Below are 56,150 nucleotides of genomic sequence, written 5' to 3' on the forward strand. Positions count from 1 at the left end.
GATCGGCGGTCAGCCGCTACGCGACCTCGACCTGCTGAAATGGTGTGGGGACCTGGTCGAGGCCCTGTTCCTGGAGCCGATGCGGGTACAGTGACCCGCGAAATTGTCAACATATGCGTGGCCGGTGTCGTTCGGGAGGATCGTCCGTGAAGTCGTATCGAGTGCGCGTCGCCGTGGCGCTGGCGGCGACGGGGATCGCCGTGACCGCGTGCGGCGGCCCCGTGCAGGCGGGTTCCGCGGCCATTGTCGGCAAGGAGCGCATCACCTCCAGTGAGCTGAACGACGAGGTCCGCGCGCTGCGCGCCGACCTTGCCGCCAACAAGATCCCCGAGGGGCAGCTCCAGCTGTCCTTCTCGCTGCCGCAGACGGTCCTGCTCAACATGACCACGAGCAGGCAGTTCCAGGAGCTCGGCCGGAGCAAGGGCGTCACGGCCACTGACCGGGAGGTCGACGACATCGCCGTGGCTCAGGGCGGCTGGGACCAGTTCAACAAGGTGCTGCTGTCCAACGGGATCCCGCTGGACGAGGGCCGTGGCTTCGTCCGGGCCGTCGTCGTCCGCAACAAGCTGGCGCAGCAGTCCGGCGCCGGTCAGGACCAGGAGAGCCAGCAGGCCGCCATCCAGAAGGTCATCCAGGAGGCCGACTCGACCGTGCCGGTGAGATACAGCCCGCGCTACGGCAAGTTCGACCCCCAGCAGGGCTTCGTCGCCGACGACCGCTTCGGCTCGGCGGGCGAGGCCCCGGCCGCCGAGGCCCCGGCGGGCGAGGCCCCGGCGGGCGAGGGCGCCCCGGCCGCCGGGGGTGCGCCCGACACCCCCCAAGCGGGCTAACCCCCAACAACGGCCGTGATCTTGCAGTTTGTTGCACGTTCCGGCGTGACCTGGGCCTTCACCTTTCGTGATCATGTACTTTCCGTGCAGTGCGGCCGCCGACCTGGCCTGATCCGATCCGTGATCTTGCAATTGCAAGGTCACGGATTGGGTCGTGCCTGGCGGCGAGGGTGCGGCCGAATTTTGTGCAAGATCACAAAGCAAGGTGGCGCAGGTCGGCAGGGTAGGGGCGACCTTTTGCAAGATCACGCGCGGGTGGCTCGTTAGGCTGAGGCCATGGCGTTGATCGTGGTGACCACCTCGCCCCGGGTCGCTCCGGGCCTGCTCGCGCCCGCGGCGTGGCAGGCCCTCACCCGAGGGCGGGTGCTCACCGGCACCCCGGACCACCCCTACCTGCCCTATCTCGGCGAGGCCGGCGTACGGGTCGAGGTCGTGACCCCCGACCCCGGCGCGCTCGCCCGCGAGAGCCGTACGGGGACGGTGGTGTGGCTGGCCGCGCAGGACGGCGACGAGGACTTCATGCGCGCGGTCGGCCACGCCGCGATCTCCCTGGACGAGCCGCCGGAGATCGAGGTCGTCCCCGGCTCCTACGACCTGCCCGGCGCCCGGCTGCTCGACCTCGTCCAGGTCATGGACCGGCTGCGCCGCGAGTGCCCGTGGGACCGCAAGCAGACCCACGAGTCGCTCGTGCCCTACCTGGTCGAAGAGGCCTACGAGGTGCTGGAGACCATCCACGAGGGCGCCTACGGCCCGCCGCTGCGTGAGGAGCTCGGCGACCTGCTGCTCCAGGTGATGTTCCACGCCCGGCTCGCCCAGGAACGGACGGGCCCGGAACGGACGGGCCCGGAGGGGACGGCCGGGGACGGCTTCGACATCGACGACGTCGCCGCCGGGATCGTGGAGAAGCTGGTCCGCCGGCATCCGCACGTCTTCGCGGAGGTCGAGGTCTCCGGCGCCGATGAGGTCGGCGACAACTGGGAGACGATCAAGGCGGCCGAGCGGGCCGCCAAGGGGGAGACCGCCTCGGTGCTCGGCGGCGTGCCGATGGGCCAGCCGGCGATCTCCCTGGCCGCCCAGCTCCTGCGCCGGGCCGGCCGGGCCGGCGCGCCCGCCGCTCTCGCGGGCGACCTTGCCCCGACCGCCGGCGCCCGCCTGTTCGCGCTCGTACGGGAGACCCAGGACGCGGGGCTCGACCCCGAGGCCGAGCTGAGGGCGGCGGCCAGGGAATACCGGCGGCGCGTGCAGCAGTGGGAGGACGCCTCGGACACGCCGTGAACGGGTGCCCCTGCGCCGTACCGGGTAGTAGGGACCGATAGGCTCGGGTGGCAAACCGCCCGCCATTTTGCTAGGAGCGTTCGTGGCTGCCATCGAGGCCATCACCGCCCGCGAGATCCTCGACTCCCGTGGGAACCCCACGGTCGAAGTCGAGGTACTGCTGGACGACTACAGCACCGGCCGTGCCGCCGTTCCGAGTGGTGCCTCCACCGGTCAGTTCGAGGCCGTCGAGCTGCGCGACGGGGACAAGAAGCGCTATCTCGGCAAGGGTGTCGAGAAGGCCGTCCTCGGCGTGACCGACGAGATCGCCGACGAGCTCATCGGGTTCGACGCCGAAGATCAGCGTCTCATCGACCAGACGATGATCGACCTGGACGGCACGCCCAACAAGGCCCGTCTCGGGGCCAACGCGCTCCTCGGCATCTCGCTGGCCGTCGCCAAGGCCGCCGCCGACAGCGCCGACCTGCCCCTGTTCCGCTACGTCGGCGGGCCGAACGCGCACATCCTGCCCGTGCCGATGATGAACATCCTGAACGGCGGTGCGCACGCCGACACCAACGTGGACATCCAGGAGTTCATGATCGCGCCGATCGGCGCCGAGACGTTCTCCGAGGCGCTGCGCATGGGTGCGGAGACCTACCACACGCTCAAGGGCGTGCTGAAGGAGAAGGGCTACGCGACCGGCCTGGGCGACGAGGGCGGCTTCGCGCCGAACCTGCCGTCGAACCGCGACGCGCTCGACCTGATCCTGGTCGCGATCGAGAAGGCCGGTTACACGCCGGGCCAGGACATCGCGCTCGCGCTCGACGTCGCGGCCAGCGAGTTCCACAACGACGGCGTCTACACGATCGACGGCAAGGGAGTGTCGGCCACCGAGCTGATCTCCTTCTACGAGGACCTGGTCCGCTCCTACCCGCTGGTCTCCATCGAGGACCCGCTGAACGAGGAGGACTGGGAGGGCTGGAAGGCCATCACCACGTCGCTCGGCGCCAAGGTCCAGCTCGTGGGTGACGACCTGTTCGTCACCAACCCCGAGCGGCTCGGCCGCGGCATCGCCGAGGGCACCGCCAACGCGCTGCTGGTGAAGGTGAACCAGATCGGCACGCTGTCGGAGACCCTCGACGCGGTCGACCTGGCCCACCGCAGCGGCTACCGCTGCATGATGAGCCACCGCTCCGGCGAGACCGAGGACACCACGATCGCCGACCTCGCCGTGGCCACCAACTGCGGCCAGATCAAGACCGGCGCCCCGGCCCGTTCGGACCGGGTGGCCAAGTACAACCAGCTCCTGCGCATCGAGGAGCTGCTCGACGACGCGGCGCGGTACGCCGGTCGCGCGGCCTTCCCGCGCTTCCAGGGCTAGCCTCGGGCCGGCCGGCGGCATGCGGAGCAGCCCGGCTGGACACGTTCCGGACGCCTGCTGTGGCGTCTGCTGTGGCGCTGGCTGGAGGGATGGGCGCGGCGTCGCCGTGCCCATCCGGGCGTGTACGGCCGGGACGGGCGGTTAGTGTGGCCGTTGTTCGGGCCTTGCGCTGACCGACCGGGAGGGGTGGTTTCGTGGCGGCGAAGCGGCCGCAGCTCACCGGGCGCGCGGCGATCCTCGCGGTCGTCGTGTGCGCCATCGCGATGAGCCTGGCCTACCCCGTGCGGGAGTACGTCGCCCAGCGCCGGCAGATCGCCCAGCTGGAGGCGCAGCAGGCGAACGCGCTGCGCAAGCTCCAGAACCTGGAGCAGCGGCGCCGGCGCCTGGAGGATCCGGACTACATCAAGCGCCTGGCCAAGGAGCGGCTGTTCTACTGCGAGCCGGGCGCGGACTGCTACCAGGTGATCGACGAGGAGACATCCGGGACCGCCGCCGCCAAGGCGGGGACGAAGCCGCCGGAGCGGCCCGCCTGGTACGTCACCGTCTGGCGGTCGTTCGAGGCGGCCGACAAGGGGCGGCCCGCCGCACCCGCGGCAGGGCAGAGCCCCACACCGACGGCGTCGGCGTCCCCATCGGCGCCGGCGTCGGCGTCCGCATCGGCGCCGGCGGGATGAGGGCCGCGGACCTCGTCGGAAACAACGTGGCGGAGAGCGTGAAGGGCGAGGAGATCGACGTGGCGGACGACCAGGCGGACCATGTGGGTCACGCGGGCCGTGTGGACCCCGCTGACCTGGCGGCGGCGCGGGCGCAGCTCGGGCGGCAGCCGCGCGGGGTGCGGGCCGTCGCCCACCGGTGCCCCTGCGGCCTTCCCGACGTGCTGGAGACCGCGCCCCGGCTGCCCGACGGCGCGCCGTTCCCCACGCTGTTCTACCTGACCTGCCCGAAAGCCGCCTCGGCGATCGGCACGCTGGAGTCGTCCGGCCTGATGAAGAGCATGCAGGCCCGGCTCGCCGAGGACCCCGAGCTGGCCGAGGCCTACCAGGCGGCCCACGAGGACTACGTCGCCCGCCGCGACCGCGCGGCCGGCGAGGAGGACCTGGAGCCGCTGCCGCGCGACATGCAGACCGCCGGCGGCATGCCGGGCCGGGTCAAGTGCCTGCACGCGCTGGTCGCCCACGAGCTGGCCGCGCCCGGGGTCAACCCGTTCGGCCGGGAGGCCCTCGACGCGCTGCCCGACTGGTGGGCCGGCGGCCCCTGCGTGGTCGTGGACAATTCCGAAAAGCAGCCATAGGCCGGGCGCGGAACCGAAACGAAAGCGCCGTCGTGGCGCGGGGAGCAGACCGGAGGCCGGAGGGGATGAGCGTGAAGACGAAGCGGGTCGCGGCCATCGATTGCGGGACCAACTCGGTCCGCCTTCTCATCGCGGACATCTCTGGCGACGAGCTCACCGACGTCGAACGGCGGATGGAGATCGTCAGGCTCGGCCAGGACGTCGACCGTACGGGCCGGCTCGCGCCGGAGGCCCTGGAGCGGACGTTCACGGCCATGCGCGGCTACGCCAAGCTGATCAGGGAGCACGCCCCGGACGGTCCCGTTCCGGTCCGCGTGGTCGCCACGTCGGCGACCCGCGACGCCGCCAACCGGGCCGACTTCGTCTCCGGCGTACGGGACGTCTTCGGGGTGGAGCCCGAGGTGGTGACCGGTGACGAGGAGGCGCGGCTGTCCTTCACCGGCGCGACCCGGGGCCTGGCCCGCGCGGGCGCCGAGGCCGAGACCCCCTGTCTGGTGGTGGACATCGGGGGCGGTTCGACCGAATTCGTCGTCGGTTCCCGGTCGGTCGAGGGCGCGCTGTCGGTGGACATCGGCTGCGTACGGCTGACCGAGCGTCACCTGCGCGACGACCCGCCGAGCGCCGCGACGGTGGAGGCGGCCGTCGCCGACATCGAGGCGGCCATGGACCGGGTCGAGGAGAGCGTTCCCGTGCGCACGGCGCGGACGCTGGTCGGCCTGGCGGGCTCGGTCACCACAGTCGCCGGGATCGCGCTCGATCTGCCCGCCTACGACCCCGCGCGCATCCATCACTCGCGTATCCCCGCCGAGCGGGTCCACGAGGTGTCCGCGCGGCTGCTGCGCATGACGCACGACGAGCGGGCGGCCATCCCGGTCATGCACCCGGGCCGGGTGGACGTGATCGGCGCCGGCGCGCTCATCCTCGACCGCATCGTCCGCCGCTACGGCTTCTCCGAGGTCGTGGTCAGCGAGCACGACATCCTCGACGGCATCGCCTGGTCCCTCGCCTGACGCGAGCCGGGGCCTCACGAGAACCGGGGCCTCACGAGAACCCGGACCTCAGGGCGCGACGGGCTCGGCGCTCGTCTCGAGCGCCGACGGCCGCGGAACTTACGTCGTCCGGATCGCATGAAGGCTGCCTGGAGCACCTCAAAATCTTGGCGCTACTGCGCAATGCGCGGTACTGTGCGACGCGTGGACAGTAGCCAGCTCCTCAAGGGAGTCCTCGACCTGGCGGTCCTCGCGGTGCTCGCCGAACGTGACAGTTACGGATACGACGTCGTACGCCGACTGCGTGAGGCGGGGCTCGAGGACGTCGGCGACGCCTCGGTGTACGGAACGCTGCGGCGGCTGTTCAAGGCCGGAGCGCTCACGTCCTACGTGGTCGCCTCCGACGAGGGACCGCACCGCAAGTACTACGGCCTGAACGACGTGGGCCGTTCGCTCCTCCAGACCTCGGCGAAGACCTGGACCTCCTTCGCCGCCACCATGAACGACCTGCTCAAGGAGGTCGATCCGGGATGAATCCCCCCATGACGCCCCAGACCTACGCCGCCGCCGTACGGGAGGCGCTCGCCGATCTGCCTGCCCACGACAGAGACGCGCTGCTGGAGGACCTGGACGAGCATCTCGCCGAGGTCGCCGCCGAGCCGGGCATGTCGCTGGAGGAACGCCTCGGCAGCCCCGAGGCGTACGCGGCCGAGTTGCGGGCCGCCTACGGCGGGCGGCCGCCGGGCGGCGGCTCCTCCCTGGGCGGGCGGCTGCGCGAGCGCATGAGCGGAGCCGTCCGGCGCGTTCACACGCGGCTGCTCGTGCTCCCGCCCTACCGTCAGGCCGCCGTCTTCGCCCCCGAGCTGCGCCCCGCGTGGTGGGTGCTGCGGGGCTACGCGATCGCGCTGGCCGTGCTCGCGCCGATCAGCGCCCCCGGGCTGATCCCCGGCGACATCGCCGCCTGGGTGTTCACCCTCGCGGTCGTCTGGGGGTCGGTGTGGCTGGGCCGGCGGGGCCGCGCAGGGGGGTCACGCTGGGGCCGGGCGCTGCTGCTCGGAGCCAATCTGGTGGCCGCGGTCCTCGTGATCACGGCGATGGCCGACGTCCCGAGCACGTCGTCGCGCGAGGTGGCCTTCGACTACGGCCCCCGGCCAGGCGCGTACGCACCGGGCATGCGGGTGGAGAGGGTGTCCTCGCTGGGCGGGGACGTCTCCAACATCTTCCCCTACGCGGAGGACGGGACACCGCTGCGCAACGTCCGGCTCTACGATCAGGACGGCAACCCGATCACGCTGGAGCAGGGATTCGGCCAGGAGCTCGCCATCCCCTGCGACGGGGAGCCGCCGATGCGCAACGCCTACCCGCTGCCGCTGCGGCCCGTGGAGGACCGCGCCGGCCCCGCCGCCCGCAGAGCGGAGGCGACCTGTGTGCCCGCCACGCCCGCACCCGCCACGCCCGCACCCGCGATGCCGGTGCCCACGGACGCCACGCCGACACCGACGGACGCGACGGATGCGACGGCCTCCACGACGGCCTCCGCGACGCCCTCCGCCGCCACCACGCCTTCCGCCTCGCCGTCGCCCTCCGCCAGGCCGGCCCGTCGACAGCGGTAGGGGGAACCGCGGAGCCGGTCCGGGCGGAGGACGGCCCGGTCCACCTCTTTGTCACAGGGGCGGAGGCGGGCCGGGTGTCAGCCGCGCAGGCGGACGGGCAGGGAGAACAGGCCGCGCATGATGGCGCTGGGCCACCAGCTCAGCTCGGCGGGGTCGGCGGCGAGGGCCAGATCGGGGAACCGTTCGAGCACCCGGCCGATCGCGGCCTCTCCCTCCACCCTGGCCAGGGCCGCGCCGACGCAGTAGTGGGGCCCCCGGCCGAAGGCGAGGTGCGGCTCGCCGACCCGGCCGGGGGAGAACGCGTCCGGGTCGGTGAACGCCGCCGGGTCCCGGTTGGCCGCCAGCAGCGAGACGAGGATGGGCTCCCCGGGCAGCATCTCCTGGCCGCCGACGACCACGGGCTCGGTGGGAAAGCGCCAGGTGGCGTTCCGTACGGGACCGTCGTAACGCAGCATCTCGTCGATGAAGTCCGGCAGCAGGGAGAGGTCGGCGCGCAGGGCCGCCGCCTGGGCGGGATGCCGCAGCAGCGCGAGCAGGCCGTTGCCGATCAGCGCCACGGTCGTCTCGTGGCCGGCGATCAGCAGCAGGAACGCGGTCGAGGTCAGCTCGTCCTTGTCGATCTCGCCCTGGTTGGACCGCCGTACGAGGTCGGTGAGCAGGTCGTTGCCGGGCCGGGAACGCTTGAGCTCGACCAGGTCGGCCAGGAAGATCTCCAGGGCGTCCGTGGCGCGGGCGATCTCCTCCACCTCGGACGCCGCCGCCGAGTCGATGACGGAGGCGTGGTGGTGGAAGGTGGCCCGGTCCTCCTCGGGCACGCCGAGCAGGTCGCAGATGATCGTGATCGGCAGCGGATAGGCGAGGTCGGCGACCAGATCCGCCTCGGTGCCGTCGAGGCGGTCGAGCAGCGCGTCGGTCACCTCCAGCGCCCGCGTCCGCAGCCCCGCCATCCGCCGGGGCGTGAAGGCCGCGCTCACGAGCCGCCGCAGCCGCGCGTGGTCGGCTCCGTCGGCGTTGATCATGTGGCGGGCGAGCCCGGGCCGGTGATCCAGGGGCAGGCCGAGAGAGGCGGCCCGCCACTCGGGCGAGCCGGCCGCCGGGTCCTTGGCGAGGGCGGGATGGGTCAGCGCGGTCACGGCGTCCTCGTACCGCGTGACCAGCCACGCCTCGCAGCCGGGCAGCGGCACGCGGGTCACCGGGGCGTTGCGGCGCAGCCAGTCGTAGGCGGGGTAGGGGTCGGCGTCGAACGCGGGGCCGTACAGCGGGGGGAATGAGTCGGTGGACACGGGCCGTACGTACCCATCCGCGGCGCGACGGAAAAGATCGGCATCTTTCTCGGCATGACCTCTTTGTGACACCGGCAGGCGTCGCCAGAGCCGGCTTCTGGCGAACACACATTTTCCGACCTGGCACGATCGGTGTCATGAGCTCCGTTCCTCCCGGTTCCGGCTGGCCGGACGACCCCGCGCGCCCGGACACCCCCGTCGCCCACGACGCCCTCGAGGTGGCCGAACTGGCCGCCGAGGGCCGCACACTGCACGAGCTGACCGCCCGACAGTCGGTGTGCCGCGCCTGCCCGCGTCTCGTCGAGTGGAGGGAGGAGGTCGCCGACGTCAAACGGAGGGCGTTCGCGGACGAGACCTACTGGGGCCGGCCGATCGCGGGATGGGGCGACGAGGCGCCGCACACGCTCATCGTGGGGCTGGCGCCCGCCGCGCACGGCGGCAACCGGACCGGCCGGATCTTCACCGGCGATCGCAGCGGCGACTGGCTGTTCGCGTCGCTGTACCGCACCGGCCTCGCCGCGCAGGAGACCAGCGTCCACGCGGGCGACGGTCAGCGGCTGGTCGGGGCCCGGATGATGGCGGCGGTGCGGTGCGCCCCGCCCGCCAACAAGCCGACCCCGGAGGAGCGCGACACCTGTTTTCCCTGGCTCGCGAGGGAGCTCGCGCTCGTGGCCGGCACGACCCGGGTGATCGTGGCGCTCGGTGGCTTCGCCTGGCAGGCGGCGTGGCCCGCGCTGCGCAAGGCCGGGTTCACGCTGCCGTCCCGCAGGCCGCCGTTCGGCCACGCGGTGGAGGTGCCCGTCTCCTACGGCGCGGCTCCGGTCACGCTCATCGGCTGCTACCACCCGAGTCAGCAGAACACCTTCACCGGCCGGGTCACCGCGGACATGCTCGACGCGGTCTTCGCCCGCGCCGCCGCACTGGGGACCGCGACCTTGTGAATCGTTTCACAAGAGTGAAGCCGATCACGCAGGGAAGATTGGCCAAATTTTCCGGAGAAATGTCTCCAGGACATGACGGAGTGGGGAAAATCACTACACCTTTGGTGCTAGGGGATTGGTGCGGCTGCCAGCTCGTGACGTAGGCTTGTGAATGCTTTCACAAGCGAGGAGGGCATCGTGGCAGACCGCAACTGGAAGCACGTCGTCATCGTCGGCGGTGGATACGTGGGCCTCTACTCGGCTCTTCGTCTCCAGCGCACGCTCCGCCGTGAGCTGCGCGACGGCAGCGTGCGGATCACGCTCATCGACCCGCAGTCGTACATGACCTACCAGCCGTTCCTCCCCGAGGCGGCCGCCGGCAACATCTCGCCGCGCCACGTCGTGGCCCCGCTGCGCCGGGTGCTGCCCAAGGTGCGCATCCTCAACGGCAAGGTCTCCAAGGTGCACCACGAGGCCCGCACGCTGACCTTCGAGCCCGCCGCCGGCCAGTCCCGCGAGATCGAGTACGACGTCGTCGTCATGGCGGCCGGCTCGATCTCGCGTACGCTGCCGATCCCCGGCCTGGAGGACGCGGCCATCGGCTTCAAGACCGTCGGCGAGGCCATCGCGCTGCGCAACCGGGTCCTGGCCCTCCTCGACCGGGCCGAGTCGAGCGAGGACGAGGACGTGCGCCGCCGCGCGCTGACCTTCGTCGTGGTCGGTGGCGGCTTCGCCGGCATCGAGGCCCTCGCCGAGCTTGAGGACATGACCGAGGACGCCGTCACGTACTACCCGGGCATCGACAAGAAGGACCTGCGCTGGGTCCTGATCGAGGCGTCCAACCGCATCCTGCCCGAGGTCGGCCCCGAGATGGGCGAGTGGACCGCCGAGCAACTGCGCGAGCGCGGCATCGAGCTCAAGATGGAGACGTTCCTCCAGTCGTGCGAGGGCGGCCTGGTCAAGACCTCGGACGGCGACGAGTTCGAGTCGGCCACGATCGTCTGGACCGCCGGAGTCAAGGCGAGCCCGATCGTCAACTCCACCGACCTGCCGCTCGACGAGCGCGGCCGGATCAAGACCACGACGCGACTGACCGTCGCGGGTGTCAAGGGCGCCTTCGCCGCCGGTGACATCGCCGGTGTCCCCGACGTGACCAACCCCGGTCAGTACTGCGCGCCCAACGCCCAGCACGCCGTACGGCAGGCGAAGGTCCTCGGCGACAACATCACCGCGTACCTGCGCGGGGAGCAGCTGCAGGACTACCGGCACAAGTACGCCGGGTCGGTCGCCGGGCTGGGCCTCTACCGGGGCGTCGCGAACGTGTACGGCGTGAAGCTGCGCGGCTTCCCGGCCTGGTTCATGCACCGCACCTATCACCTGTCGCGGGTTCCCACGGTCAACCGGAAGGTCCGCGTGGTGATGGACTGGACGCTGTCGCTGTTCTTCAAGCGGGAGACGATCTCCCTAGGCGAGATCGAGCACCCGCGCGACGAGTTCAGGGCGGCCGCGAAGAGTGGCGTCAAGCGCTGACCCGCCCGGCGCGCAGGAAGCGCGGGGGCGACCTCAGGACGCGCACACGGCCCGGCGGCGCACACCGCCGGGCCGTGTGCGTGTTCCTGCGCTCTGACATGCTGGTGTGGTGGACGGTGGGGAAGGTGCGGATGGTCTCCAGGACCTTGACCGAGTGGCTCCCGGGGGGACCGTTCACGCGCTGTGGAAAGGGGGACAAGCCGCGTAAGACGTAACTTGCTTACAGAGGAGTGATCCGTGACATATGATCGCGGCGCCCCCGTAGCCCAATGGCAGAGGCAAGCCCCTTAAAAGGGCTGTGGTGTGGGTTCGAGTCCCACCGGGGGCACCAGAGCCTCTCAGCACGAAAGAGCCGGTGACCTGCGTGATCCAGGCCACCGGCGGGTCTGGCCGCTCCGGGAGGATCGGCGTCACCGGGCGACGTTCAGGCGGGGTTACGAGTTCCCTTTGCGCGATCACGCCGCCCACGCGGGCGGCGTACGGTGCCGTCGCGGGCCGACCGCGCCGCCGCGGCCGCCGGTAGATCTTTCCGTCGCGTTTGCCAGGCGTAGCCCATGCTCGGATACATTCGTGCATGCGTTTTGTCCCTTTTGTCATGATTATCTCGGGTTTGGTGGCAGGTCTCGCCTCGCCTGCGTGGGCCATCACCCATGGTTCGGTCGATACGACCGAACACCCGGAAGTGGGAGCCCTCGTCGGCGCCAAGCCGGAAAGCGACGGCACGTGGGCGTACTGCACCGGCACCCTCATCTCGCCGACCGTCTTCCTCACGGCCGCCCACTGCGGGAGCAAGGGCCAGAAGACCGCCCGGGTCTCCTTCGCCAGCCACTACGAGTCCGGGGCGAAGCTCTACACCGGTCGCTACGTGCCCGACCTGCGATACAAGGGCGACGCCTATGACTTGGCGGTCGTGGTCTTCTCCGAGCCCGTCACCGGCATCAGGCCGGCCAGGCTGCCTTCCGCGGGCCTGCTCGACCGGCTCAAGGCCGACGGCAGTCTGACGACCGCGCGATTCACCCCGGTCGGCTACGGCTCGGTGGAGCCCACGAAGAAGCGGCACGGATGGCGCTACCACTACACCGACACGCGCAGCCAGACCGCCATCTCCTTCAAGCGTCTCGGCAGCAGGTGGCTCGACCTGGCGCCGGACGCCTCGCGACGGGAGGGCGGAACCTGCTACGGCGACTCGGGCGGCCCCAACTTCCTCGGAGGTCCCGACTCGAACCTGCTCGTGGCCACGACGATCAGCGGAGTGGACGACGCCTGCGAGACGACCAACGTCGACTACCGCCTGGACATCCCGGAGGTCCGGGAGTTCGTCGGCAAGTACGTCACCCTCCCCTGAGGACGTGCTCCCGCATGGGGGTAGACACATAACCCCATTGGGGGTATGAATGATGCATGCCTAAGATCAACGTGTACCTGCCGGATGATCTCGCGGAAGCGGTCAGGGAAGCGGCGCTTCCGGTGTCCGCCATCTGCCAGCGGGCGCTGGAGCAGGCGGTCCGCCGGGTGAGCGCCATCCGCGAGAGCATCCTCGGCGATTTCGAGATCGACGACCCCCGCCTGTCGCACTTCACGCCCAGGACCCGCGCCGTCTTCCGGCTGGCACTGGACCGGGCCAGGGCCGAGAACGCCGCCGCCATCGGCACCGAGCACCTGCTCGCCGCGATGCTGGACGAAGGGCAGAACCTCGCCCTGCACGTCCTGCGCGCCATGGAGGTCGAGCCCACTCTGGTCGAGCGCGACCTCGCGAGCCGCCGCCCGTCCGCACCCGCCGCGGCGGCAGACCCGGAGCAGCCGGCGGACGAGGGAACGCGGGACGACGGTCCACGCCGGTTCGACGCGCACGCGGCCAACGCCCTCGAGCTCGCGGTCACCGAGGCCCATGCGATGGGGCACAACTACATCGGGTGCGAGCACCTGCTGCTCGGCCTGGTCGCCGAGCCGGACGGGATCGGCGGGCAGGTGCTGCGAGATCGGGGCGCCGAGCCGCGCCTCACGCGGCGCGCGGTCGCCGCGGCGCTCGCCGGCTACGTCCACCTCCGGGCTCAGGCGCAGGACGCCTCCGGATCCGGGACCGGCCCTCAGGCGGCCTCCCCGGCCGCCTCCCAAGCCGCCGCGCAGACCGCCGCACAGGCCGGCCCGCAGACCGCCGCACAGGTCGTGGCGGCGGTCGTCCGTCAGGAGATCGCTCCGCTCCTGCGGCGCATCGAGCGGCTGGAGCGGCACGCCGGAGTGGACGCGCCCGCCGGGGACGACGCCTCGTGACTGGACGCGTGCTGCTCGTGGCGACAGGCGACGTCATGGCGTACGCCCGTCACACCGGCCGCCCGGGGCTCGCGACGGCCGCCGACCTGCTGGCGGCCGTACCCGGCGATCTCGGTGTGAAGGTCGTGACCGAGGACGTGCAGGCCGAGCCGAGCTGGGACACCTCGCCCTCCACGATGCTGCGGCTGGCCAGGCGCGTCCGGACGGCACTGCTCGACGAGGGGTTCGACGGGGTGGTCGTCACCCACGGCCTGGACACGATCGAGGAGACGGCCTTCCTCACGGACCTGCTGGCCGGGCCCGCCGCTCTCCGCGGCGGGATCGTGCTGACCGGCGCCGTACGCGGGCTGGACGAGCTGTCGAGCGACGGCCCGCGCAACCTCGCGTCGTCCCTGGTCGCCGCCGCCGACCCCGCTCTTCGCGGCGCCGGCGCGGTGGTCTGTGTGAACGACGAACTGCACGCGGCCCGCTGGGTCACGATGGCCGACGCGACGGGCGTGGCGGCGCTCTCCTCCGCCCCCGCGCCGATCCTCGGCAGGGTCGCGGACGGCAGGGCCGAGATGACGGGGACGCCGCCGCCGAGGCCCCCGGCGGCGCGGGGAGAGCCGGAGACGAACGTGGCGCTGATCAAGACGTATCCGGAGATGGACCCCGTGCTCGTCACGGCCGTCGTGGACGCCGGAGCCAGGGGCGTCGTGCTGGAGGGCACCGGCGCCGGAAACATCCCGATCACCCTGTACGCGACCCTCAGCGAGCTGGCGGAGTGGGACATCCCCGTGGTGGTCGCCTCGCGGTGCCGCACCCGGCCCGTCGCGCTGGAGGACCTGCCACCGGCCTTAGGGCTGGCCGCGAAGGTCGGCGCCATCGGGGCCCGGGGGCTGGCTCCGGTGAAGGCGCGGTACGCCCTGATGGCGGCGCTCGGCGGGGGCGGGCGGCGCGCTGTCCGCGACTGGTTCGCCCGACTCTGACCGCGGTCAGGCGCGTCGCTCGTTCGCCGGCACCGGGGTGTTCTCCACCTGCGACGGCTCGGCGTACGCGTCGGCCGCGCCGGGGATCGCGGCCGGCGTGGGCGCGGCGTCGGCGGTCGGCGGACAACCGGAGACCGGCAGGCGCAGCACGAACATGGCGCCGCCGTACGGCGACTCGGAGGCCACCAGGCTGCCGCAGTGGGCGCGGGCGATGTCCCGGGCGATGGCCAGGCCGAGCCCGGCGCCCCCGCGGCCCCGGCTGCGCGCCGTGTCCGACCTGGTGAACCGTTCGAAGACCCGCTCCCGTTCGCCCACCGGGACGCCGGGACCGTCGTCGCTGACCCACAACTCGACGAAGCCGTCGGCGCGCCGGAGCCCGACCTCGGCCACGCTCCGGGCGTGCCGCTGCGCGTTGTCGAGCAGGTTGGTGAGCAGCCGGGCGAGGTGGAGCGGCGCTGCGTGCATCCTGACACCGTCCTCCAGTTGAAGGCGCACCGGAATCCGGTCGCTCCGGCGGGCGACCTCATCCCTGACCAGCGCGGACATGTCCACCGGCTTGCGGTCCGGGGCCGTCGCGCCCACCTTGGCCAGCAGGAGCAGGTCATCGATGATCGTTTCCAGCCGCTCCACGTCGAGCAGCGCGTCCTTGAGCAGCGACCGCAGGTCGGTCTCGTCGGGGTGAAGCTGGGCCTCCTCCAGTTGCGTGCGCAGGCCGGCGAGCGGAGTCCGCAGTTCGTGGGACGCGTCCGCGGCGAACTCGCGCTGCCGCCGCAGTGCCCGCTCGGTGGTGAGCTTCGCCTGTTCGATGCGGGCAAGCGTGCTGTTCACGGTGCGGGCGAGCCGGGCGATCTCGTCGTCCCCGGCCGGTACGGGCACCCGGGTGTCCAGGTCGTTCACGTTGACGGCGGCCAGGTCGCTTCGGATCGCCTCGACCGGGCGCAGGGTGCGTCCGGCGATCTTCCAGGCTGCCCAGGCGGTGAGCAACACAAGCACGGAGACCTCCACGGTGAAAAGTAGATCGAACATCGCGACAGGGGTGAAGCCGTCGATGGGGCGTCCCGCGTACACGACGGGGGAGTCGGGCCCCGGCATCACCCGGAGCGCCGACAGATGCAGGCAGCCGATCCCGTCGTGCATGCAGGCCTGCACGTCCTGCATCGGATCGTCCTCCGACGGCCAGAAGGAGCTCAGCGGGGGCAATCCCTGGGCGGCGGGCGAGGCGGCGAGCACTCGCCGGTTCGGACCCACCACCTGGACCAGGTCGACTCCGGTCACTTGCGGGGTGATCAAGTGGTGGAAATGGCCCGAACGCCACGCGGCGGCCGTGAGCGCGGCCTCCTGCCGTGCGTCGAGCCAGACCGCGGTCGAGAACGCCTGCCGAGCGACAATGCTGCCCAGGATCCCGGTGGGGATCAGCAGCAGGGTGGCGAGCGCCGTGACGAGGACGGTGATGCGTCCCCGGATGGAAGGAGGCCGGAACCTTCGCAGTAACGATGGGCCGCTGACCTTCATCGCCGTCCTCCTCGCGATGGCGTTCCCTGCCGAGCGGAACTGGCGGCGGCGGCCGGCTCCTCGGTCGTCATACGGCCTCCGGGCGGCTTGCCACGCCTGTCTGATTGGGATGAGGCTCGCAACGGCAGGCGGAGTGATCGACGCGTTCTGCCTGGTCAGGTCGCTGCTTCTCGGCTTCGCACCACGCTAACACTAAACTTGAAGACCTCAAGTAAAGGAATTGTTCAAGTTTTATCGCACGGTTGTCGCCGGTCGATCTCATCCGTGCGGACCGGCGGGAACTCACAGGAAAGTCTGATCGTTGCCACTGTGGTGGAGTGGCGCTTCCCCTTGTGGGGGCACCACTCCTCGGGCACCATCCCCACTAGGCCGCGCAGCGGCTGATCAGTGAGTCGCGTCCTGGAGGAAGCGAATGGAGAGCAAGAACCCCATATTCAGTCGGCGCGGGGCGGCTGGTCGGCAGGCGTGGGCCGGTCCTACGCCCAGCGTGCAGCAGCTGAACCAGATGTACGCCACGCCGTCGTACGCTCCCCCCGGGGCGCGGGCCATGACCATCGACGACGTCGTGGTGCGGAGCGCCATGACCCTCGGCACGCTCGTCGTGTCGGCGGCCCTGGCCTGGTACTTCAACGTCGGCTGGGGGCTGGCGGCGCCGGCGATGATCGTGGGCCTGATCCTCGGGCTCATCGTGTCGTTCAAGCAGAGCACGAACCCCGCGCTGATCCTCGGCTACTCCGTGTGCTACGGCATCGCGATCGGCGTGCTGAGCCACATGTACGAAAACGTCTACAACGGCATCGTCCTGCAGGCCGTGCTCGGCACGATGGTCGCGTTCGGCGGCACGCTCGCCGTGTATGCGCTGAAGATCTTCCGGCCGACGCCGAAGTTCGCCAAGTTCGTGATCGCCGCCGCGTTCGGCGCGGTCGGCCTGATGCTGATCAACTGGATCGCGGGCATCTTCGTCACCGGCGGCCTCGGCCTGCGCACCGACAGCCCCATCGGCTGGATCTTCAGCGTCGGCATGATCCTGCTCGGCTGCTTCTTCCTGCTGCTCGACTTCAGCGAGATCGAGCAGGGGGCGCGGGCCGGCGTGCCGGAGCGCTACTCGTGGCTGATGGCGTTCGGTCTGACCCTGAGCCTCGTCTGGCTCTACCTGGAGATCCTCCGCTTCATCAGCTACTTCACGAGCAACGACTAGCCGTACGACAAGAAGGGGCGCCGTTCCTCCGGGAACGGTGCCCCTTTGTTGTGCTATATCAGGATCTGGTGATCGGCGCTGCAACTTTTGATCAACATCCTGTAACAAATCAATGCCACAGAGGGCTTGTCAAGCGCGGACCGGTGATGCACTGTGACACAAAGCAGCCTTTTCCGTGGAGGTGCCCATGTCGTTGAACCACTCACCGGAGACCCAGACCAAGCTGATCGCCCGCGTCCCGTCCATAACCGGACGCGACCTCCCAGAGTGGTTCGAAGCCATCGACAACGGCCCGTCGTTCCTACGCTGCGACGAGCGAGCCAACTGGCTCGCCGACGAGCACGGGCTGAGCCACGGCTACGCCGCCGCCATCGTCCTCGAACACGAACGGCGCCGTCGCTTCTAGACCGAGGCGCGGGAAGGGGCAGTGACGTCCCGCGCACACCGGCAACAGCCGTCCCACGTTCCGTACGGAGGTTTCCCGCCCAGGGGCACTGAGGCGCCCGCACCGGACCGGTGCGGGCGCATCATTGTTCTATGGATCTCGACAAGGCGCGTGAGTTCGTCAGGAGCAACCACCGAGCGGTCATGGTTACCCGCTATGCGGACGGCCGGCCGCAGACCTCCCCGGTGACCGTCGGCTGCGACAAGGACGGCTACATCGTCATCAGCAGCCGCGAGACGGCCGTCAAGACCCGTAACCTGCGGCACAACCCCCAGGTCGTGCTCACGGTGATGACCGACGCCTTCTACGGCGAATGGATGCAGATCGAGGGCACCGCGCATGTCGTCTCGCTGCCGGACGCGATGGAGCACCTGGTGCAGTACTACCGCGACATCAGCGGCGAGCATCCGGACTGGGACGACTACCGCGCCGTGATGATCCGGGACAAGCGAGTGATCATCCGGGTCGAGCCCACGCGCGCGGGCCCCGACCACCACGGCTGAGTTCGCGCCGGTCCCGGCCCTGGCCGGGACCGGCACGAAGCCCGTCGCTCAGGACAGCCGCTCCAGGACCATCGCCATGCCCTGGCCGCCGCCGACGCACATCGTCTCCAGCCCGATCGGCTTGTCGTGGAACCGGAGGCTGTTGACCAGCGTGGAGGTGATGCGGGCGCCGGTCATGCCGAAGGGATGGCCCACCGCGATCGCGCCTCCGTTCACGTTGAGCCGCTCGATGTCGATGCCCAGCTCCTGGTAGGAGGGGATCACCTGGGCCGCGAACGCCTCGTTGATCTCGACCAGGTCGACGTCGCCGATCGACATGCCCGCGCGGGCGAGGGCCTGCCGCGACGCCTCGACCGGGCCCAGTCCCATGATCTCGGGGGACAGGCCGGTGACGCCGGTCGACACGATCCGGGCGAGCGGCGTGATGCCCAGCTCTGCGGCCTTGGTGTCGCTCATGACGACCACCGCGGCGGCGCCGTCGTTCAGCGGGCAGCAGTTGCCCGCCGTCACCGTGCCGTCCGGCCGGAAGACCGGCTTGAGCTGCGAGACCGCCTCGTACGTCGTGCCTGCCCTGGGGCCGTCGTCCTTGCTCACCACGGTTCCGTCGGGAAGAGTCACCGGGGTGATGTCGCTCTCCCAGAAGCCGTTGGCGATGGCCTTCTCGGCGAGGTTCTGCGAGCGCACGCCGAACTCGTCCTGCTCACGCCGCGAGACGCCCCTCAGGGCCGCGACGTTCTCGGCCGTCTGGCCCATGGCGACGTAGACGTCCGGCAGCGCGCCGTCCTCGCGCGGGTCGTGCCACACCGGCGCGCCCTCCTTCGCGGTCTCCTCCGTCCGCGCCTTCGCCTCGTCGAACAGCGGGTTCTGCGCCTGGGGCATGTCGGAGCTGCCGTTCACGAAGCGGGAGACGGTCTCGACACCCGCCGAGATGAACACGTCGCCCTCGCCCGCCTTGATGGCGTGGAACGCCATCCGGGTCGTCTGGAGCGAAGAGGAGCAGTAGCGGGTCACCGTGGTGCCCGGCACCGTGTCCAGCCCGAGCATCACCGCGACCACACGTCCCAGGTTGTGGCCCTGCTCGCCGCCGGGGAGCCCGCAGCCCAGCATGAGGTCGTCAACGTCTTTCGGGTCGAGCTGCGGCACCTTCGCCAGCGCGGCGCGGACCATCTGCACGGTGAGGTCGTCCGGGCGGATGTCCTTGAGCGACCCCTTGAAGGCGCGGCCGATCGGCGACCGCGTGGTCGCCACGATGACTGCCTCGGGCATGTGACTCTCCTGCCTGATCTCGTGCCCCTCCACTCAGGGTTTCGGGGGGCCTCCTTCCCGGAGGTTACCCCTCGGTACGCCGCCCGCCACGTCCCGGGCCCCACTCAACAGAATTTTGTACTACTGCACAAGCCGGTGAATCAGCCGTACATGCCGGGGGTGGTGGCCGTGCGGTCGTTGACGGCGTGGAGGCCGCCCTTCTCGTCGCGCCACAGGCGCCAGCCGTTCTGGCTGCCGGTGAACCAGGAGGGCGGCGCGGAGGAGGAGTCCTTGCGCTTGCCCGTGGCCAGGTCGAACTCGCACAGCGCCGCGATCGAGTAGAACCCGGAGATCATGCCGCGCAGCGGCAGCGGCTTGGGGTCGGTCACGCAGAACGACCAGCCGGTCGCGCCGCTCACCGGGGTCGGTTCGCCGGTGCCGAGGTCGAAGACCGAGCCGGGCGCGTCGCGCTTGAGGAAGCCGAGTTTGTTCATCTCGGGCGGGAAGGCCAGCCACCAGCCGGACCCCGGGACCTGGGTGGGCGTGATCTGCCCCAGAACCCGTCCGGTTTCGGCGTCGAGCCGGGCGAACCCGCCGTACTGGCCCTGCTCGTCGACCGGCCGGACCACCGGCGCGAACGCGGGGTTGCCGCTGGGGTAGACGCGGACGACGGACGGCCGCATCCAGTCGACGGCGCCGTCGGCGAGACGCGCGGAGAACAGGCCGAACGTCGAGGTCTCCTTCGTCTGCGGGTTGGTGTACGGAGCGACGTAACCGATGATCTTGTCGCCCGTCGCGCCGAAGGACCAGCCGCCGCTCAGGTCGACGTCGGGGCCGAGGGCCTGCTCGATCGGCAGCTGCCAGATGGTCTTGCCGTCCTTGATCGCGCGGGCCTCCAGCACCGGGTGGGCGGCGAGCCTGAGCAGGACGACCTTGGACGCGTCGGACCATTCGACCTCCGCGATGCCGGCCAGGCGCCACTTCATGGCGCCGTTGCGGGGGTCGAGGACCACGACGCGGGCGGACGAGAGCGCGGTGTCCTCGGAGACGCAGACATACGGCCCGCAGCGCTGCGGGCCGAAGGTGGACCGCACGGGCCTGGTCCACTTCTGCTGTCCGGTGCGGGCGTCCCTGGCGACCAGCGTGGCGCCCTTGTGGCCGGCCGCGGCGGGGTCGAGCGCGATCACCACGGCCTGTCCGCCGCCGGTCTCCACGGTCGCCGGAGCCTGCACCCCCATGCCGGGGAGCCGGCCCGCCATCGTCGCGGGGTGCGCCCACAGCCGGCGGCCGGTGGCGAGGTCGAGGGCGACGGTCTCCAGAGAGCCGTCGGGCCGCATGGAGGTGGTCGTCGCGACGCCGCCTCCCGTAGTGGCCCGGCTGACCGCGTTCACCTGCGTGTTCTGCCAGGCCGGGTTGTCCTTGGCGGCCTCGTCGTCGCCGGAGCAGCCGGTGAGGGCGCCCCCGGTCAGCAGGGCGGTCGCGGCGAGTGCCAGAGCGGGTTTCACGTGGTTCAGCTGGGGCCGGATCATTTCGCTCCTACAGGGGGTGATGGCCCGGCCGCAGGAGGTGACCGGCCCTAGGCGTTCGGAAGCGGCCCGGGTCTCCGGCGGAGCAGCGCCGCCCATCGTCCATGGGGGCCGACCGCCCGGCCGGCGACACGGGTCGCGGTGACCTCGGTGCCGGGTTCCTCCACGGCCATTGCGGCCAAGAGGTATTGCGATCCTTCGACGCGCACGGGTTCCGGCTCGGGCCACAACCCCAACGCAGCGCATACAGAAGGTAGCACTGCGTACGCGGCCTGTAGGTAACCTCGGGCAGATGGATGAAAACGATCAGGTCCGAACATCTCGGCAGGGTTCGCGTCGAACTCGGGTCCGAGCAGGTCGGCGAACGCCACGGTGCGGCCGCCCGCCTCGACGACGGCGACCGTCTGGGCCGCGGCGAGCTGCCGCGACCAGCGCCGGGTGACCCAGCGGAGCGGTTGCGCGATCGGGCGTACGGTGCCCAGGTCGGGGCAGGTCCCCACGACCACCTCCGCACCGGCCTCGCGCAGCCGGCGCACCGCCTTCTGCAGGTGCCGCACTGCGCGGGCCGGCAGGGTGGCCGTGGTCACGTCGTTGGCCCCCACGAACACGAGCGCGATCTCCGGCCGGGCCTCCAGCGCGCGGTCCACCTGGGCGCCGAGGTCCACCGACGCCGCGCCCGACTGACCGGCGACGGTGAGCCGCACCGGGCGCTCGGCCACCGCCGCGAGGCCGTACGCGATGCGGACGGCCGGAGTGTCCTCGGGGCGGGTCAAGCCGAGGCCGACGGACAGGGAGTCGCCGAGCACGACCATGCGGATCGGCTCCCCGGGGAAGGCGCCGTACACGCCGTCGGCCTGCGGGCCGTCGAGGCCGTGCGGCTGCCCCACGATGCGCCGGGCCACCATGGCCTCGGCCACCAGCAGGCCGTACGTGACCGCTCCCAAGGCCGTCAGCCCGCCTCCGCCGACGGCGGCGGCGGTGGCGATGCGCCGCGCGGCGCGCACCGCGCCGGACGTCCAGATCACCCGCCCTCCTCCTGCTCACGGTACGGTTTGAAGAAGAAACTAGCCGAGTTCCGGCCACCCCTATCGGAATCCCGGCTGACGGCAGGCTGACAAGCTTCGGCAAACAAGGTGGTCATCGCGGTGCGCGTACACGACTCGCTGGTGGAGCTGATGGGCGACACTCCGCTCGTCCGGCTGCGCAAGGTCACGGCGGGCGCGTCCGCCCAGGTCCTGGCCAAGGTGGAGTACTTCAACCCCGGCGGCTCGGTGAAGGACCGCATCGCGGTGCGGATGATCGAGGCGGCCGAGCGGAGCGGCGAGCTCAAGCCGGGTGGCACGATCGTCGAGCCGACCTCCGGCAACACCGGCGTGGGCCTGGCCATCGTGGCGCAGGAGAAGGGCTACCGCTGCCTGTTCGTCTGCCCGGACAAGGTCGCCCAGGACAAGATCAACGTGCTGCGGGCGTACGGCGCGGAGGTCGTCGTCTGCCCGACCGCCGTCTCGCCCGACCACCCCGACTCGTACTACTCGGTGTCCGACCGGCTGGCCCGCGACACCCCGAACGCCTGGAAGCCCGACCAGTACTCCAACCCCGAGAACCCGGCGAGCCACTACCACTCCACCGGCCCGGAGATCTGGGAGCAGACCGAGGGCAGGATCACGCACTTCGTCGCCGGCATCGGCACCGGCGGGACGATCAGCGGCACCGGCAAGTACCTCAAGGAGGTCTCCGGCGGGCGGGTGAAGATCATCGGCGCGGACCCCGTCGGTTCCGTCTACTCCGGCGGCACCGGCCGTCCCTACCTGGTGGAGGGCGTGGGCGAGGACATCTGGCCCGCGACGTACGACACCACGATCTGCGACGAGATCATCGCGGTCTCCGACAAGGACTCGTTCGGCATGACGCGCAGACTCGCCCGCGAGGAGGCGCTGCTCGTCGGCGGCTCGTGCGGCATGGCCGTGGTGGCGGCGGTCCGGGTGGCCCAGGCGGCAGGGCCGGACGACGTCGTGGTCGTGCTGCTGCCGGACGGCGGCCGCGGCTACCTGTCGAAGATCTTCAACGACGAGTGGATGGCCGACTACGGCTTCCTCACCACGACGAGCGAGGAGGGCCTGGTCGGCGACGTGCTGGGGCGCAAGACGCCGGGCCTGCCCGAGTTCGTCCACGTCCATCCGCACGAGTCCGTCGGCACGGCGATTTCGATCATGCGGGAGTACAACGTCTCCCAGCTTCCGGTCATGAAGGAGGAGCCGCCGGTCATGGCGGCCGAGGTCATCGGCTCGATCGTGGAGCGCGATCTGCTGGAGGGTCTCTACCGCGGCCGGATGCGGTCCGACGACGAGATCGGCGGCCACATGTCCGCCCCCCTGCCCATGATCGGGTCAGGTGAGCCGGTGGCCCGGGCGGTCGAGGTGCTGGAGAAGGCCGACGCCGCCGTGGTCCTCGACGACGGCAGGCCGGTGGGCATGGTCACCCGCCAGGACCTGCTGGCCTTCCTCGCCAACCACTAACCCACCCCCCCGCCCCCCTCCGCGTGATCTTGTAGTTTGTCGCAGAGGTATGGCTTGACCAGGGCGTACGCCCTCCGTGATCAAGCAGAAAATCGAGCGCACCCCGTCTGGCCTGCGCAGCGAGCGTCCGTGATCTTGCAAATGCAAGATCACGGAGCGTGTCCGGGCAGGTCATGCGGTGAGGCTGGGAATAAGTACAAGATCACGGAAGACGTTTGCGCAGTTCACGGCTCTTTTTGCGACAAACTGCAAGATCGCGGGGGGAGGGTAGGCTCGGCTTTATGAACCAAGGCTTTGAGACGCTGGCCATCCACGCGGGTCAGGAGGCGGACCCGCACACGGGTGCCGTCGTTCCTCCTATATACGCCGTTTCCACCTACAAGCAGGACGGCGTGGGCGGCCTGCGGGCGGGATACGAGTACAGCCGGTCGGCCAACCCGACCAGAACCGCCCTTGAGGAGGCGCTGGCCGCCGTGGAGGGCGGCGTGCGCGGGCTGGCCTTCGCGTCGGGACTCGCCGCCGAGGACACGCTGCTGCGCACCGTCTGCAAGCCCGGCGACCACGTGGTGATCCCCGACGACGCGTACGGCGGCACCTACCGGCTGTTCTCCCGGGTGCTCCGGGAGTGGGGGGTCTCCTTCGACCCGGTGCCGCTCGGCGACCTCGATGCGGTGCGCGCCGCCGTACGGCCGGAGACCAAGGCGATCTGGGTGGAGACGCCCACGAACCCCCTGTTGAACGTCGCCGACATCGCCGCGCTGGCGGACGTCGCCCACGACGGTGGCGCGGTGCTCGTGGTGGACAACACCTTCGCCTCGCCCTACCTGCAGCAGCCGCTCAGCCTGGGCGCGGACGTCGCAGTCCACTCGACGACCAAGTACGTCGGCGGCCACTCCGACGTGGTCGGCGGCGCGCTGGTGACGCGGTCGGCGGACCTCGGCGAGCGGCTGGCCTACCACCAGAACGCCATGGGAGCGGTGGCCGGGCCGTTCGACGCCTGGCTCACCCTGCGCGGCCTCAAGACGCTGGGCGTGCGGATGGACCGGCACTGCGACAACGCCGAGCGCGTGGTCGACCTGCTGCTGTCGCACCCGAAGGTCGTCCAGGTCCTCTACCCGGGCCTGCCCGAGCACCCCGGCCACGAGATCGCGGCCAAGCAGATGCGCCGCTTCGGCGGGATGGTGTCGTTCCGCGTCGAGGGCGGCGAGGAGGCGGCCGTCGAGATCTGCAACCGCGCCAAGCTGTTCACGCTCGGGGAGTCGCTCGGCGGCGTCGAGTCGCTGATCGAGCACCCGGGCCGGATGACCCACGCGTCGGCCGCCGGGTCGCCGCTGGAGGTCCCGGCCGACCTGGTCCGCCTGTCGGTCGGCATCGAGACCGTCGACGACCTGCTGGCCGACCTTTCCGAGGCCCTCGGCTGACGACCGCCTGACGCCTGTTCGGCGCCCGTTCCGCGTCCGTTCCGCGCCCGTTCCGCGCTCTGTCTAGCGCCCGCTCCGCGTCGGGGCCGCAGGCTCCGGCGCGGAGGCGCGGGCGGGAGCCACCCACCGTTCGCACAGCAGGGCGGCGAGCGCCGCGGCGGTCAGGACGGCGCCCGCCACGGTCACGCTCCGAACCCCCGAGTGGTCGATGAGCGCGCCGCCGAGCAGCGACCCGCCCGCGATGCCGACGTTGAAGGCCGAGCCGCTGCCGGCCGAGGCGATGTCGGTGCTGCCCGGGGCCACCTGCAGCGCGCGGCTCGCGATGGCCGCCGCCAGCGCGCTGAACGACATGCCCGTCACGCAGAGGGCCACCACCGCCACCGGGTGCAGGGAGCCGAAGACGTACAGGGCGAGCAGCGCGCACGTGATGAGGGCCAGCGGTCCGACGAGGGCGGCCCTCGGCCGGCTGTCGAGCAGCCGGCCGACCACGATGGTCCCCGCGACCCCGGAGATCCCGGACGCGAGGAGCAGCGGGCTGAGCGCGGCCGGGGCGAAGCCGCCGAAGTCCAGCAGGAACGGCGTGATGTAGGTGTACGCGGTGAGGTAGCCGCCCACGCCGATGACGGTGGCGCCGATGAGCAGCGCGTAGCGGCGGGCGTCCGGGGTCGCGCCGCGTCCGGGTTCGTGACCAGTGGAGCCTGCGCCTGTCTGCCGGCGGCCGGGCATGAGCGTCGCCACGGTCACGCAGGTGACCAGGCCGACGGCGGCGGCCAGGGCGAACGCGGTCCGCCAGCCGACCTGCTGGCCGAGCCAGGTGCCCGCCGGGACGCCGAGGACGGGCCCGAGGGAACTGCCGATCGACATCCGGGCGATCGCGCGCCCCCGGATCTCCGGGGGGAACATCGCCGCCGCGGCCGGGGTCGCGACCGACCAGAACAGCGCCTGGGTGGCCCCGACCAGCAGCCGGGCGGCCAGCAGCGTCGGATAGTTCGGCGCCACGGCGGTCAGGAGCATTCCTACGACGAACACGCCGAGCGTGACGGTGAGCAACCTGCGCCGCGGCACCCGCTGGGTCAGCCGGGTGAGCGGCAGCGACGCCAGCACCACGACCGCGGCGTACCCCGTGACCAGCAGGCCCGTCTCGGACGGCGATCGGTTCAGATCGTTCGCCATGACCGTGAGCAGCCCGATGGGGAGGACCTCGGCGGTGACGTAGGTGAACGCCCCGACGGCGAGGGCGACCAGCGCCCACGCCGCCCGGCGTTGCGTCGTAAGGTGCACCCGCTCCTCTTTCCCCCGTTTCCGGCCAAAGACGTTCTACCGGACATTCAGGGGAAAGTGGGAATCTTTCTCAGGGGTTGAAGAAGACCATCAGGAACAGGATGACGAGCCAGATCAGGGCGCTGATGCCGCCCAGCGCGGCGATCCGGCCGGTCTGCACCTTGGCGTCGTCGTCCGGCGACTCGCTGGACAGCGCCGCGATGGCCGTGCGCTGGTCACGCTCGACGATCACCAGCAGTACGGCCGCCACGACGAACAGCGTCATCGACACCGACAGGTAGGGCGCGCCGAGAGCGCTGCGGCCCAGCAGCAGGCCGAACAGGAAGACCCCGATCGTGAGCAGGCCGAACAGCCGGGTGGCGCGGTGCAGATACCGCAGCACCGCGACCTCCCGGGCCCGGATGTAGCGCGGCGTGACGCTCGTGACCGCCGTGAGCGGACCGAGCGCGAAGATCGCGAATCCTATGTGCAGCCACAGCAGGAAATGGTCGAGAGGCGACATGGGCAGAGGCTATCGCCTGGGCTGATCGCCCCGCAGCCGCCCGGACGCCCCCGTCTCGGGCGCGCCGGACGCCGGGGCGTCCAGGAGCTACTTCCGGCGACGGGGGCGGTTGTGGACCGCCATTTCGTACAGCACTCCGGTGAGGATCATGAGAACGACGAGACCTACCGCTGCGAACATGGGAGCGCTCCTTCCACGGGCATGTGGAACGACCAGCGCGAACAGAGGATGCCTGTCTATCGTCCGCCGATTGCAACCCGGTCGGCAATCGATTATCGATGTCCCGGTACCGGTCTCCGGGAGCCACGGCCGCCGTCTCCCCGCTCGCGCCCGCCTTCCGCAGCTCGTCCGGTCACCATCCGTCGCCTGGGAACGCGCCCCCGAATCACGCCGATGTGTTTAGCAATGCCCGGCATGGCGGGCGATGAACCACTTCGCGACGTCCGACCAAGGCGACGGGCCGCGATCCGGGGCCGCGACTGAGCGCCGACCGGGCCGTGATCGCACCGGCTACCGGCCGGCCGGCTCATGGCTCGGGCCCTCAGCGGGTGCGGCGGGCGCGCAGGAAGTCGCTGACGACGTACTCGCCGAGGCGGTCGGCGCTGGCGGAGAAGACGCGGCCGCCGTTGCGCCGGGCGACCTCGTCCACGAACTCCCGCAGCCGGTCGTCGGCGGCCAGCATGAAGACGTTGATCGTCGCGCGCCGCCGGGTCATCTTGTCGACCTCGGCGAGCGTCAGCGTCAGCGTCTCCTGCGACGGCGGCCACTCGAAGCGCGGCACGCCGTCGCGCATCAGGTGCGCCGTCGGCTCGCCGTCGGTCACCACCAGGACCACCGGCTCGAAGTCCGGGTGCCGGTCGAGGTGCCGCCCCGCGATCAGCAGCGCGTGGTGCAGGTTGGTGCCCTGGACCATGTCCCATTCGAGCCCGGCCAGCTCGTCGGGCCGCAGCACCCGGGCGTAGTTCGAGAACCCGATGATCTGCACCGCGTCCTGCGGGAACTTCGAGGCCACCAGCGCCTGCAGGGCGAGCGCGGTCTGTTTGGCCGCCGCCCAGGTGCCGCGCAGGGCCATCGAGTAGGACAGGTCGACCAGCAGGCACACGGCCGCGGCCGAGCGCCGCTCGGTCTCCACGACCTCGAAGTCGTCCACCGACAGGCGCACCGGCGCGCCCCCGCCCCGCTGTACGCCGTTCACGACCGTGCGTACGACGTCGATGGGCTGCTCGTCGCCGAAGCGCCACAGACGGGTCGATCCGGTCGGCTCCCCGGCCGTGCCCGCGTCGCGCTGGTCGTGGTCGCCGCGGCGGCCCGAGTCGAGCGAGGCGAAGACCCGGCGCAGGGCGGTCTCCCCGAGCCGCCGTACGGCCTTGGGCGTGAGCTCCAGCTTGCCGCGGTTGCGGCGCAGGTAGCCCTGGGCCTCCAGCTCGCGCTCGACCTGCCGCAGGGCCTCCAGGTCGTCCACGGCCGAGCGGCCGAGCGCCCGCCTGACGGCGGCCTCGTCGATGTCGTCGAGCCGGGCGCCGGGGTAGTCCTGGCGCAGCGCGGTCTCCAGGTCGCCGAGGTCGGCCAGCTCCTGCAGGGCCGTCACGGCGTCGCCCATGCCCATCGGCTGCTCGCCGGACACCCGTTCGGGTGCGCCCCAGGCGAGGTCGGGGCGGCGGGCGGAGAGGGCGTCGCCGAGCCGGCGCATCTGCTCGGCCAGGCCCGCCTGCTCCAGCGTGTGGTTGATCAGCCCGGCCAGCTCCTCGCGCTGCTCCGGGGTGAGCGAGGCGAGCAGCCGCTGCGCGGCGGCGGCGCGGCGGGCGAGCTGGTCGACCAGCTCGTCGAGGTTCCGCGGGTTCTCGGGGAACATGTCCCCGTATTTCTGTATGAACTGGTCGAAGTCCTCCTGGGTGTGCTCGCCCCGGGCGTCACGGTCCAGCATGTCGTTGAGGTCCGACATCATCTGCCTGACCCGCTCCATGGCGGCCGGGTCGGGGTTGGCCAGCGCGTCGCGCATGCCGCGGAACCGGCTGTCGAGGACCTCCCGGCGCAGCAGGTCGCGCAGCTCCTCGAACGTCTCCCGCGCGGCGGCCGAGCGCCAGTCGTAGCCGGCCAGCTCCTGGACCGCCCGCGCCGCGTCCGAGGGCAGCGCGTCCAGCGCCGACTCCCGGAAGCGAGCGTCATCGGAGGGATCGGGGAACAGTTCGGCCCGCTCCTGGCCGATCGCCTTGTCGAGCAGGGCGCGCGCGCGTTCCAGCGTGCCGTCGAGCCGGGTGTTGTCACGCAGCTCGCGGCGGCGCCGCCGCACCTGGCGGAGCAGGTCGTCCAGGCCGCGACGGTCGGGAGCGCCGGGGAGCCCTCGCCTGAGCAGGTCGCGCAGCGCGTCGAGCGGTGTCGAGCCGGACAGGACGGCGTCGCCCATCCCGTCCAGCGCCGAACGCACGTCGTAGGGCGGAGCCAGCGGATCCGGCCCGTCGTGGTACTCCCGGTAGAAGTAGCTCATGGCCGGGTCACGTCCGGTACACCGCGGTGCCGTCGGTCTCGTCCTTGGACAGCCTGCGCATCAGGTAGAGCCCCTCCAGCGTGAACTCCAGGGCCGCGGCGGCGTGGCCGGGCGACTCGTCGCCCTCGCCCATGCCGAGCCGCGCCATGATCTTCGACAGGCCCTCGACGCGGCCGATCCTGCGCAGCAGCTCGTGAGCCGCCACCAGCTCGCCGGACTCGACCTGCGCGCCCTCGCCGAACCTGTCGAGCAGCGGCGCGAGGTCGGCGCCGCCGAGCGAGGCGCGGAAGGTCTCGGCCGTCGCGCGGCGCAGCAGGTGGGCGAGCACGTCGATCTCCCGCCCCTCCTCGCTGACCTCGAACTCGACCTTGCCGCGCAGCGTGTGGACCACGCCGGGCAGGTCGCACACCCGCGTGACGGGCCGCTCCTCCCCGGTCAGCGCGGCCCGCCGTACGGCGGAGGCGGCGGCGGTCTCGGCGGCGGCGATCGAGAAGCGGGCCGACACGCCCGAGCGGGAGTCGACGGCGGTGGACTCGCGGACCAGACGGGTGAACCTGGCGATCACCTCCACCAGGTGGTCGGGCAGGTCCGCGCCGAGGGCGTCGAGGTCGGCCTCCTGGCGGATCAGGACCAGCTCGTTCTCGACCGTGCGGGGGTAGTGCGTGCGGATCTCCGCGCCGAAGCGGTCCTTGAGCGGAGTGATGATCCGGCCGCGGTTGGTGTAGTCCTCGGGGTTCGCGCTGGCGATCAGCAGGATGTCGAGGGGGAGGCGCAGGTTGTAGCCGCGGACCTGGATGTCGCGCTCCTCCAGCACGTTGAGCAGCGCCACCTGGATGCGCTCGGCCAGGTCGGGCAGCTCGTTGACGGAGAAGACGCCCCGGTTGGTCCGGGGGACCAGGCCGTAGTGGACCGTCTCGGGGTCGCCGAGCGTGCGGCCCTCGGCGATCTTGATGGGGTCGACGTCGCCGATCAGGTCGCCGACCGAGGTGTCCGGCGTGGCCAGCTTCTCGCCGTACCGGTCCTCGCGGTGCTTCCAGGCGACCGGCAGGTCGTCGCCGGTGTCGCCGGCCAGCCGCCGGCACCGGGCGCAGACCGGCGCGTACGGATGGTCGTTGATCTCACAGCCCTCGACCACGGGCGACCACTCGTCGAGCAGGCCGGTGACGGTGCGGATCAGGCGGGTCTTGCCCTGGCCGCGCTCACCGAGGAGCACGAGGTCGTGACCGGCGATCAGCGCCCTCTCCAGGTGGGGCAGGACGGTGTCGTCGAATCCGACGATGCCGGGGAACCGGTTCTCACCGGCCCGCAGCCGGGCCAGGAGGTTCTCCCTGATCTCGGCCTTGACCGTGCGGTGCCGGTGTCCACTCTCGCGCAGTTCACGCAGAGTGCTGGGGGCAGGCGTGGGCGATTTGTGCACGGAGTCGAGCCTACGTCCCCATCAGACGATCCTGCAGCCCGGTTTGGGAGACGCGGCTGACGGCGGCCCGGCCCAATTGGCCGGGCGGCCCGCGCGTTGACCTCCTGTCAGTGGGGAGAATCGGCCCAAGGAAACAGTCGCGGAGGAAGAGAGGGCGAGACATGGCGGTATTGACGAGCCGCTTCGCCGACGGTCTCGCCGTGGGCGCAAACCTGGTGGAAGCGGCCGAGACGGCCGTACGCCAGGCGTTGGCCGGCCTGTCGGGTCCGCCGGACCTGGTGTGCTTCTTCATCTGTGGGGACGATCCCGACGACGTGGACAGGGCGGGTCGGCGCGCGATGTCCGTCGCGTCCGGCGCCGACGTGATCGGCTGCAGCGCGACCGGCGTCATCGGCCACGGCCAGGGCGTGGAGCTGACCCCTGCCGTGAGCGCGTGGGCGGCCTCCCTCGGCGGCGCCAGGATCGACACCTTCGCCCTGGAGACGCTCAGGACGGAGGACCGGTTCGTGGTCGTGGGGCTGCCCGAACGCGTGTCCGACGACCGGGCGGCGATCCTGCTCGCCGACCCCTACACCTTCCCCACCGACGCGTTCATCGAGCACTCGCACGAGGTGCTGGGCAACCTGCCGATCGTCGGCGGCCTCGCCAACGGGCTCAAGGGCCGTGGTTCCGTGCGGCTGTTCGCCAACGGAGAGGTCCACGACTCCGGCGCGATCGGAGTGGTCATCGGCGGTGCGGTGAACATCGGCACGGTCGTGAGCCAGGGCTGCCGGCCCATCGGACCGTCCATGGTCGTCACCCGGGCCGAGGACAACGTGCTGCTGGAGCTCGCCGGCCAGCCCGCCCTGGCCCGCCTGGAGGACATCGTCAGCGCCCTCGACGAGGAGGACCGCGACCTGGTGGCCACCGGTTTACAGATCGGCATCGCCATGGACGAGTACGCCGAGCGCCACGAGCGCGGCGACTTCCTGATCCGCGGGGTCATCGGCATCGATCCCGAACGCGAGGCGGTGGCCGTCGGCGACGTGATCGAGATCGGCAGGACGGTCCGGTTCCAGGTCAGGGATGCCGAGACCGCCGACGAGGACCTCTACGAACTGCTCGACGCCCATCTGCAGCAGCACTCCGGCCGGGTCGAGGGGGCCCTGCTGTTCTCCTGCAACGGCCGGGGCTCGGGCATGTTCGACTCGGCCGACCACGACGCGCTCGCCGTACGCGAGACGCTGGGGCCGATCGGGGTGGCGGGGTTCTTCGCCGCGGGCGAGGTCGGACCGGTCAGCGGGCACAACCACGTCCACGGCTTCACCGCGTCGCTGCTCGTCTTCTCCAGCGGCACCGGATTCTCCAGCGGCACGGGCCTGTCCACCGGCACGGGAGCGGGTGCGTGAGCGACCTCACGCTGGCCGTCGACATCGGCGGCACGAAGTTCGCGGCGGGCCTGGTGGAGCCGGACGGGCAGGTCGTGGCCGCCGAGCGGGCCGCCACCCCGCAGGGCGGCGACGCCGAGACGCTGTGGCGGACGCTGACCAGCCTGCTCGACCGGCTGGACGTGCCCGCCGCCCTCGCCGGCGTGGGCGTCGGCTGCGGCGGCCCGATGACCTGGCCAGAGGGGGAGGTCTCTCCGCTCAACATGGGCGGCTGGCGCGGTTTCCCGCTGCGCGGGAGGCTGGCCGCCCGCTTTCCCGGCGTCCCGGTCCGCATCCACAACGACGCCGTCTGCCTGGCCGTCGCCGAGCACTGGTGCGGCGCCGGGCGGGGGAGCGCGGCCATGCTGGGGATGGTCGTGTCGACGGGCGTCGGCGGCGGGCTGATTCTCGGCGGCAGGCTCATCGACGGCGGGACCGGCAACGCGGGTCACATCGGCCATGTCGTGGTCGACCCCGAGGGCCCGCCCTGCGGCTGCGGCGGCAACGGCTGCCTGGAGGCGATCGCCCGTGGCCCCGGCCTCGCCGCCTGGGCGCTCGCCCAGGGCTGGTCTCCGGGCGACGCCGCCACCGAAGGGGACCTCTACCGGGAGGAGGGGACGGCCACCGCGCGCAGGCTGGCCGCCGACGCCGCGGCGGGCGACGCGATCGCGCTGGCCGCGATGGCCAGGGCCGGGCGTGCCCTCGGTGTCGCGATCGCCTCGGCCGTCAACCTGTGCGACCTCGATCTCGTGACCGTCGGCGGCGGGCTCAGCCAGGCGGGCGATCTGCTGTTCGGGCCTTTGGAGGAGGCCTTGCGGGAGCACACCCGGATGGAATTCGCCGGGCGGGTGCGGGTCGTGCCCGCCGCGCTCGGTCAGGACGCCGGTCTCGTCGGCGCCGCCGCCCTTGTGATCGAGGGAGACAGATACTGGCGCCCCGGCCTCTGAAGGCGTGTCGCCTGCCGGGACCTGTGATGATTGGCCCATGGCTGTCCCACAGGTGGCGTACGAGGACGTCGTCGCCGCGCGCGAGTTGCTGTCGGAAGTGGCGGCGCTGACGCCGGTCCTGCACTCACGGATGCTGTCCGAGATCGTCGGCGGCCCGGTGCACCTCAAATGCGAGAACCTCCAGCGGGCCGGGTCGTTCAAGGTCCGCGGAGCGTACGTGCGGATCGCGCGGCTGAGCGAGGAGGAGCGGGCCAGAGGCGTGGTGGCGGCCAGCGCGGGCAACCACGCGCAGGGCGTGGCGCTGGGCTCGTCGCTCGTCGGGGCGAAGTCGACCGTCTACATGCCCGAGGGCGCGCCGCTGCCCAAGGTGGAGGCCACCCGGGCGTACGGCGCGGACGTGGTCTTCGCGGGGCACACGGTCGACCAGGCCCTGCGGGTGGCCAAGGAGCACGCCGACCGGACCGGCGCGGTGTTCATCCATCCGTTCGACCACCCCGACGTGATCGCCGGGCAGGGCACGGTCGGCCTGGAGATCCTTGAGCAGCTTCCCGGCACGGCCACGATCGTGCTGCCCATCGGCGGCGGCGGTCTGGCGGCGGGGGTCGCGCTCGCCGTGAAGTCCCAGCGTCCCGGGATCAAGGTGGTGGGCGTGCAGGCCGAGCGGGCCGCGGCCTATCCCGACTCGCTGGCCGCGGGCCGGCCCGTCATGGTCGAGCCCACGTCGACGATGGCGGACGGCATCGCGGTCGGGCGGCCGGGCGACCTGCCGTTCGAGCTCATCCACTATCTGGTCGACAGTGTCGTGACGGTCTCGGAGGAGTCGCTGTCGCGGGCCCTGCTGCTGTGCCTCGAACGCTCGAAGCTGCTGGCGGAGCCGGCCGGGGTGGCGGGGGTGGCGGCGCTGCTCGACCAGCCGCACGCGTTCGAGCCGCCGGTGGTCGTCGTGCTGTCGGGCGGCAACATCGACCCGCTGCTGCTGGCCAGGGTGCTGCGGCACGGCCTGGCGGCGGCGGGCCGCTACCTCGCCTTCCGCATCCGGCTGACCGACCGTCCCGGGGCGCTGGCCGCGCTGCTGGCCCGGCTGGCCGACCTCGGCGCCAACGTGCTCGACGTGGTGCACGAGCGGTTCGGCTCCCGGCTGCATCTGGAGGAGGCCGAGGTCCTGCTGCAACTGGAGACCCGCGGCCCCGCGCACTGCGACGAGGTGCTGAGCGCGCTGCGGGGGGACGGCTACAAGTTGCTGTTCTCCTGACCCGCGTGGTGCGGGTCAGGGTCCGGCGAGCGGGGCGGGACGCCTCGGCTGGAACAGCCAGGCGTCGAACAGCCCCTTGAGGTTCTTGCCCGAGATCCGCTCGGCCAGCGCGATGAACTCCTGTGTCGTGACGTTGCCGTACCTGTGGGCGTCGGTCCACGCCCTGATCAGCGGGAAGAACTTGTCGTCGCCGATCTCCCGGCGCAGGGCGTGCAGCGTCATCGCGCCGCGGTTGTAGACGGCCGCGCCGAACAGGTCGTCGGCGCGGGCGGCGCCCGGAGGGTAGGCCCACATCGGGTCCGCCGCGTTCGCGTACAGACGTTTGAAGGCCGAATCGGCGGTGCCCTGGCCGGTGTGCTCCGCCCACAGCCATTCGGCGTACGTCGCGAAGCCCTCGTTCAGCCACAGGTCGCGCCAGCGCGTGATGGTCAGGCTGTCGCCGAACCACTGGTGAGCGAGCTCGTGCGCGATGATCGCGGGCTCGGGGGAGAAGCCGCCGTAGATGGGCTTGGTCTGGTTCTCCAGCGCGTATCCCGCCGCGTAGTCGTCGATCACGCCGCCCGTGGAGGAGAAGGGGTACGGCCCGAACACGGTCGACCAGTAGTCGGTGATCTTCCCTGTCTGCGTGAGGAGCTGGTCGAGCGAACCGCGGAAGGAGTCCGCGACGGCGACGTAGATCGGCAGGCCCTTGTCGCTCGTGCCGGTGCGGACCTGGAACTTCCCGGTCGTCATCGTGGCGAGGTAGCTCGCCATCGGGTGCTTCTCCCGCCAGGCGAAGGTCGTCCTGCCCGCCTTGGTCTGCGGCGTCCCCGTCATCTCGCCGTTGGCGATCGCGGTCAGCCCCTCGGGAACGGTGATCCGGAAGTCGTAGGTCGCCTTGTCCGACGGGTGGTCGTTCGACGGGAACCAGGTCTTCGCGCCGTTCGGCTCACATGTCACGAACGCGCCGTCCGCTGTGGAGATGAAGCCGTATTCGCCGAGGTTGGCGGAGTCGTGCATCGGTTCGGGCACGCCCGCGTAGTCGACCGTGACCGCGAACCGGTGGCCGTTCGAGATCCGCTTGCCCGGCTCGATCACGAGCTCGTCCTTGCTGCGGTCGAACGAGGCCGCCCCGCCGTCCACCGTCACCCGGCTCACCGTGAGCCCGTGCAGGTCGAGGTCGAACGACGTCAGGTCCTGTGCGGCCTTGGCCTCGATCGTGGCGCTGCCCGCGAGCTTCCTGGACGCCGGGTCGTACGACAGGCGCAGGTCGTAGTGCTGGACGTCGTAGCCGCCGTTGCCGTCGTCGGGGAAGTCCGGGTCGCCGATCCCCGGGGCGCCCGTGGTGCTCTTCGACGCGCCCGGTGTCACCGGGGCGACCGCCGCCGCCTGGGACGGCGCGACGACCGCGCCCTCGGACGGCGCGCAGGCCGTCGCGGCCCCCACGGCCACGGCACAGATCAGGGCGGAGACCGATCTGGCGGCCCGTACGCCGGCCCGCGTCGTGGCCGGCGTTGTGGTCGGCGCGGTGGTCGATGCGGTGGTCGGCCCTGGGAACGGAGGAAGACGATGCGTGGACATATGTCTGGCAACTCTACGGGAGGCCGCGGTGTGGTCCGGGTAGTGACTTCGGGTGTTTGCCCTGCTCATGGGGGTCGTGAGGGTCCTGGGGGTTGTGGGGTCGCGGGGTCTGGGGCGTCCCCGGACGGCCGGGTCTCAGGCGTCGACGACGAGCGTGCTGGCCGCCTTGTCGTGCAGGGCCTGCTTCCTGCGGTCGAACAGGATCCACGCGAGGTTCACCAGCCCGAGGCAGCACAGCCAGCCCAGCACGATCTCCACCGCCTGCCGCACCGCGATCGGCCCGGGACCGGCCGGCTCCCCGGTCTCCCGCACGACGCGCATGCCGAACAGCCTCTTGCCCACCGTCTGGCCGTTCCAGAACGACTGGAGCAGCCAGTAGTAGAGGAACGCGATCACTCCGAGGAGAAGGCCGTTGCCGACGGGGACCCGCGCCATCGCCCCGGTCGTGCTGTCGTACACGACCCTCCAGTTGTCCCAGGTGAGCGGCGAGGTGACGAGCGTGACGAGCACGGCGTCCACGATCCCGGCGAACAGGCGGCGCCAGCGGCCGGCGAGCCGCGGCGCCGTCTGCCCGAAGGGCGGGGGCGTCCAGGGAATCCTTGGTTCCTCGTACGGGCTTCCCGGAGGCGGCGGTGTTCCCATGGCTGAATGGTCACCCCGCCGCCCTTCGGTCAAAGCCGGGCGCGCGCAAAGGGTGCGTCAGAGGGTGTCGGAGGGGTGCCAGACGGGTGCCGAACGGGTGCCAGAGGTGCGAGAGACGTCAGAGGGTGCCGCGGCGTTCCTGCTCGCGCTCGATGGCCTCGAAGAGCGCCTTGAAGTTGCCCTTGCCGAAGCCGAGGGAGCCGTGACGCTCGATGAGCTCGAAGAAGACCGTCGGGCGGTCCACCACCGGCTTGGTGAAGATCTGCAGGAGGTAGCCGTCCTCGTCGCGGTCCACGAGGATGCGGCGCTTCTTCAGCTCCTCGACCGGCACGCGGACCTCGCCGATGCGGGAGCGCAGCTCCGGGTCGTCGTAGTAGGAGCCGGGCGTCTCGAGGAACTCGACGCCCGCCTCGCGCATGGCGTCGACCGTCGTGACGATGTCGTTGGTGGCCAGCGCGATGTGCTGCACGCCGGGGCCGCCGTAGAACTCCAGGAACTCCTCGATCTGGGACTTCTTCTTGCCCTCGGCGGGCTCGTTCAGCGGGAACTTGACCTTGCGGGTGCCGTCCGCGACGACCTTGGACATCAGCGCGGAGTATTCGGTGGCGATGTCGTCGCCGATGAACTCCGCCATTTTGGTGAAGCCCATGACCTTCTCGTAGAACTCGACCCATTCCTCCATGCGCTCGACGTTGCCGACGCAGTGGTCGATCGCCTGGAAGAGCCGGCCGTTCTTCACCGCGGGCGGCGCGACGATGGGCTCGGCCGCGACGTACCCCGGCAGGTAGGGCCCGGCGTAGTTGGCACGGTCGATCAGCGTGTGCCGGGTCTCGCCGTAGGCCGCGATGGCCGCGACCACGACCTTGCCGTGGTCGTCCTCGACCACGTGGGGCTCCTCCAGCCCCCGGGCCCCGCTCTCCAGTGCGTGGCGGTAGGCCGCCTCCACGTCCGGCACGTCCAGTGCGAGGTCGACGACGCCGTCACCGTGCTCGGCCACGTGGCGCGCGAGCGGCGTGCCCGCGCGTACGGCTCCGCGCAGCTCGAACCGGGCCGAGCCCGACACGAGGACGTACGCCACCTCGTCGCGGCTGCCTGTCTCCGGCCCCCGGTAGGCCACCAGGCGCATCCCGAAGGCGGTCGAGTAGTAGTGGGCGGCCTGCTTCGCGTTGCCGACCGCGAAGACCACCGCGTCCATGCCGTGAACCGGGAAGACATCGTTCATACGCCAACTGTCCGGCGATGTGGCCAATTTGCGCAACAGTGAGTTGTTTTAGTGGACAATGTGCACAGTTCTCGCCTCATGCAAGGGGAAATCGTTATGACGATTGACCACCTCGACGCACAGCTCGTCGCCCTGCTGGCCGCCGAGCCCAGGATCGGCGTGCTCGAGTGCTCCCGCAGGCTGAACGTCGCCCGGGGGACGGTGCAGGCCCGGCTCGACCGCATGACAGAGAAGGGAGTCATCACCGGCCACGGCCCGGACATCGATCCGGCCGCGCTCGGCTTCGACGTGACGGCGTTCGTGACGTTGCACATCAGGCAGGTCGCGGGGCACGTGCCGGTGGCCGACCAGCTCGCGCTCATCCCCGAGGTTCTGGAGGTCCACACGATCACCGGCGGGGGAGACATGCTCTGCCGTGTGGTCGCGCGCAGCAACGCCGACCTCCAGCGCGTCATCGATCTGATCGTGGACGTGCAGGGTGTCGTGAGGACCGAGTCGGTGATCGCGCTCGACACGCTGGTGCGGTACCGGACTCTTCCGCTCGTTCACGCGGCCGGGGGCTGACGCGGTTTTCCCCAGTGTCCTTTGCCTGGGGCAGGCTTTTCCACAGACGTCGCGGGAAGTGCCGGACCATCGATGGCCATCGTTTACCGTGGTTCCATCCGCCCAGCTCAGGGGCCACAAATGGGCGTAGCGGGGGGTATCGGACCTATCGGGGGTCACGGATCGGGGGGCACAACGTGGACAGCGCCGAGGAGGGCCCGATCGGGGAGGGCGCCGCGGATTCGCGGCCGCCCCTCCGCGGCCCGGACGGGGGAGGAGGCGGCGGGGACGGCGGCGCGCCGAAGCCTCGCCGGCGAAGGCGGCTGCCGCGTGTCCTTCTCGCGAGCCTGGCCACCGGGATCGTCGGGCTTGTCGTGTTCCTCGCCGTGGTGTGGGCGCTGACCCCCATCCCGGACAGCACCCAGGAACTGGCGACGGCCCAGGGCTCGGTGATCTACTACCGCGACGGCAGGACGGTCCTCGCCACCGAGGGCGTCAACCGGAAGACCGTGCCGCTCACCCAGGTCCCCCAGGTCGTCAGAAGCGCGGTCATCGCGGCGGAGAACCGGACGTTCTATCAGGACCAGGGCGTCTCCCTGTCCGGTACGGCCCGCGCCGTGTGGTCGACGGTCACCGGTCGCCAGCTCCAGGGCGGCTCGACGATCACTCAGCAGATGGTCCGCAACTACTACAGCGGCCTCGGTCAGGAACGCTCCATCGGGCGCAAGCTCAAGGAGATCATGATCGCGCTGAAGGTGGATCGTTCCAAGCCGAAAGACTGGGTGCTGGAGCGCTACCTCAACACCATCTACTTCGGCCGGGGGGCTTACGGCATCCAGGCCGCCGCGCGGGCCTACTTCGACAAGGACGTGCAGAACCTGACGGCGGCCGAGGGCGCCTACCTCGCCGCCGTGATCCAGCAGCCCACCCGTTTCGCCAACCCGGCGGGGGCCGCGCTCGACGCGGCGAAGGCAAGGTGGACGTCGGTGATCCAGGGCATGCGCGAGACCGGCGCGATCACCCGTGAACAGGCCGGCGCCCAGGTGTTCCCCACACTCGCCAAGCAGCGGGCGCCGCTGTCCCTCGGCGGCCAGAACGGCTACATGCTGGCGCAGGTGCGCGCCGAGCTGAACCGGCTCGGCTACACCGACGAGGACATCAACCACGGCGGCCTGAAGGTCACCACGACGTTCGACAAGAAGCTGATGGCGCAGGCCCAGCAGGCGGTCAAGTCGGTCCTGCCGGACGACACCCCCAAGAAGGTCCGTACCGGCCTGGCGGCCGTCGATCCCGCGACCGGCGAGGTCGTCGCCTTCTACGGCGGTCGTTACGCGACCAACCAGTACGACAACGCCTTCTCCGCCAAGGTCCAGGCCGGCTCGACCTTCAAGCCCTACACGCTGGCCGCCGCGCTCGAAGCCGGATACGGGCTCGACACGCTGGTCTACGGCAACTCACCCATCCGCATCGGTTCCGCCGACATCCCCAACTCCGGCGGCAAGTCGTACGGGCAGGCGATCACCCTGCTCCAGGCGACGCAGTTCTCGGTGAACACCGCCTTCGTGGACCTCGGGCAGCGCATCGGCCTCGACAAGGTCGTCGCCGCGGCGCGGGCCGCCGGGATTCCCGCGGCGCAGCTCGCCCCTCACCAGAGCGCCGCCACGTTGCCCCTCGGTGTGGCGTCGGTGAGCGCCGTGCAGCAGGCATCCGGGTTCGCCACCTTCGCCGCCGGCGGTATCCACCATGAGCCCCATGTGATCCGGGCGGTCACCGACAGCACCGGACTCACCCGGAAGTTCGCCCCATCCGGCGTTCGGGCCTTCAGCGAGAACACCGCCGCCGACACGACGTACGCGCTGGAGCAGGTGGTGCGCAGCGGCACCGGCACGGCCGCGCGGCTGTGGGACCGCCCGGTGGCGGGCAAGACCGGCACCACCGACGAGTCGGCGGCCGTCTGGTTCTCCGGCTACGTCCCCCAGCTGGCCGTCGCGGTCAACATGTTCCGCGACGACAACAAGCCGGTGACCGTCCCCGGTTACGGCGAGTTGTACGGCGGCGCGCTGCCCGCCGAGATCTGGAAGACCTTCATGAGCACCGCCATGGAGGGCAGGCCGGTCCGGGAGTTCCCCGACCCGGTCACGTGGAACCCCTACTACTGGGACACCTACGGCATGGCCATGCCCCAGCAGAGCGGGGCTCCCACGGCGTATCCGTCGGGGCCCGACGGGTCGCCCATGCCGTACGAACCGGGTGACGGGGCGACGATGCCCGGCCCCGGCGGGCCCGGCGCGCCCGGTTCGCCCCCAGAGACGGACGAGGAGCAGCAGGGCGCCACCGGCCAGGACGGCGAGGCCGGCCCGAGAGGCGGCGCGAACGGCATCAGCGGTGCGACCGGCCCGAATGGCCCTAATGGCCCGAGCGGCCCGAGCGGCCCGAATGAGCTGACCGGCACGGGCCGTGCCCGCGATACGCGTGCCGCGGATCCCGCCACCCGGGCCGGCACGGGGACGGGGACCACCGGATCTGACGCGGACGCCACCGGTACGGGTGTCAGGCGGGCCGGCCAGACCGACCCGGGCACCAGGCGGGCCGGTCAGACGGGCCAGAACAGCCAGACGGGCCAGGGCGGTCAGGGCGGTCAGGGTGGTCAGAGCGGTCCGATCGCGCAGCTCCCCGGACCGCAGCTCCCGATCGCCCAGGATCCCGGCCGCTGACGGCTCCGGGCGGGCACTCGCTTACGCGGTGTCGCTTGCGCCGTGTTGCTTGTGCCGTGTCGCTTCCGCGGCGTCGCTTCTAGCGGGCTGCTTGTGCCGTGTGGTTTGGGCGGCGTCGCTTCTATCGCGCTGCTTGTGCCGTGTAGCTTCTATCGGGCCAGTTCGGCGCGCAGCTCGGCGGGCGTGGTGACCGGCGCCCGGCAGGTGAACCGCCGGCACACGTAGGCCGCGGGCGAGCCGTCGACCATTCCCCGCCCCTCCAGCAGCGGCACGTCCACCGGCACGTTCGCCGGCAGGTCCACCGGCACACTGCCGACGGGTCCTGTGCCGGCAGGTCGTGTGCCTGCTTGTCCGGGGGCGGCGTGTCCTGTGCCGGCGTGTCCTGTGCCCAGCGCGACGACCAGCCCCGGCGTGCCGGACATGAGGGCCGCCGTGTGCAGCGCGCGGGTGCGGGCGTCGTCGGCCGGGCCGACGATCGCCACCTCGACAGGCCCGCGCAGCGCCGCCTCCGCCACCGCGAGACCCCACCCGGCGAACCGGGCGTACCGCTCCGCCATCGCGGAGACCGTGCCCAGCGCCGCCTCGGCCGCCTCCCGGTGCCGGGCCGATCCGGTGAGCGCGGCGTACGACAGCAGCGCCCCCGCCGCCGCGAACTGCCCCGAGGGCGTCGCGTTGTCGGCCGGGTCCTGAGGCCGCTGGAACAGCCGCTCGCCGTCGTCGGGGGCGTCGTAGAAGCCCCCCGACTCGTCGGGGAACCGCGTCAGGACGGTTTCCAGCAGGTCTGCGGCGCGGTGGAACCACCGGCTCTCGCCGGTGACGCCATAGAGGGCGAGGAAGCCCTCGGCCGTGTTGGCGTAGTCCTCCAGCATGCCCGCGTTGGCCCCCGCCCGGCCGTCACGGGAGGTGCGCAGCAGCCGGGCCGGGCCGCGGCTCACCGTGTGCAGGTCGTCGAGCAGCTCGGCCGTCTCGCGTGCGGCGTCGAGCAGGTCCGGCCGCTCGAACAGCGCGCCCGCCTCGGCCAGGGCGGCGATGACGAGCCCGTTCCAGGAGGCCACGACCTTGTCGTCCCGGCCGGGCCGTGGCCGCCGCTCCCGCGCGGCGCGCAGGGCCGTACGGACCCGGTCGAACCGCGCCGGGTCGTCGGGGTCGGCGAGAAGCTGGAGCACCGACATGCCGTGCTCGAAGGTGCCGGTCACCTCGAACACCGATGCGGCCCAGGCGGCGTCGTCCTCCCCGAGGACCTCGCGGAGCTGGTCGGGGGTCCAGACGTAGAACAGGCCCTCGCCGTGAGCGCCGTCCGGTCCCTCACTGTCGGCGTCGAGGGCGGAGGCGAACCCGCCCTCGGGCGTGCGCATCTCCCGCAGCAGCCATTCGGCGGTCTCCAGGACCACCCGCTTGGCCAGGACCGAGCCGGTCGCGCGCCACCAGTGGGCGTAGACCCGCAGCAGCAGGGCGTTGTCGTAGAGCATCTTCTCGAAGTGCGGCACCACCCAGCCGGCGTCGACCGAATAGCGGGCGAAGCCCCCGCCGAGCTGGTCGTACATGCCGCCCCTGGCCATCGCCTCCATGGTCGTCTCCGCCATGGTCATGGCGTCGCGGGTGCCGTGCCGCAGCAGGAACTCCAGGACCATGGACGGCGGGAACTTGGGCGAACCGCCGAATCCGCCCCGCTGCTCGTCGAAGCCCTCCGCGAGGTTCCGTACGGCGAGGTCGAGGGTCTCGGCGGTGGGCAGCGGGCCCGAGGGCGCCCCGGTGCGCTCGACGAGCGCCTCCACCACCTTTTCCCCCTGGGCCATGACGCCCTCCCGGTCCTGCCCCCAGGCCTGCGAGACGGCGTGCAGCACTCGCTGGAAGTGCGGCCGGGGGAAGTAGGTGCCGGCGTAGAACGGGTGCCCGCCGGGGGTGGCGAAGACCGTCATCGGCCAGCCGCCCTGCCCGGTCATCGCCTGGACCGCGCCCATGTAGACGGCGTCCACGTCGGGCCGCTCCTCGCGGTCCACCTTGACGTTGACGAACAACTCGTTCATCAGCCGCGCGGTGGCCTCGTCCTCGAACGACTCGTGCGCCATGACGTGACACCAGTGGCACGCCGAATAGCCCACGCTGATCAGCAGGGGGACGTCGCGCCCGCGCGCCTCCGCGAACGCCTCCTCGCCCCAGGGGAACCAGTCCACCGGGTTGTCCGCGTGTTGCAGGAGGTAGGGAGAGGTCTCGTCACCCAGCCGGTTCATATGACGAGCCTTTCACAGATCGTCAGAAGAGAACGATGCGGGTAAGGATGACGTGGCGATCCTTCCGGCTGATGCGGTACTCGGCGATGCCGAACCCCTTGGGGATCAGGATCTCCCGCCAGTCCGGATCCGTACCGACCTGGTCGCTGCCCGCCAACCAGGGTCCTCACAGATCGCAACGGTCAGCGCGGCCACTGTGGAGAAGACATCAGCAGGCACGGCGGGATCGGCGAGAGTATCGGCGACGATCTCAGAGGGAAGAACAGGCCATAGATCCTCGTCGTCACCACTCACTAGGTGCTGCGCTCCTGCCTGCGGCGGGCGATGTCGTCCATCGTGGTGGTGGGCAGGGTGCCCGCCTCGGCGGCGGCATGGACGCGGTCACGATGGGGATCGGTGTCAAGCATCGCCCGCCCCCACCAGGCCGTCAGTACGCCGTCGAGTTCCGGCCCCTGCTGAGCTTCCAACAACTCCGCGAAGAACTGCGCCCGACGGGCGCCCCGGAGCGCGTTCGATATCGCACCGATGGTCCGGGGCACACGCGGCCGTTCGGCCGAATGCTGGTGGACGGGCTGAGCGCTCATCGACACCGCCTTTCGTCGCTCCCGACCAGGGTACGGCGCAGCGGACGGGCTCCGAGGTCACTCGCGTCAATCATTGGCACCAGTGGCACGCCGAACAGCCCACGCTGATCAGCAGGGGGACGTCGCGCCCGCGCGCCTCCGCGAACGCCTCCTCGCCCCACAGGAACCAGCCCAACGGGACGCACGGTCGGAGTGTCTCCGGACAACTACCGCCGCACCTTCCGCCCGCGGACCCGCCCCGGCCCGGGGCGAGCCGCCAAGTCCGGGGAAACTCGTGGGGAACCGCGGGGATGTGTTCCGGCCCGTCCCGGCGTAGGCTCACAGGACGTGGGCTTGGATCTGGACTTCGCTATCAGGCACTCGGGACGCCCCGCGGCCGTCATGACGCGGCGCGACGTCGCGCGGGTGCTGCTGGCCGTGCCGTCCGGACAGGCCCTGGTCGCCCTACCCGACCTGCGGCGGCAACTGCTCGCGGCGGGCAACCCGCTGTCGCCCAGGTTCTGGGAGTCGGCGAAAGCCGTGCTGATGAACATCGAATCCGGCGTGGCGACGGTCGGCGACGTGCAGCGCTGGCTGGAGTCCAGCGGGACCGAGCCGATCATGCTCACCCGCAGCTACTTCCTGTGGCCTGAGGAGAGCGAGCGCGGCCCGGTGGCCACCGAGATGTACGAGCGGCTGGTCGAGTTCCTGGAGGAGCGGCTGGCGGCCGGGGAGATCGACGCGGACGCGCTGGCCGCCGGGGACTCCGACGCCCGGCACGCCTACGAGGAGCTCCAGGAGCGCTGGCTCGGCACCGCGCTGCCGGACGGCAGGGTGCCCAACGTCGTGGTCAACGACGAGCAGGACCAGGAGCTGTACGCCGCCTGGGACGAGGAGGAGGCGTACGCGCTGAGCGAGTTGCGGCGGGTGCTCGACGACCTGCCGGAGCCGCCCTTTCCGGCGGACGCTCTCCGCGCGGCCGCCCGGCGGCTGCGCGTGACGTTGACCCGGCCCGGCTATCCGGGCAACGTGCTGCGCGCCTGCGCCGGGCTGGAGGACGGGGAGCTGCCCGAACGGGACGAGGACTTGTGGCTCACCGTCGCCGCCGGGATCGCCGCGCCGATCTCCGACCTTCCCGACGAGGAGGACGCCGCCCGGTTCTTCGACATGGAGGGCGAGCTCAGCCACGAGGACTCGATACTGGCCTCGTTGTGCGCCATCCACCACGCCGACTGGCTCGCGTCGGTGATCACCCTGGTCCGGTACGGCCCGGGCGTGCTCGCGTCGCCCGAGCGGATCGCCCGGTTCATCGCCGACTCCGAGGACGTCGACACCGACCCCGACGAGCCGGAGGACCTGGAGGCGACGGAGATGCTGTTCACGGCCGTGACGCCGCTGTGGGCGCACCTCGGCATCGTCGACCGGGCCGAGGTGCTGACCCCGCTGGGCTGGTGGGGCCTGCCGAAGGCATTGGAGCGCGCCTGGTCCTCGGGCACCGCGCTACCCGACTGAGCTCCCGGCTGCCCCCCTGCGCTCCCGACTGCCCGATCGAGCTCCCGGCTGAAGCTCCCCGCCGGAAGGCCACACCGCCCGGCTGAGGATCAGCCGGGCGTGTCGACCAGGTCGCGGTAGTCGTCGTCCACCAGATCGCGGTATTCCGGATGCCGCCGGATGTAGTAGGCCACGAACGAGCACAACGGCACGACCCGCAGGCCGGCCGCCCGCGCTCCGTCGAGAGCCCCGCCCACCAGCCTGCCGCCCAGGCCGCGGCCCTCGAACTCGTCGCGCACCTCGGTGTGCGGGAGGATCATCGACCCGTCCCGCAACCGGTACTGCGCGAACCCGGCGACCACGCCGTCGACGAGGATCTCGTAACGCGACGCGGCGGGGTTGTCGACGACCCGGGCGTCCGCGCTCACGCCTCGGGCCCGTTCCCGTGCCGCTCGTCCTCGTGATGGTCGTGCGGCACCTGGATCTTTCTCATCTGCTTGTTCATGTTCTTCAGCAGGAAGAACAGGGCCAGACCGATCGCGGCGACGATGATGAAGCTCAGAAGACCCGGGCCGTAGCTGGTTGCATCCACGCTTTCAGCTTACGAGCAGGCAGGGGTGACCCCGGCGGCGATCCCCGCGAACAGGTCGTCCTCCGGCAGCGTGGTGTCGACGAGCGACCGCGCGAGGTGGTAGTCCTCGGTCGGCCAGATCTCCTCCTGCAGCTGACGCGGGCAGACGAACCAGAACCCGTCCGGGTCGACCTGGGTGGCGTGCGCGAGCAGGGCGAGATCGCGGATCTCGAAGTACTCCGCGCACGGGACCCTCGTGGTGACCTCCCACTTCTGCGGCCGGTCCTCCCACCGCGCGATCCAGTCGGCGTACGGCGAGCCCATGCCACGCTCGGTCATGACGTGGTGCAGCGCCTCGAAGCGCTCCCTGGTGAAGCCCATGTGGTAGTAGAGCTTCAGCGGCTGCCACGGCTCACCCGTGCCGGGGTAGCGGTCGGGGTCGCCCGCCGCCTCGAAGGCCTCCACCGACACCCGGTTGGTCATGATGTGGTCCGGATGCGGATAGCCGCCGTTGTCGTCGTAGGTGAGGATCACATGCGGGCGGAACTCCCGGACGGCGGCGACGAGCGGCGCCGACGCCGCATCGAGCGACTGCAGTGCGAAGCACCCCTCGGGCAGCGGCTCGTTCTCGTCCTCCGGCAGCCCGGAGTCGACGAAGCCGAGGAAACGCTGCTGGACGCCGAGGATCTGGCGCGCCTTCTCCATCTCCAGGCGGCGCACCTCGCCCATGTTCTCCAGAATGTCCGGCCGGTCCATCTTGGGGTTGAGGATCGAGCCGCGTTCACCACCCGTACATGTGACGACGAGCACCTCCGCGCCCTCCGCGACGTAGCGGGCCATCGTGGCGGCGCCCTTGCTCGACTCGTCGTCTGGGTGCGCGTGCACGGCCATCAGCCTCAACGGTGCACTCACGTCTCTCCTCAGGTGTTCTATGGCTACGGAAAGAGGTTAGCTTCTAAGGGACCGTGCGTTTCGGACCCGGTATGGCCCGCGTCGCCGACACGGTCGACTTGTGCGGACGATCGTCTCGCACAACACCGACAATCCTCAGGGAGATTCCGCGATGCCCACCGATGACGCCGGCGGCCAGGGGACACGCCCGGTGCTCGGCACGCCGGACGACTTCGCGCCCCGCCCGGCGCGGCCCGCCAGGCTGGCGGGATACATCGTCATCGCGCTGATCGTGGCGGTGATAGCGGGCGGCTGGGGCTATGTCATGCTCCGCGCGAACGGGAACCCCTCGGTGAGCGCCGACGTGATCACCTTCGACGCGAGCGAGGCGGACTCCGCCGCCATCACCTTCACGGTCCACAAGCCCGCCGACCGGGCGGCGATGTGCCGGATCCAGGCACTCGACACCCAGCACCTGGAGGTCGGCAGCCGTGAGGTCGACATTCCCAAGGGCCGGTCGGACCTCGAGTTCACCGAACGGCTGAGGACGAGTTCCCAGGCCACAGCAGTACATGTCGACTACTGCGATCTCGTATAGTGGAATCTTTGGGGAAGCGTTCGAAGGCGTTAACTTGACAGCCTTTCGAGTCACTTACGGAAACAAGGAGAGCCCGTGGCCGTCTCCCAGAACGACAACGTCACCTGGCTGACGCAAGAGGCGTACGACCGCCTCAAGGAGGAGTACGAGTACCTTTCGGGCCCGGGTCGCACGGACATCGCCAAGAAGATCGAGGCCGCCCGGGAAGAGGGTGACCTCAGGGAGAACGGCGGCTACCACGCCGCCAAGGACGAGCAGGGCAAGATGGAGGCCCGCATCTTCCACCTCCGGCAGATCCTGGACAGCGCCAGGGTCGGTGAGGCCCCCCGCGCCGAGGGCATCGTGGGTCCCGGCATGACGGTGACGGTCCGCTTCGCCGGCGACGACGAGGAGGTCACCTTCCTGCTGGCCTCCCGCGAGGAGAGCGGCGCGCCCATCGACGTCTACTCGCCGAACTCCCCCCTCGGCTCCGCGATCAACGGCAAGAAGATCGGGGAGAAGGCGACGTACACGCTGCCCAACGGCAGGCAGAACACCGTCGAGATCCTTGAGGCCGTTCCGTACATCGGCAACTAGCTCGGTCTCGCCCTTTTCGTCCCGGCCGGGAATTCCGGAATGGTTTGCGGTATTCCCGGCCGTGCGGCAGTCTCGTCGTGGACCGGACTATTCGCCGCGGGAGGGGTGAGAGCGTGCTCGACCACCGAGCGCGTCCGTCCGCCCGTTTAGGCCGGAAGTTCGCGAGAGCCGTGTCCGAGGCGCGGCAGGATCTCGCCTATCGCCCCCGTCTGCCCCGCCCGGGGCGTCTGCGCAGGACGGTTCCCCTCATCGCCGTGGCGCTCGTCACCGTGCTGACGGTCGACGTGCTCGTGCTCGGCGAGTCCGGGCCGCAGTCCGAGAACCCGGGCGTGGCCACGGCCCTGTCGCAGCGGCGCGCGGGCAACGGCTACGTGGCGGCGACCCGGCAGGCCCGCGAGCTGTCCGCCCCGGCGCCGGGGCGCCAGGCCCCGGCCGCCCAGACGGTGACGCAGCAGCCGGTGGCTCCGCTGGAGCGACTGATCCGCCCGCACCTGTTCGTGGTGGCCGACCGGCCCCTTCTCCCCGAGGTGGTGGAGAAGGTGCGCAAGGTGACCGGCGTGACCGCCGCCGAGGTGACTGGAGCGGCCGACGTGGCCGTGGACGGCAAGCGGGTGCCGACGATGGGCGTCGACCCGTCCACCTTCCGGTCGTACACGCCGAAGGTGACCGCGTCCTCCGACGAGCTGTGGCGCAACATCGCCGCGGGCGACATGGCGGTCTCCTTCGAACTCGGCAATGACGGCGGCGTGCAACTGGGCTCGCAGGTCCACAGCGGCGCCAGGCGCCTGCGCATCGGCGCGTACGCCACGGTGGGCATGGGCTCGATCGCGGCGATCGTCTCCAAGGGCACGGCGACGGCGCTCGGCATCCCGGACGGCAACGCGCTGGTCGTGAGCGCGCCGAAGGTCGACTCCCGTAAGCTCCGCCTCAGGCTGCTGAAGATCCTGCCCAAGGGCAGCCAGGTCGCCACGATCAACCCGGTGGTGGTGACGCCCAAGGGACGCACGGTGTGGCCGCAGACCGCGTTCATGTCGGCGGATCAGCTCAAGGTCGCGCTCACGGCGGCCGTCGGCAAGCTGGGCCGGCCGTACGTGTGGGGCGCCGAGGGGCCCGACACCTTCGACTGCTCCGGGCTCGTGCAGTGGGCCTACGCGCAGGCGGGTGTGCGCATGCCGCGTGTGACCTCGCAGCAGTGGGCCACCGGGCCGCAGGTGCCGCTGTCGCAGGCGCAGCCGGGCGACCTGCTGTTCTGGCGCAACGACCCGACCAACCCCGGCTACATCTCACACGTCGCCATCTACTGGGGCAACGGGAAGATGCTGCACGCCCCGCACACCGGCGACGTCGTGAAGATCGCGAACGTCTACACCAAGAACCTCGCCGGGGTCGTCCGGGTCAGTCCGCAGATCTCCGCGCGCGTCCGCTGACCGCGCCGGCGGCCAGGCCGTCCATGACGAGTGAGAACAGGTGCTCTCGGCGCTCGGCGACGAGCGGGCCCTGCTCGGCGACCCAGCCGACGGCGCTGACGAGCGCGAACACGTCCATCCCGTCGACGTCGGGCCGGATGTGGGCGTCGTCCTGGGCCCGTTCGACCAGCCGTCCGGCGGCCTCTCGCATGGCGGAGCACGAGGCGTGCAGGGGAGAGTCCTCGTCGCCGATCGTCGTCATCATCGAGGTGGTCAGGCCGCGGTAGGTGCTCGCGCCGCTGAGGAACTCCCGCAGCCACTGCCGTAGCGCCTCGTGGGAGTCGCCCGTGCCCTCCAGCTCCTCGGCCCGGGCCGTCAGCCGGTCGAACCGCTGCCGGAGCAAGGCCTCCAGCAGGTCATCTCTGGTGGGAAAGTGCCGGTAGAGCGTGCCCATGCCCACCTCGGCGCGGCGCGAGATGTCGCGCAGGGACGCCTGTGTCCCCTGCTCTTCCACCACTGTCCTGGCGACCTCCAGGATGCGCTCGTAGTTGCGCTGCGCGTCCGCGCGCTGCTGTCGGCCCGTCATGGGTAGATCCTTGCACTTGACATGTGGAGCACCGCTCCGCTTATTATCTGGAGCATCGCTCCGAATCATAGTTGTCCGGTAGTCGTCAAGGAGGACCGATGCCCACGATGAAGGCCGTCCGCATGCACAGGACCGGGGAGCCCGGCGTTCTGGCGGTGGAGGAGGTTCCCCGCCCCGAGCCCGGTCCCGGGGACGTGCTCGTCCAGGTCCACGCGGCCGGGATGAACCCGCCCGACTGGTACGTCCGCAAGGGCTTTTCGAACCTTCCGGAGAAGATGCGGCCCACGTTCCCGCTGCCGTACACGCCGGGCTCGGACATCTCCGGCGTGGTCGTGGCCGTCGGCCGCGGCGTCGGCGAGTGGCAGGAGGGCGACGAAATCTTCGGGCTCGTGCGTTTTCCCGCCGAGGAGCACGGGGGAAGGGGGTACGCCGAGTACACCACCTCACCCGCGTCCCACCTGGCCCGCAAGCCCGCCTCGCTCAGCCACGTCGAGGCGGCCGCCGTGCCGATGGCGGGGCTCACCGCCTACCAGTTCGTCTTCGACCACATCAAGCTCGACGAGGGCCGCAGGGTGCTGGTCAACGGCGCCGCCGGCGGGGTCGGCCACTTCGCGGTGCAGCTCGCCAAGTCGCGGGGCGCGTACGTCATCGGGGTCGCCTCAGGACGGCACGAGACGTTCCTGCGGGAGCTGGGGGTGGACGAGTTCGTCGACTACACGACCACCCGTGCGGAGGACGAGGTGCGGGACGTGGACGTGCTCATCGACGCCGTGGGCGGGGAGGACGCCCATCGGTACCTGCGGGTGCTGCGGCCCGGCGGCGTGATCAGTCCGGTCTTCTACGGCGAGTACCACCGGGAGCGCGCGGCCGAGCTGGGCATCACCTTCCGGTCCGGCCAGGTCCACTCGGACGGAAAGCAGATGGCCGAGCTGGGACGCCTGCTCGAAGAGGGCCGGCTGCGCGTCGGGCTGGACTCCGTCTTCCCGCTCGCCGAGGCCGCCGGGGCCCATGAACGGGCCGAGCGCGGGCACATCCAGGGCAAGATCGTTCTACGGGTCGTGCCGGACCAGGCAGACCGGGCAGCCAAGGCGGACCAGACGGGCTAGATCGGCAGCCCGGCCTCCAGGTAGCCGAGGGCCTCGTCGAGCAGCACGGGCAGCGGCGTCCTGCCGTCCTGCTCCACCCACGTGAACAACGCCGGGAGCAGGACCCCCATGACCGCGCCGGCGAGCGTCCGTACGGCGGGGCTGCGGGGGTCGCGGCCCGCCCGCTCGGCCACCGCGCCCGCGAGCGTGTCGATCGTGGCGAACAGTCCCTCCACGGTCCGGGCCCGCAGGGCGGGCACGGAGGCGGACAGCCTGGTCCGGGCCAGGGCCTGATCGAGCTCCTCGGCCCCGATCGACTCGAAGGCGGTGCGGAACGCGGCGCGCAGCGCGGCCAGCGGGGGCAGGTCCGGCGGCTGGGCCTTGATCGCCTCCATGAGGATCGGGTCGTAGTCGTCCTGGGTGACCACGTCCTCCTTCGTGGGGAAGTAGCGGAAGAACGTGCTGGGGGAGACCTCCGCCGCCTCCGCGATCTGCTCGACCGTCGTGGCCTCGTACCCCTGCTCGGCGAACAGCCGCAGGGCCTCCTCCTGGATGGTCCTGCGGGTCTTGGCCTTCTTGCGCTCGCGCAGGCTCGTGACAACGCGATCGGAGGAGGGCGGGGTCCGGTCAGCGCGCTGTGGTGAGCTCATGCCCCGATTCTGCCGTCTTTCCGCCCTCGGCCGTACTCCCCGGTAGGAAGGCCGCCACCAGGACGGCGGCCAGCGCCGACGCGGCACCGCACACCAGCAGGACCAGGTCCATGCCACTCTGGAACGCCTCCCTGGCGGCGTACAGGAGCGCGGCGTCTCCCGTACGCGCGGCCAGGACCGCCGCCGCCGCGATCGAGTCGCCCGCCACCTCCGGGACCCCCTCCGGCAGTCCGGAGGCGTACGCCGCGGACAGAACGCTGCCGAGGCCGGCCACGCCCAGCGCGCCGCCGACCTGACGTACGGTTTGCAGGGTCGCCGAGCCGGCGCCCGAACGCTCCTCCGGCAGCGTGGCGAGCACGCCGTCCATGGCGGGGACCATGGCCAGGCCCACGCCCGCGCCGAGGACGGCCAGCCACGCCGCGACGAACCCGTAGCCGGAGGACATCGAGGTCATCGCGCCCAGACCGAAACCGGCGGCGAGCACGACCAGGCCCGCCGGCATCACCAGGCGCAGTCCGAGGCGGGCGGTGAGTCGCTCTCCGTCGGGTGCGGGCCTCGACGCGGACGAGCACCGCCAGCAGCACCACCCCGGCCGCCAGGCCGGCGAGGACGCGGACATCGCCCCATCCGCGGGCCGGCGCCTCGATGACGCCGTACACCAGCGCCGCCAGGCCCGTCACCGACAGCAGCGCGCCGGGGACGTCGGTACGGGGTGCGGCCGGGTCACGCGACTCGGGAATGAACACGGTCGCCGCCACCGCCGCCACGACGATCACGGGGATGTTGACGAGGAATATCGATCCCCACCAGAAGTGGTCGAGCAGGTAGCCGCCCACGATGGGACCGAGGGGCAGGCCGAGGGCCATGGCGGCGGTGAAGACGGCGATCGCGCGGCCCCGCTCCCGCGCGCCGAAGATCACCGGCAGGATCGAGGTCGACAGCGGCATGATCACCGCGCCGCCCGCGCCCATGAGCGCGCGGGCCGCGACCAGGGTGCCCGTGCTCGCCGCGAACGTCGCGAACACCGACGCGATCCCGAAGGCCACCAGGCCGGCCAGCAGCAGGCGCCTGCGGCCGAAGCGGTCTCCGATCGCGCCTGCCGGAAGCATCAGCGCGGCGAACGGAACCATGTACGCGTCGACGATCCACTGCAGGTCGCCGGTAGTGGCGTGGAGATCGGCCGCGAGCGTCGGCAGCGCCACGTTGAGCGCCGTCGCGTCCATGCCGATGACCAGGGCGCTCAGCACGAGGGCGCCGAGCGCCCACCACCGAGAAGTGAAAGTAGTCATAATTTGAAAGTAACTATCAAAAAGTAGCTCCTGTCAATCTAGGACTGGTTGACCGTAGCGGTGTAATCTTTATTACATGTCAGCAGAAGAACAGTTGAGCGCCTGGTTCACCGGCCGGCTGCCGGAGAACTGGTTCGCCGGGTCCCCCAAGATCGTGGTGGACCGCGAGGAGATCACCGTGCTGGGCACGCTCCCGCCGTTGTCGGTGGCCGAAGGGCTCCCCGACGCGGAGCGCGCCGCGGCGATGGACGGGTACGTCGAGCGGTTCCGTGAGGAGACGCGCGAGCGCAGGATCGACATCGCCGGAGAGGCCGAGCACCGCTTCCGCCGCAAGGTCTCCTGGGGCGTCGTCGTCGGTGACGAGACGGTGATGTTCACCACTCTTTCCGTCCCCGTCATGACCCGGCTGCGTCAGCCGGAACGGCAGGTCCTCGACACCCTGGTCGCCGCGGGTGTCGCACGCAGCCGCAGCGACGCGCTGGCCTGGTGCGTCAGGCTCGTCGGCAAACACACCGACACGTGGCTCGCTGACCTGCGCGACGCCCTCCAGCATGTGGACCGGATCAGGGCGGAGGGTCCCGGAGGATTGGACTGAACCAATTCGCCGAGAGGTCTGGACCAGTCGAATTGGCCTATACCAATGTGTAAGGCCGGTCAGACGGGTAAGGGGAAGGAGCACGTTTTTTCAACAGGGCCAGGGTGGGTAAGGTCCCACAACATCACGGCCGCTGCCTGCGCTGATGCTCTTCAGGGCCGTGAAGTAAAGAATGGCGCCGATGTGCAGGAGTGGAAACACGGTGGTCTACTCCAATTGGATTCGGCGGCCATTCTCCGCTGATGATGCTCTGGCCCTGAGAGATTAAGGAGCGGCCCCCGTGTCCATTTCAGTAGAGGTACCGACGCCCACCACCCACGGCGATCTGGCGGACTGGGTGAGGCGGATCGCGGAGCTGACCCAGCCGGACCGGGTCGAATGGTGCGACGGCTCCGAGGCCGAATGGACGCGCCTGACCAACCTCCTGGTCGAACAGGGCACCCTCAAGCGGCTGGTCAAGCGCCCCAACAGCTTCTACGCGGCCTCGGACCCCAGCGACGTCGCGCGCGTGGAGGACCGCACGTTCATCTGCTCAGAGCGTGAGGAGGACGCCGGGCCGACCAACAACTGGATCGCGCCCGACGAGATGCGCCGCACGTTCGCCACCCTGTTCGAGGGCTGCATGCGGGGCCGGACGATGTACGTCGTGCCGTTCTGCATGGGCCCCCTGGGCGGGACCATCTCACAGCTCGGCGTCGAGATCACCGACTCGCCGTACGTCGTGGTGTCGATGCGGATCATGACCAGGATGGGAGAGGCGGCGCTGCGCCTCATCGAGGAGCGCGGAGCGGCGCGAAAGGCCCGAGAGAGCGAGGCACGAGCCAACGAGGGCCGCAGCAAGCGCGACCACGAGGACGGAGCGGCGCGAAAGGCCCGGGAGAGCGAGGCACGAGCCGACGAGGGCCGCAGCAAGCGCGACCACGAGGACGGCGACTTCGTCAGGGCGGTCCACTCGGTGGGCGCGCCCCTGGAGCCGGGCCAGGCCGACGTGCCGTGGCCGTGCAGCCGGACCAAGTACATCAGCCACTTCCCGGAGACCCGTGAGATCTGGTCGTACGGCTCGGGCTACGGCGGCAACGCGCTGCTGGGCAAGAAGTGCTACGCGCTGCGGATCGCCAGCGCGATGGCCCGCGACGAGGGCTGGCTGGCCGAGCACATGCTGATCCTCAAGCTCACGCCGCCGCAGGGCGAGGCGAGGTACGTCGCGGCGGCCTTCCCGTCGGCGTGCGGCAAGACGAACCTCGCAATGCTCCAGCCCACGATCCCGGGCTGGAAGGTCGAGACGATCGGCGACGACATCGCCTGGATGCGCTTCGGCCCGGACGGCCGGCTGTACGCGATCAACCCGGAGGCCGGTTTCTTCGGCGTCGCGCCCGGGACCGGCGAGTCCACGAACGCCAACGCGATCAAGACGCTGTGGGGCAACAGCATCTTCACGAACGTCGCGCTGACCGACGACGGGGACGTCTGGTGGGAGGGCCTCACGGACGAGCCGCCCGCGCACCTCACCGACTGGAAGGGCCGTGACTGGACACCGGAGTCCGGCGAGCCCGCCGCCCACCCGAACGCCCGGTTCACCACTCCGGCCGAGCAGTGCCCGACGATCGCGGGCGAGTGGCAGGACCCGGCCGGGGTGCCGATCTCGGCCATCCTGTTCGGCGGCCGCAGGGCGACCGCGGTGCCGCTGGTGACCGAGTCGCTGAGCTGGCCGCACGGCGTCTTCCTGGGCGCCAACGTGGCCTCGGAGAAGACCGCGGCGGCCGAGGGCAAGGTCGGCGAGCTACGCCGCGACCCGTTCGCGATGCTGCCGTTCTGCGGCTACAACATGGGCGACTACTTCGCGCACTGGATCGAGGTCGGGACGATGACCGACCCGGAGAAGCTGCCCAGGATCTACTACGTGAACTGGTTCCGCAAGGACGCGAACGGGCGCTTCCTGTGGCCGGGCTTCGGCGAGAACAGCCGGGTGCTCAAGTGGATCGTCGACCGGCTGAACGGCGTGGCGGACGCAGTGCCCACGCCGATCGGCAACCTGCCGGCCTCGCTCGACACCGAGGGCCTCGACATCACGCCCGAGGACATGGAGCTCCTGCTCAGCGTCGATCCCGAAGTGTGGCGCGAGGAGGCCGAGCTGATCCCGCCCCACTTCGAGACCTTCGGCGACCACATGCCGAAGGAGCTGTGGGACGAGTACCGCGCCCTCGTCCAACGGCTCGGCTGAGCCGGCCGGCTTCGACCCCCGGCCGGCACGCCGTCCAGGCCCACCGGCCGCGGGCCCGTGGGCCCTCCGACCGCGCGAAGCGGGTTACTCCGGCCGTGCTCAGGAAAGCCCGAGGAGGGCAGGGCATGCCGGTTCGCCCGCGATAATTGGTGATCGAGCCCCACCAGCGCGAGGAAGAGGGTCGCATGAGCGAGCGCAGTGAGCGAATCGACAAACACAGCGCTTGTCGCGAAGTGCCGACCTGTGCGCCGGCAGGTGAGAAGGCGGCATGAGCATGCGCGATCTTGTGTACAAGCTGTACGAGCGCAGGCTCGAACGGACGCTGTCGTCCGACCAGATTCCCCGCCACGTCGGCATCATCGTGGACGGCAACCGCAGATGGGCGCGGGCCATGGGCCTGCGGGACGTCAGCCGGGGTCACCAGAAGGGCGCCGACAAGATCTCCGAGCTGCTGGTGTGGTGCCGCGAGGCCGGGGTCGAGTACGTGACGCTGTGGCTGCTCTCCACCGACAACCTCTCCAGGGACAAGGCCGAGCTCGGACCGCTGCTCCAGGTGATCGAGAACCTCGTGCAGGATCTCGTGGACCAGGGATGGCACATCAACCCCATGGGCTCGCTCGACCTTCTGCCCGATCACACGGCTCGTGTCCTCAAACATGCAAAAGAAACCACATCGCATCGTCCCGGCCTGATTGTGAACGTTGCCGTTGGGTATGGAGGAAGGCGT

General features: G+C 71.0%; 53 protein-coding genes, 1 tRNA gene and 2 pseudogenes (2 of these 56 cut by a window edge). 33 read left to right on the plus strand and 23 right to left on the minus strand.

The features are described 5' to 3' along the window. The 9 genes from mfd to ACGFIB_RS26225 form a co-directional block, all read left to right on the plus strand. On the plus strand, positions 1-94 hold the 3' end of the coding sequence (gene mfd / locus ACGFIB_RS26185) for a transcription-repair coupling factor (protein WP_393375716.1). The gene continues 3,404 nt to the left of window position 1, outside the view; only the last 94 of its 3,498 coding nucleotides appear in the window; the start codon falls outside the window, past its left edge; it ends in the stop codon at positions 92-94. Positions 95-146: 52 nt separating this feature from the next. Further along, positions 147-830 carry a SurA N-terminal domain-containing protein gene (locus ACGFIB_RS26190; RefSeq protein ID WP_393375719.1) on the plus strand — a complete coding sequence of 228 codons (684 nt, stop codon included), beginning with the start codon at positions 147-149 and terminating at the stop codon, positions 828-830. A 276-nt stretch (positions 831-1,106) separates the two neighbouring features. Continuing rightward, positions 1,107-2,105 (plus strand): MazG family protein, encoded by a 999-nt coding sequence (locus tag ACGFIB_RS26195; RefSeq protein WP_393375722.1) that lies wholly within the window; start codon positions 1,107-1,109, stop codon positions 2,103-2,105. Between the two features lie 82 nt (positions 2,106-2,187). Continuing rightward, positions 2,188-3,468 carry a phosphopyruvate hydratase gene (gene eno, locus ACGFIB_RS26200; protein WP_142571208.1) on the plus strand — a complete coding sequence of 427 codons (1,281 nt, stop codon included), beginning with the start codon at positions 2,188-2,190 and terminating at the stop codon, positions 3,466-3,468. A 194-nt stretch (positions 3,469-3,662) separates the two neighbouring features. After that, positions 3,663-4,142 (plus strand): FtsB family cell division protein, encoded by a 480-nt coding sequence (locus ACGFIB_RS26205; RefSeq protein WP_357263015.1) that lies wholly within the window; start codon positions 3,663-3,665, stop codon positions 4,140-4,142. 83 nt (positions 4,143-4,225) lie between these two features. Further along, positions 4,226-4,759, plus strand: a complete 534-nt coding sequence (locus tag ACGFIB_RS26210; protein WP_393376004.1) for a DUF501 domain-containing protein — start codon at positions 4,226-4,228, stop codon at positions 4,757-4,759. Between the two features lie 71 nt (positions 4,760-4,830). Continuing rightward, positions 4,831-5,769 (plus strand): Ppx/GppA phosphatase family protein, encoded by a 939-nt coding sequence (locus ACGFIB_RS26215; RefSeq protein ID WP_357023065.1) that lies wholly within the window; start codon positions 4,831-4,833, stop codon positions 5,767-5,769. A 183-nt stretch (positions 5,770-5,952) separates the two neighbouring features. Continuing rightward, on the plus strand, positions 5,953-6,282 hold the full coding sequence (locus tag ACGFIB_RS26220) for a PadR family transcriptional regulator (protein WP_142571211.1): 330 nt from the start codon (positions 5,953-5,955) through the stop codon (positions 6,280-6,282). Next, a complete protein-coding gene (locus tag ACGFIB_RS26225; protein ID WP_393375726.1) occupies positions 6,279-7,361 on the plus strand; it encodes a DUF1700 domain-containing protein in 1,083 nt (360 codons plus the stop codon). The genes ACGFIB_RS26220 and ACGFIB_RS26225 overlap by 4 nt, the downstream gene beginning before the upstream one ends. 77 nt (positions 7,362-7,438) lie before the next feature. On the opposite strand, the gene ACGFIB_RS26230 is transcribed toward ACGFIB_RS26225, so the two are convergent. Next, on the minus strand, positions 7,439-8,644 hold the full coding sequence (locus ACGFIB_RS26230; protein ID WP_357240680.1) for a cytochrome P450 family protein: 1,206 nt from the start codon (positions 8,642-8,644) through the stop codon (positions 7,439-7,441). A gap of 137 nt (positions 8,645-8,781) precedes the next feature. Here ACGFIB_RS26230 and ACGFIB_RS26235 point away from each other — a divergent pair, with 137 nt between their 5' ends. The 6 genes from ACGFIB_RS26235 (at position 8,782) to ACGFIB_RS26260 (ending at position 14,333) form a co-directional block, all read left to right on the plus strand. Further along, positions 8,782-9,585: a uracil-DNA glycosylase gene (locus ACGFIB_RS26235; RefSeq protein WP_393375729.1), complete on the plus strand. Its 804-nt coding sequence runs from the start codon at positions 8,782-8,784 to the stop codon at positions 9,583-9,585. A 174-nt stretch (positions 9,586-9,759) separates the two neighbouring features. Then, complete coding sequence (locus ACGFIB_RS26240; RefSeq protein WP_142571428.1) at positions 9,760-11,094, plus strand: NAD(P)/FAD-dependent oxidoreductase; 1,335 nt, start codon at positions 9,760-9,762, stop codon at positions 11,092-11,094. A 255-nt stretch (positions 11,095-11,349) separates the two neighbouring features. Then, positions 11,350-11,425: transfer RNA gene (locus ACGFIB_RS26245), tRNA-Leu, on the plus strand. Positions 11,426-11,776: 351 nt separating this feature from the next. Next, a complete protein-coding gene (locus ACGFIB_RS26250) occupies positions 11,777-12,439 on the plus strand; it encodes a trypsin-like serine protease (protein ID WP_393375732.1) in 663 nt (220 codons plus the stop codon). A 56-nt stretch (positions 12,440-12,495) separates the two neighbouring features. Beyond that, complete coding sequence (locus ACGFIB_RS26255; protein WP_393375735.1) at positions 12,496-13,365, plus strand: Clp protease N-terminal domain-containing protein; 870 nt, start codon at positions 12,496-12,498, stop codon at positions 13,363-13,365. Further along, entirely contained in the window at positions 13,362-14,333 is a 972-nt protein-coding gene (locus ACGFIB_RS26260; RefSeq protein ID WP_357240669.1) for an asparaginase, read from the plus strand. The genes ACGFIB_RS26255 and ACGFIB_RS26260 overlap by 4 nt, the downstream gene beginning before the upstream one ends. 6 nt (positions 14,334-14,339) lie before the next feature. On the opposite strand, the gene ACGFIB_RS26265 is transcribed toward ACGFIB_RS26260, so the two are convergent. Beyond that, on the minus strand, positions 14,340-15,845 hold the full coding sequence (locus tag ACGFIB_RS26265) for a HAMP domain-containing sensor histidine kinase (protein ID WP_393375739.1): 1,506 nt from the start codon (positions 15,843-15,845) through the stop codon (positions 14,340-14,342). Between the two features lie 412 nt (positions 15,846-16,257). Between ACGFIB_RS26265 and ACGFIB_RS26270 the strand changes: the two genes are divergently transcribed. From ACGFIB_RS26270 to ACGFIB_RS26280, 3 genes are all read left to right on the plus strand, one after another. Further along, the gene (locus ACGFIB_RS26270) at positions 16,258-17,043 is read left to right on the plus strand and encodes a Bax inhibitor-1/YccA family protein (protein WP_357240662.1); all 786 of its coding nucleotides are present in this window, start codon (positions 16,258-16,260) and stop codon (positions 17,041-17,043) included. A gap of 187 nt (positions 17,044-17,230) precedes the next feature. Then, positions 17,231-17,449, plus strand: a complete 219-nt coding sequence (locus ACGFIB_RS26275) for a DUF4287 domain-containing protein (RefSeq protein ID WP_142571222.1) — start codon at positions 17,231-17,233, stop codon at positions 17,447-17,449. 131 nt (positions 17,450-17,580) lie between these two features. Beyond that, a complete protein-coding gene (locus ACGFIB_RS26280) occupies positions 17,581-17,991 on the plus strand; it encodes a PPOX class F420-dependent oxidoreductase (protein WP_142571223.1) in 411 nt (136 codons plus the stop codon). A gap of 48 nt (positions 17,992-18,039) precedes the next feature. On the opposite strand, the gene ACGFIB_RS26285 is transcribed toward ACGFIB_RS26280, so the two are convergent. The 3 genes from ACGFIB_RS26285 to ACGFIB_RS26295 form a co-directional block, all read right to left on the minus strand. Then, the gene (locus ACGFIB_RS26285) at positions 18,040-19,257 is read right to left on the minus strand and encodes an acetyl-CoA C-acetyltransferase (protein WP_142571224.1); all 1,218 of its coding nucleotides are present in this window, start codon (positions 19,255-19,257) and stop codon (positions 18,040-18,042) included. 140 nt (positions 19,258-19,397) lie between these two features. After that, positions 19,398-20,765, minus strand: a complete 1,368-nt coding sequence (locus ACGFIB_RS26290; protein WP_357023106.1) for an outer membrane protein assembly factor BamB family protein — start codon at positions 20,763-20,765, stop codon at positions 19,398-19,400. Between the two features lie 47 nt (positions 20,766-20,812). After that, positions 20,813-21,787: an SGNH/GDSL hydrolase family protein gene (locus ACGFIB_RS26295; RefSeq protein ID WP_142571226.1), complete on the minus strand. Its 975-nt coding sequence runs from the start codon at positions 21,785-21,787 to the stop codon at positions 20,813-20,815. A 120-nt stretch (positions 21,788-21,907) separates the two neighbouring features. Here ACGFIB_RS26295 and ACGFIB_RS26300 point away from each other — a divergent pair, with 120 nt between their 5' ends. Both ACGFIB_RS26300 and ACGFIB_RS26305 read left to right on the plus strand, forming a co-directional pair. Then, the gene (locus ACGFIB_RS26300; protein ID WP_189104988.1) at positions 21,908-23,278 is read left to right on the plus strand and encodes a cystathionine beta-synthase; all 1,371 of its coding nucleotides are present in this window, start codon (positions 21,908-21,910) and stop codon (positions 23,276-23,278) included. Positions 23,279-23,559: 281 nt separating this feature from the next. Next, complete coding sequence (locus ACGFIB_RS26305; RefSeq protein ID WP_357240658.1) at positions 23,560-24,699, plus strand: cystathionine gamma-synthase; 1,140 nt, start codon at positions 23,560-23,562, stop codon at positions 24,697-24,699. A 63-nt stretch (positions 24,700-24,762) separates the two neighbouring features. Here the strand turns inward: ACGFIB_RS26305 and ACGFIB_RS26310 are convergent, their stop codons facing one another. From ACGFIB_RS26310 to ACGFIB_RS26325, 4 genes are all read right to left on the minus strand, one after another. After that, complete coding sequence (locus ACGFIB_RS26310; protein WP_142571229.1) at positions 24,763-25,980, minus strand: MFS transporter; 1,218 nt, start codon at positions 25,978-25,980, stop codon at positions 24,763-24,765. Positions 25,981-26,050: 70 nt separating this feature from the next. Further along, positions 26,051-26,482: a hypothetical protein gene (locus tag ACGFIB_RS26315; RefSeq protein WP_142571230.1), complete on the minus strand. Its 432-nt coding sequence runs from the start codon at positions 26,480-26,482 to the stop codon at positions 26,051-26,053. Positions 26,483-27,023: 541 nt separating this feature from the next. Beyond that, the gene (locus tag ACGFIB_RS26320; RefSeq protein WP_357240654.1) at positions 27,024-28,967 is read right to left on the minus strand and encodes a hypothetical protein; all 1,944 of its coding nucleotides are present in this window, start codon (positions 28,965-28,967) and stop codon (positions 27,024-27,026) included. Positions 28,968-28,974: 7 nt separating this feature from the next. Continuing rightward, positions 28,975-30,384, minus strand: coding sequence for a sigma 54-interacting transcriptional regulator (locus ACGFIB_RS26325; RefSeq protein ID WP_357263037.1), 1,410 nt, complete (start codon positions 30,382-30,384; stop codon positions 28,975-28,977). A gap of 161 nt (positions 30,385-30,545) precedes the next feature. Here ACGFIB_RS26325 and ACGFIB_RS26330 point away from each other — a divergent pair, with 161 nt between their 5' ends. The 3 genes from ACGFIB_RS26330 to ilvA are packed head-to-tail and all read left to right on the plus strand — an operon-like array spanning position 30,546 to position 33,989. Further along, entirely contained in the window at positions 30,546-31,772 is a 1,227-nt protein-coding gene (locus ACGFIB_RS26330; RefSeq protein ID WP_142571233.1) for an FIST signal transduction protein, read from the plus strand. After that, a complete protein-coding gene (locus ACGFIB_RS26335; protein ID WP_393375745.1) occupies positions 31,769-32,737 on the plus strand; it encodes an ROK family protein in 969 nt (322 codons plus the stop codon). The genes ACGFIB_RS26330 and ACGFIB_RS26335 overlap by 4 nt, the downstream gene beginning before the upstream one ends. Before the next feature lie 37 nt (positions 32,738-32,774). After that, entirely contained in the window at positions 32,775-33,989 is a 1,215-nt protein-coding gene (gene ilvA, locus ACGFIB_RS26340) for a threonine ammonia-lyase (RefSeq protein ID WP_393375748.1), read from the plus strand. A 15-nt stretch (positions 33,990-34,004) separates the two neighbouring features. Here the strand turns inward: ilvA and ACGFIB_RS26345 are convergent, their stop codons facing one another. From ACGFIB_RS26345 to hppD, 3 genes are all read right to left on the minus strand, one after another. Continuing rightward, positions 34,005-35,549 (minus strand): M1 family metallopeptidase, encoded by a 1,545-nt coding sequence (locus ACGFIB_RS26345; RefSeq protein WP_393375751.1) that lies wholly within the window; start codon positions 35,547-35,549, stop codon positions 34,005-34,007. A gap of 135 nt (positions 35,550-35,684) precedes the next feature. Then, positions 35,685-36,191, minus strand: a complete 507-nt coding sequence (locus ACGFIB_RS26350) for an RDD family protein (RefSeq protein ID WP_393375753.1) — start codon at positions 36,189-36,191, stop codon at positions 35,685-35,687. Positions 36,192-36,309: 118 nt separating this feature from the next. Then, positions 36,310-37,413, minus strand: a complete 1,104-nt coding sequence (gene hppD / locus ACGFIB_RS26355) for a 4-hydroxyphenylpyruvate dioxygenase (protein ID WP_357240642.1) — start codon at positions 37,411-37,413, stop codon at positions 36,310-36,312. 96 nt (positions 37,414-37,509) lie between these two features. Between hppD and ACGFIB_RS26360 the strand changes: the two genes are divergently transcribed. Together ACGFIB_RS26360 and ACGFIB_RS26365 are read left to right on the plus strand one after the other, a co-directional pair. Further along, the gene (locus ACGFIB_RS26360; protein ID WP_357240639.1) at positions 37,510-37,977 is read left to right on the plus strand and encodes an Lrp/AsnC family transcriptional regulator; all 468 of its coding nucleotides are present in this window, start codon (positions 37,510-37,512) and stop codon (positions 37,975-37,977) included. Between the two features lie 176 nt (positions 37,978-38,153). After that, the gene (locus ACGFIB_RS26365) at positions 38,154-40,670 is read left to right on the plus strand and encodes a transglycosylase domain-containing protein (protein ID WP_393375757.1); all 2,517 of its coding nucleotides are present in this window, start codon (positions 38,154-38,156) and stop codon (positions 40,668-40,670) included. A 149-nt stretch (positions 40,671-40,819) separates the two neighbouring features. Here the strand turns inward: ACGFIB_RS26365 and ACGFIB_RS26370 are convergent, their stop codons facing one another. From ACGFIB_RS26370 to ACGFIB_RS26385, 4 genes and pseudogenes are all read right to left on the minus strand, one after another. Then, on the minus strand, positions 40,820-42,901 hold the full coding sequence (locus ACGFIB_RS26370) for a thioredoxin domain-containing protein (RefSeq protein WP_393375760.1): 2,082 nt from the start codon (positions 42,899-42,901) through the stop codon (positions 40,820-40,822). A gap of 22 nt (positions 42,902-42,923) precedes the next feature. Beyond that, positions 42,924-43,058: a hypothetical protein gene (locus ACGFIB_RS26375; protein ID WP_393375762.1), complete on the minus strand. Its 135-nt coding sequence runs from the start codon at positions 43,056-43,058 to the stop codon at positions 42,924-42,926. 136 nt (positions 43,059-43,194) lie between these two features. Beyond that, positions 43,195-43,485 carry a hypothetical protein gene (locus tag ACGFIB_RS26380; protein ID WP_393375765.1) on the minus strand — a complete coding sequence of 97 codons (291 nt, stop codon included), beginning with the start codon at positions 43,483-43,485 and terminating at the stop codon, positions 43,195-43,197. A 76-nt stretch (positions 43,486-43,561) separates the two neighbouring features. After that, a pseudogene (locus ACGFIB_RS26385) lies at positions 43,562-43,660 on the minus strand (DUF255 domain-containing protein); the annotation flags it as partial. 152 nt (positions 43,661-43,812) lie between these two features. Here ACGFIB_RS26385 and ACGFIB_RS26390 point away from each other — a divergent pair. Next, a complete protein-coding gene (locus tag ACGFIB_RS26390) occupies positions 43,813-44,976 on the plus strand; it encodes a hypothetical protein (protein WP_357023156.1) in 1,164 nt (387 codons plus the stop codon). 89 nt (positions 44,977-45,065) lie between these two features. Here ACGFIB_RS26390 and ACGFIB_RS26395 read toward each other — a convergent pair whose 3' ends face one another. The 3 genes from ACGFIB_RS26395 to mca are packed head-to-tail and all read right to left on the minus strand — an operon-like array spanning position 45,066 to position 46,438. After that, the gene (locus ACGFIB_RS26395; protein WP_142571243.1) at positions 45,066-45,383 is read right to left on the minus strand and encodes a GNAT family N-acetyltransferase; all 318 of its coding nucleotides are present in this window, start codon (positions 45,381-45,383) and stop codon (positions 45,066-45,068) included. Beyond that, positions 45,380-45,547, minus strand: a complete 168-nt coding sequence (locus ACGFIB_RS26400) for an MscL family protein (protein ID WP_142571244.1) — start codon at positions 45,545-45,547, stop codon at positions 45,380-45,382. The genes ACGFIB_RS26395 and ACGFIB_RS26400 overlap by 4 nt, the downstream gene beginning before the upstream one ends. A gap of 9 nt (positions 45,548-45,556) precedes the next feature. Next, the gene (gene mca / locus ACGFIB_RS26405) at positions 45,557-46,438 is read right to left on the minus strand and encodes a mycothiol conjugate amidase Mca (RefSeq protein ID WP_357240618.1); all 882 of its coding nucleotides are present in this window, start codon (positions 46,436-46,438) and stop codon (positions 45,557-45,559) included. Between the two features lie 151 nt (positions 46,439-46,589). Here mca and ACGFIB_RS26410 point away from each other — a divergent pair, with 151 nt between their 5' ends. From ACGFIB_RS26410 to ACGFIB_RS26420, 3 genes are all read left to right on the plus strand, one after another. Further along, positions 46,590-47,015: a DUF4307 domain-containing protein gene (locus tag ACGFIB_RS26410; protein WP_393375768.1), complete on the plus strand. Its 426-nt coding sequence runs from the start codon at positions 46,590-46,592 to the stop codon at positions 47,013-47,015. Between the two features lie 75 nt (positions 47,016-47,090). Continuing rightward, on the plus strand, positions 47,091-47,591 hold the full coding sequence (greA, locus tag ACGFIB_RS26415) for a transcription elongation factor GreA (protein WP_142571247.1): 501 nt from the start codon (positions 47,091-47,093) through the stop codon (positions 47,589-47,591). 170 nt (positions 47,592-47,761) lie between these two features. Further along, entirely contained in the window at positions 47,762-49,018 is a 1,257-nt protein-coding gene (locus ACGFIB_RS26420; protein ID WP_357263057.1) for a C40 family peptidase, read from the plus strand. Here ACGFIB_RS26420 and ACGFIB_RS26425 read toward each other — a convergent pair. Next, positions 48,987-49,583, minus strand: a complete 597-nt coding sequence (locus tag ACGFIB_RS26425; RefSeq protein WP_357263060.1) for a TetR/AcrR family transcriptional regulator — start codon at positions 49,581-49,583, stop codon at positions 48,987-48,989. The two genes, ACGFIB_RS26420 and ACGFIB_RS26425, sit on opposite strands and share 32 nt — an antisense overlap. Before the next feature lie 98 nt (positions 49,584-49,681). On the opposite strand from ACGFIB_RS26425, the gene ACGFIB_RS26430 reads away from it, so the two are divergent. Beyond that, entirely contained in the window at positions 49,682-50,689 is a 1,008-nt protein-coding gene (locus ACGFIB_RS26430; RefSeq protein WP_393375771.1) for an NADP-dependent oxidoreductase, read from the plus strand. Here ACGFIB_RS26430 and ACGFIB_RS26435 read toward each other — a convergent pair. From ACGFIB_RS26435 to ACGFIB_RS26445, 3 genes and pseudogenes are all read right to left on the minus strand, one after another. Next, on the minus strand, positions 50,686-51,318 hold the full coding sequence (locus ACGFIB_RS26435) for an acyl-CoA-like ligand-binding transcription factor (RefSeq protein WP_357263065.1): 633 nt from the start codon (positions 51,316-51,318) through the stop codon (positions 50,686-50,688). The genes ACGFIB_RS26430 and ACGFIB_RS26435 overlap by 4 nt on opposite strands. Continuing rightward, complete coding sequence (locus tag ACGFIB_RS26440) at positions 51,296-51,937, minus strand: MFS transporter (RefSeq protein WP_393376013.1); 642 nt, start codon at positions 51,935-51,937, stop codon at positions 51,296-51,298. The genes ACGFIB_RS26435 and ACGFIB_RS26440 overlap by 23 nt, the downstream gene beginning before the upstream one ends. A gap of 34 nt (positions 51,938-51,971) precedes the next feature. Continuing rightward, positions 51,972-52,607: pseudogene (locus tag ACGFIB_RS26445) on the minus strand (MFS transporter); the annotation flags it as partial. A 76-nt stretch (positions 52,608-52,683) separates the two neighbouring features. Between ACGFIB_RS26445 and ACGFIB_RS26450 the strand changes: the two are divergent. From ACGFIB_RS26450 to ACGFIB_RS26460, 3 genes are all read left to right on the plus strand, one after another. Further along, positions 52,684-53,202 carry a hypothetical protein gene (locus ACGFIB_RS26450; RefSeq protein ID WP_142571251.1) on the plus strand — a complete coding sequence of 173 codons (519 nt, stop codon included), beginning with the start codon at positions 52,684-52,686 and terminating at the stop codon, positions 53,200-53,202. A gap of 280 nt (positions 53,203-53,482) precedes the next feature. Next, positions 53,483-55,423, plus strand: coding sequence for a phosphoenolpyruvate carboxykinase (GTP) (locus ACGFIB_RS26455; protein ID WP_393375774.1), 1,941 nt, complete (start codon positions 53,483-53,485; stop codon positions 55,421-55,423). Between the two features lie 268 nt (positions 55,424-55,691). Next, positions 55,692-56,150 carry the 5' portion of an isoprenyl transferase gene (locus tag ACGFIB_RS26460; protein WP_142571252.1) on the plus strand. The gene runs 303 nt beyond the window's last position, so the window shows 459 of its 762 coding nt (coding positions 1-459); its start codon is at positions 55,692-55,694; the stop codon falls past the right edge of the window.

Source organism: Microbispora bryophytorum, from assembly GCF_043197435.1.
GTDB classification, from domain to species: domain Bacteria; phylum Actinomycetota; class Actinomycetes; order Streptosporangiales; family Streptosporangiaceae; genus Microbispora; species Microbispora bryophytorum.

What these genes read in the sequence shown, in the direction of transcription:
- ACGFIB_RS26195 (WP_393375722.1), top strand. Translation starts at nt 1,107, where the DNA reads ATGGCGTTGATCGTGGTGACCACCTCGCCCCGGGTCGCTCCGGGCCTG.
- ACGFIB_RS26225 (WP_393375726.1), top strand. Translation starts at nt 6,279, where the DNA reads ATGAATCCCCCCATGACGCCCCAGACCTACGCCGCCGCCGTACGGGAG.
- ACGFIB_RS26235 (WP_393375729.1), top strand. Translation starts at nt 8,782, where the DNA reads ATGAGCTCCGTTCCTCCCGGTTCCGGCTGGCCGGACGACCCCGCGCGC.
- ACGFIB_RS26255 (WP_393375735.1), top strand. Translation starts at nt 12,496, where the DNA reads ATGCCTAAGATCAACGTGTACCTGCCGGATGATCTCGCGGAAGCGGTC.
- ACGFIB_RS26265 (WP_393375739.1), bottom strand. Translation starts at nt 15,845, where the DNA reads ATGAAGGTCAGCGGCCCATCGTTACTGCGAAGGTTCCGGCCTCCTTCC.
- ACGFIB_RS26270 (WP_357240662.1), top strand. Translation starts at nt 16,258, where the DNA reads ATGGAGAGCAAGAACCCCATATTCAGTCGGCGCGGGGCGGCTGGTCGG.
- ACGFIB_RS26275 (WP_142571222.1), top strand. Translation starts at nt 17,231, where the DNA reads ATGTCGTTGAACCACTCACCGGAGACCCAGACCAAGCTGATCGCCCGC.
- ACGFIB_RS26280 (WP_142571223.1), top strand. Translation starts at nt 17,581, where the DNA reads ATGGATCTCGACAAGGCGCGTGAGTTCGTCAGGAGCAACCACCGAGCG.
- ACGFIB_RS26285 (WP_142571224.1), bottom strand. Translation starts at nt 19,257, where the DNA reads ATGCCCGAGGCAGTCATCGTGGCGACCACGCGGTCGCCGATCGGCCGC.
- ACGFIB_RS26290 (WP_357023106.1), bottom strand. Translation starts at nt 20,765, where the DNA reads ATGATCCGGCCCCAGCTGAACCACGTGAAACCCGCTCTGGCACTCGCC.
- ACGFIB_RS26305 (WP_357240658.1), top strand. Translation starts at nt 23,560, where the DNA reads ATGAACCAAGGCTTTGAGACGCTGGCCATCCACGCGGGTCAGGAGGCG.
- ACGFIB_RS26315 (WP_142571230.1), bottom strand. Translation starts at nt 26,482, where the DNA reads ATGTCGCCTCTCGACCATTTCCTGCTGTGGCTGCACATAGGATTCGCG.
- ACGFIB_RS26320 (WP_357240654.1), bottom strand. Translation starts at nt 28,967, where the DNA reads ATGAGCTACTTCTACCGGGAGTACCACGACGGGCCGGATCCGCTGGCT.
- ACGFIB_RS26330 (WP_142571233.1), top strand. Translation starts at nt 30,546, where the DNA reads ATGGCGGTATTGACGAGCCGCTTCGCCGACGGTCTCGCCGTGGGCGCA.
- ilvA (WP_393375748.1), top strand. Translation starts at nt 32,775, where the DNA reads ATGGCTGTCCCACAGGTGGCGTACGAGGACGTCGTCGCCGCGCGCGAG.
- ACGFIB_RS26345 (WP_393375751.1), bottom strand. Translation starts at nt 35,549, where the DNA reads ATGTCCACGCATCGTCTTCCTCCGTTCCCAGGGCCGACCACCGCATCG.
- ACGFIB_RS26350 (WP_393375753.1), bottom strand. Translation starts at nt 36,191, where the DNA reads ATGGGAACACCGCCGCCTCCGGGAAGCCCGTACGAGGAACCAAGGATT.
- hppD (WP_357240642.1), bottom strand. Translation starts at nt 37,413, where the DNA reads ATGAACGATGTCTTCCCGGTTCACGGCATGGACGCGGTGGTCTTCGCG.
- ACGFIB_RS26360 (WP_357240639.1), top strand. Translation starts at nt 37,510, where the DNA reads ATGACGATTGACCACCTCGACGCACAGCTCGTCGCCCTGCTGGCCGCC.
- ACGFIB_RS26370 (WP_393375760.1), bottom strand. Translation starts at nt 42,901, where the DNA reads ATGAACCGGCTGGGTGACGAGACCTCTCCCTACCTCCTGCAACACGCG.
- ACGFIB_RS26380 (WP_393375765.1), bottom strand. Translation starts at nt 43,485, where the DNA reads ATGAGCGCTCAGCCCGTCCACCAGCATTCGGCCGAACGGCCGCGTGTG.
- ACGFIB_RS26410 (WP_393375768.1), top strand. Translation starts at nt 46,590, where the DNA reads ATGCCCACCGATGACGCCGGCGGCCAGGGGACACGCCCGGTGCTCGGC.
- ACGFIB_RS26425 (WP_357263060.1), bottom strand. Translation starts at nt 49,583, where the DNA reads ATGACGGGCCGACAGCAGCGCGCGGACGCGCAGCGCAACTACGAGCGC.
- ACGFIB_RS26430 (WP_393375771.1), top strand. Translation starts at nt 49,682, where the DNA reads ATGCCCACGATGAAGGCCGTCCGCATGCACAGGACCGGGGAGCCCGGC.
- ACGFIB_RS26435 (WP_357263065.1), bottom strand. Translation starts at nt 51,318, where the DNA reads ATGAGCTCACCACAGCGCGCTGACCGGACCCCGCCCTCCTCCGATCGC.
- ACGFIB_RS26440 (WP_393376013.1), bottom strand. Translation starts at nt 51,937, where the DNA reads ATGTCCGCGTCCTCGCCGGCCTGGCGGCCGGGGTGGTGCTGCTGGCGG.
- ACGFIB_RS26450 (WP_142571251.1), top strand. Translation starts at nt 52,684, where the DNA reads ATGTCAGCAGAAGAACAGTTGAGCGCCTGGTTCACCGGCCGGCTGCCG.